This is a genomic window from Stenotrophomonas sp. GD03930 (assembly GCF_029839665.1).
GTDB lineage: Bacteria > Pseudomonadota > Gammaproteobacteria > Xanthomonadales > Xanthomonadaceae > Stenotrophomonas > Stenotrophomonas forensis.
Genome location: NZ_JAOCAV010000003.1, coordinates 340,510 through 398,180 on the forward strand (window position 1 = coordinate 340,510; position 57,671 = coordinate 398,180).

Genomic DNA, 57,671 nt, shown 5'->3' on the forward strand with positions numbered 1-57,671 from the left:
GCGCGCGTCGAGGGCCGCCACGGCCGGCAGCGTCTTGCCTTCCAGGAACTCCAGGAACGCACCACCGCCGGTGGAGATGTAGCTGACGTCGCCAGCGATATCGAACTTGTCAACGGCGGCCAGGGTGTCACCGCCGCCGGCGATGGAGAACGCCTTCGAGCTGGCGATGGCGCGGGCCAGCGCTTCGGTGCCCTTGCTGAAGGCTTCGAATTCGAACACACCGACCGGGCCGTTCCAGACCACGGTGCCGGCCTTCTCGATCAGCTGTGCGTACTGCGCCGCGGTCTGCGGGCCGATGTCCAGGATCAGATCGTCCTCGGCGACGGCGTCGACCGCCTTCACTTCCGCCACGGCATCGGGCAGGAACTGCTTGGCGGTGACCACGTCGACCGGCAGCGGAATGTCGGCGCCACGCGCCTTGGCATCGGCCACGATCTTCTTCGCGGTGTCCAGCAGGTCCGGTTCGTACAGCGACTTGCCGACGTTGTAGCCGGCGGCGGCGATGAAGGTGTTGGCGATGCCGCCACCGACGATCAGCTGATCGACCTTGCCGACCAGGTTGGCCAGCAGTTCCAGCTTGGTGCTGACCTTGCTGCCGGCGACGATGGCCAGCAACGGCTTGGCCGGGGCATCCAGCGCCTTTGCCAGTGCGTCCAGTTCGGCCATCAGCAACGGGCCACCGGCGGCGACCGGAGCGAAGCGGATCACGCCATGGGTCGAGGCCTGGGCGCGGTGCGCGGTGCCGAACGCGTCCATCACGAACACGTCGCACAGCGCGGCGTACTTCTTCGACAGGGCCTCGTCATCCTTGCCCTCGCCCACGTTCATGCGGCAGTTTTCCAGCAGCACCAGCTGGCCCGGCTGCACGTCGACACCGTCGACCCAGTCGCGCACCAGCGGCACTTCGCGGCCGAGCAGCTCGGACAGGCGTGCGGCGACCGGCGCCAGCGAATCGGCCTCGCTCCACACGCCTTCCTTCGGGCGCCCCAGGTGCGAGGTGACCATCACCGCCGCGCCCTGCTCCAGCGCGCGCTTGAGCGTCGGCAGCGAAGCGGTGATGCGCTGTTCGGAGGTGATGCGGCCATTCTCGATCGGCACGTTCAGATCCTGGCGGATCAGCACGCGCTTGCCGGAGAGGTCGAGGTCGGTCATGCGGACGATGGACATGGGCAACTCTTTGGCTCAGGGACGGGATGCCGGGCTACGGCAGACGGCCATTGTATCGGGTGCGGGTGGTAGGAGGGCCGATGCCTGCGGCAGGCAGAGGCGCAGGGCACCAGCAACAGCCAGAGCGCTGGCGCCTTGTAACGCTGTGGGTGGGCCGGGGCGGTGTGGGCTGGGCAGGGGTATCCGCGCCATGGATGGCGCGGCTAAGCCCCCAAGGACGGGTTTACGGCGTCCCCTGCCCAGCCCACCCGCCCGGCCAAGCGCAGCTTTGCAGTCGAGCAAGCTCGACTCTACCGACGCTACGGCCACCCACGAGGGGCTGCGCCGTTCGCCGGCAACTACGCCGAAGGCGCCGGCTTCTGCCGAAGCAGGCTGACCGCCAGGCCACCCACCACCAACACACCCAGCCCCAGCAACGCCCACAGCAGCCACGACTTCCAATCATGCTGCGGCTTCAGCGCCGCCTCGCCGGCCAGCGGCTCGGGGCTCCCCTCCAGCCGCGCCAGCGTCGGCTGCCATGACGGATCATTGCGTTGGCGCAGCTCCTCGATCAGCACACCGATCGGCGCCTCCATCCGGCGCGCGGTCGAACTGCCGACGGCCAGGGCATACGGCGCCGCGCCCTGGCTCAGGAACACCAGCACCTCCGGCTGGTAGCCCAGGCGCAGCGTAGGCGCGGTGGCCGTTTCGGCAGGATTCGCAACCAGCTTCCAGTAGCGGTCGCGATGCACGCCCCCCAGCGACTGGGCCGCCGATTGCTGGCGTTGGCCCTGCGCGCCCTGCTGCAGCTGGTAGGCGATCCACGGCGCACTGCGGCGCTGCCACTCCGCGCTCTCATCATCGCGGCTGAACAACGTCCACTGCACCAGGCTGTTGTCGGCGCTGGCCACGTCCGCACGCGCGACCGGGAAACGGCCGTCCAGTTCGAAGGTGTACTCGCCCTTGCCCTTCGAGACCGGCTCCAGCGACAGCCATTCCCACGGCAGCGTGGCCGGGGCAGGCGGCAGTTCGGCCAGCACGCTGCGCAGCGTCGGCAGGCGTGCATCGCCCTGCGCGAGCACGCGCAGGTAGCGTGCCTCACCGTCCACCTGCAGGCGGCGCTGCAGCAGGCGCTTGCCGGCGCGCTGCAGGTCCACCAGCGGAATGTCGCGCCCGACCGCACGCCAGTGCTGCAGATCATCGCTGGCATCCAGCTGCACCTGCGCCTGCAAGGGTTGGCCACTATCGGCCCAGTCCAGCACCAGCGCCGCCACTGGCTGCTGGCCGAGTACGCTGGCGTCGATCAGCCAACCGCCCTGCCCGTTCGCCACCGCACCGCCCCCCACGCGCGCCTCGACCCGGCGTACGCGGCCATCGGTATCGCGTTCGGTCAGCAGCTGCAGATCGTTGCGCTGTGCTTCGGCCAACGGCGGCAGCGCGAACCACGGCAGCTCCCGCTGCACCGGCGGCTGTGCCAGTGGCTGGTCCGGCGCCAGCAATGCCGAGGGCAACGATTGCCCCGCCGCATTGAACACCTGCAGATCGCCCAGGTCGGCAGCACCGGCCCGGCGATAGATCGCCGGTTCCAGAACCACCCTGTAGGCGCCGGACTGCGCACTGGACAGCGTCAGCGGCCACTGTTCGGCGTACTGGCTGCGGTAATCGGCAGCCTGCGCCACGACGGCGGCCAGCATGCCGAACATCACCGGCAGCAGCGCCCTGCTCCACTTCCTCATTGTTTTTCCTCCACGGACGGCGCCGCGCTGGGCGGTGCCGGTGCCAGATAACCCACGACCGTGCACAGCAGGCCGTAGGCGATGAACGATGCGATGCCCAGCAGGTTGCCCAGGTGCTGGCGATCGACGATGACCAGCTTGGCCAGCACCACGCCCATCAGCACGGCGCCCACCATCCACAGCACACGTTGGCCGCGGCGCGAGCCCCACACCCAGGCAATCACGCCGAGCACGCTCCACAACACGGTCAGGCTGGTCTGCGCCAGGCTGAAGCGCATCATCGATGCGTTCCACGCCAGGCCGCCCCACTGATGCACGCCATGCAGCACCACGCTGGTCAACGCAACGAAGATGGCCAGTGACAGCAACGGCATGCGGATGTTCTGCACGGCCTGCGGTGCCTGATCGCTGTACAGCCAGCGCGCCAGCAGCAGCAGGCTCAGCCACTGCGCAAGCTCGGCCGGATTCAACACCGGCAGCCACAGCAGCGGGGCAGCGTCGCCCGGCAACAGCTGGCCCAGCAGCCAGCCGATCGAGAGCAGGCCGAACAGCACGCACTGCAGCGGCGTGCGTACACGGTCGAACGCTTCACCCAACGGCCAGCGCAGCATGTTCCAGCGCCACAGCGACAGCGCTGCCATCAGCAGCCACGGCAGCGTGAACAACAGCAGCGTCCAGCCCTGTGCCAGCCCGGCCTCGCCGCCGCCCCAAAGGGCCAGCAGCGAGAGCAGAGACGGCCACAGCAGCCACCACAGGAACTGCGCGATGCGTGCCACGGTGTTGCCACCCTGGCGCAGGCACAGCAACGTACGTACGCCCAGCGCCGCGAACAGTGCCCAGGCCAGCGCGCCATAGCCGGCGAACGGCTGGTGGTGGGCATCGCTCTGCAACAGGGCCAGCGGGAAGCCCAGCGCCAGCATGGCCAGTGCCGTCACGCCCAGCGCACGGGCTGGCTGGCGGCGCTGTGCTTCGGCGGCCAGCCATGCCGTGACCGCCGCCAGCACCAGCAGCGCATCCACTTCGGTGCGGTACGGGAAGAAGCGGGTGATCTCATGCACCAGTCCACCCAGCCACCACAGCAGGCCCCACAGGTAGTAGACCAGCGCGATCTCGTGGCGCGGCCGGCGCTGGTAACTCCAGGCCGACGCAAAGCCAGCCACGGCCAGCAGCAGCGCGCCGATGGCGGTGGGATTGATCAGGAAGCGCAGGTCCTCGTGCCAATGATCGCCGCCGGCCACGAAGGCGAATGCAGCGCCGATCTGCAACAGCGCACCGCACACCTGTGGCAACCATCGCTTCTGGCGCAGCCCCAGCCATGCCAGCCCCGCACCTTCCAGCGCGAACACCGCGCCGGTGGCGCGCGCCGACAGCGCCAGCGGCACCGCCAGCGTGGCAAAGCCCACTGCCAGCACTGCATGCGATTGCGCCAGCACGGTGTACGACGCCCGCCTGATCAGCGCCCACGCCAGCACCGCATAGATCGCGGCCAGGCCCAGCGCGCACAGCGCCAGCGTCATCGGCTGCTCGTGCAACATGCCCGCCTGCAGCGAGAATGCGACCAGCGGCGTGCCGAACACCAGGCTGCCATCGACCAGGTCACGCCGCCCGGCCGGCTGGCGACGCGCGTACAGCAGCGGGATCAGCAGGTAGAACGCGAAGAACAGCAGCAGGAACGGTTCGGTGCTGCTGAACTTGCCCGGCGCGTACTGCAGCACGCCCCAGAACGTACCGATGCCGAACGTGAAGGCGAAGCCCAGCAGGTTCAGCGCGCGCCACGGACGGAACCAGGCAATGGCGAAGATGCCCGCGTTGAGCACCGCGTAGTAGCTGAACAGGCCCACGTGGTTGCCACTGCCGGTGGACAGCCACAGCGGCGCCATGAAGCCGGCGAGGATGCCCAGCACCGCCAGCGTGCGCGAATTCTGCACCACTGCCAGCACGCACAGCCCGGCCACCAGCGCGATCGAGCTGGCGAAGGCGAAGCCGGGCGGAATCAGCTCGAACCGCTTGAACGCCGCGAAGATGGTCAGCAGCAGCACGCCGATGGCGCCGCCCTGCAGGGCCAGCGCGAACATCCGCCGGCGCCCGCGCTGGTGCCAGCCGAACGCGAGCAGGCCCAACGCGCCCACGGTGACGCCGGCCAGGCGCAGCTCGATCGGCAGCACCAGCCAGCCCTGGTCGCTGACGTACTTCAGCAGTGCGGCGACACCGGCCAGCAGCACCAGCATGCCGATCTTGACCGGTACGTTGCCTTCGGTGAACCAGCGTTTGACCGCACCAATGCCGCGCTCGATGAAATTCGGCAGCGCCGGTTCTGGCGGCAACGGCGGCTGCACCGGCACCGGCGGTACCGGCGGTGGTGCAGCAGGACGGGGCGCAGGTGCCTCGGTGGGCGCGGCCTCTCGCACCGGCGGTTGTGGGGGTTGCGGTGCAGCCGCAGCGACCGGCCGCAGGAACGGTGGATCGGCACTTGGCGCGGGCGTGACCACCGGCCGTTCAGGCGCGGGCGTGGCGCCTGCCGGCTTGGCGGCGGCAGGCGCAGTGGCCATCGCGCCTTCCAGCGCGGCGACACGGCGGCGCAGGCCGGCAATCATCACCAGTGCCACCACCAGCAGCAGCGGGATGGCCAGCAGAACCAGTACGACCAGGGCTATCAGTGCTTCCATTGCCTGCTTCCATTGCGTTCCCGCGCCCCAGCGGCAGCGGTCGACCGCCCCATGCTACGACAGGGCTGGCCCCATAAACGACGAACCCCGGCCAGGCCGGGGTCCGTCTTCGATCTACACCGGCCTTACTTGGCGGCGATGACCTTGGCCATTTCCAGGCACTTGTTCGAGTAGCCCCACTCGTTGTCGTACCAGGTCACCAGCTTGACGAAGGTGCCGTCCAGGGCGATGCCGGCATCGGCGTCGAACACCGAGGTGCAGGTTTCGCCGCGGAAATCGGTGGCCACCACCTTGTCTTCGGTGTAGCCCAGGATGCCCTTCAGCGGGCCTTCGCTCTGCGCCTTCACTTCAGCGCAGATCTCGGCGTAGGTGGCTTCCTTTTCCAGCTCGACGGTCAGGTCGACCACCGACACGTCCGAGGTCGGCACGCGGAAGCTCATGCCGGTCAGCTTCTTGTTCAGTTCCGGGATGACCACGCCGACGGCCTTGGCCGCACCGGTGGACGACGGAATGATGTTTTCCAGGATGCCACGGCCGCCGCGCCAGTCCTTGTTGGACGGGCCATCGACGGTCTTCTGGGTGGCGGTGGCCGCATGCACGGTGGTCATCAGGCCGCGCTTGATGCCCCACTTGTCGTTGATGACCTTGGCCAGCGGGGCCAGGCAGTTGGTGGTGCACGAGGCGTTGGAGATGATCGCCTGGCCGGCGTAGGTCTTGTCGTTCACGCCGTAGACGAACATCGGCGTGTCGTCCTTCGACGGGGCCGACATGATCACCTTCTTGGCGCCGGCATCGATGTGCTTCTGCGCGGTTTCCTTGGTCAGGAACAGGCCGGTGGCTTCCAGCACCACGTCGGCACCGACTTCGTCCCACTTCAGGTTGGCCGGGTCGCGTTCCTGGGTCAGGCGGATCTTCTTGCCGTTGACCAGCAGGTCGTTGCCCTGCACCGACACATCGGCCTTGAAGCGGCCGTGCACGGAGTCGTACTTGAGCATGTACGCCAGGTAGTCCGGCTCCAGCAGATCGTTGATGGCCACGATTTCGATGTCGTCGCCGAAGTTCAGCACCGCCGAGCGCAGGACGTTGCGCCCGATGCGACCGAAACCGTTGATACCAACCTTGATTGCCATGTTCTCAAGCTCCTGCGGCCGCGACAGGTGCGGCGGGATGGATAGGGCCCACAAGTCTAGCAAACCGGGGCTGGCCACCGTGGGCCAGCGCCTCCGGCGGAGGGCCGGCGGACAGGATTTGATCCGGATCAAAGCGTTAGCGTGGCGTGAGGCCGACACTGGCCCCATCCACCCAGCAACGAGATCACCCCCATGCGCAAGACCTCCCCCCTGATCCTGGCCGGCCTGGCCGCCGCCCTGTCCCTCGCCGCCGCCCCGGCCATGGCCCAGTCCAAGGGCGACTGGACCGTTTCGGCCGGCGTGCACCAGGTGGCGCCGAAGTCGAACAACGGCTGGCTGGCCAACGGCACCCTGAAGGTCGACGTCGACAACGACGTCAAGCCGACCATCACCGGTGAGTACTTCATCGCCGACAACCTGGGCATCGAAGTGCTGGCCGCGCTGCCGTTCAAGCACGACATCAACATCAGCGGCCTGGGCCGCGTCGGCAGCACCAAGCAGCTGCCGCCGGTGGTGACCCTGCAGTACCACTTCAACAGCAAGGGCAAGGTGTCGCCGTTCATCGGTGCGGGCGTGAACTACACCACCTTCTTCAGCGAAGACACCACCGGTGCGCTGAAGGACAGCCGCCTGAAGCTGCAGGATTCGTGGGGCCTGGCCGCGCATGCGGGCGTGGACTTCGCGATCGGCGAGAAGGGCGCCCTGCGCGTGGACATGCGCTGGATCGACATCGACAGCAAGGTGAAGTTGAACGGCGAGAAGATCGGCACGGTCAACATCGACCCGCTGGTCTACGGCGCGTCCTACGTCTTCAAGTTCTAAGCGGTGTGTTGAGCGCGGGGGCTTCGCCCCCGCTCCCCCGCTACACGCAAAACCCTCGCAGCATGTTGCCCCGGTGATTGCCGGGGCTTTTTTGTTGCTGGGACTGAAGCGGTTCCGGAGCTGGGGCAAGTCGGGAGCGGAGCCGGGACACGCCGTAAACCCATCCATGGGGGCTCGATGGCGCCATCCATGGCGCCAACGGTCCCGGCCCCGCTCCCCGCCTCGCCCCTTCCCATCACTGCGCGCGTGCCAGCTCAAGCAAAGGCAAGAGCAGAAGCAGAACCTGTACATCCGAGGCGTAATGGTTGCCTGCAATTGCAGGAGGCAGGTTTTGATCCTGCATTTGATTTTGATGTTGCTTTGACCTTTGCATTCGCCTCCGCGGCCATGTCTGATGGGGGCTGCAGGGGCAGGCGCTGCGGGACCGTCCGCGGCATGGATGCCGCGGCCGAGCTTACAGGGATGTACTTGCAGCGTGTCCCGCAGCGCCTGCCCCTGCAGCCCACCCACTTCGAAACAGGAACGCGCCGCTCTTCAATCCACCTACCCCCGGCTAGAATGTGCGCATGAAAGCCCTGCACTCCATCTTCCTCGCCGCCGCCCTGGCGCCGGCCCTGCTGTCCGTCTCCGCCCCCGCCCATGCCTGGGGCGCGCAAGGCCACCGCCTTGTCGCCGAAGTCGCAGACGCCCGACTCACCCCTGCCGCCCGCGCCGAAGTGGATCGCCTGCTGGCCACTGAACCGGACGCCACCCTGGCCAGCATCGCGCCCTGGGCCGATCAGCTGCGCGCCAAGGACCCGGGCCTGGGCCGTCGCTCGGCCGGCTGGCACTACGTCAACATCGCCGAAGACAACTGCCACTACGAAGCCCCGAAGCACTGCAAGAACGGCAACTGCATCGTCGAGGCGCTGAAGGCACAGAGCGCCATCCTCGGCGACCGCAGCCTGACCGACGGCGAGCGCCTGCAGGCGCTGAAGTTCGTCGTGCATCTGGTCGGCGACATCCACCAGCCGATGCACGCCGGCTATGCCCACGACAAGGGCGGCAACGATTTCCAGCTGCAGTTCGGCAACCGTGGTACCAACCTGCACTCGCTGTGGGACAGCGGCATGCTCAACACCCGCAAGCTGGACGACGCCGGCTATCTGCCGGTGCTGCAGAGCCAGCGTGCGCCGAAGCTGGCGCGCCAGTCCAACCCGCAGCGCGACCCGCAGACGTGGGCCGAAGCCAGCTGCCGCATCTCCATGCAAGCTGGCGTTTATCCGGCATCGCGTAAAATCGGCGACGAATACACCGAGCGCTACCGGCCGCTGGCTGAAGCGCAGCTGCGACTGGCCGGTGAGAACCTGGCACAGTTGCTGAACCGCGTGCTCGGCACGCGCTGAGGAGCAATCCAATGCCGGCCCAGGTGCAGTCGTTCTTCCACCGTGACAGCAATACCTTCAGCTACCTGGTCAGTGACCCGGCCAGTGGCGAGGCAGCGCTGATCGACCCGGTGCTGGACTACGACCCGGATACTGATGCCAGCAGCGAATCACCGCTGCATGCCGCGTTGCAGGCCATTGAACAACAGGGCCTGCAGCTGCGCTGGCTGCTGGAAACGCACGCCCACGCCGACCATGTGTCGGCCGGGCGCCGGCTCAAGCAGCGCTTTCCGCAGGCCACGCTGGCCATCGGCGAAGGCATCCGCGCGGTGCAGGCCACTTTTGCGCCGCGCTACGGCCTGCAGCTTCCTGCTGCGGATGAAATCTTCGACCACCTGTTCAGCGATGGCGAAATCTTTGCGCTTGGCGAACTGCGCGGCCAGGTGATCGCCGTGCCCGGCCACACCAGCGACAGCATCGCCTACCTGATCGGCGATGCGCTGTTCACCGGCGACTCGCTGTTCATGCCCGACGGCGGCACCGCCCGCTGCGACTTCCCGGGCGGTGACGCCGCGCAGCTGTACCGCTCGATCCAGCGCCTGCTGGCGCTACCCGATGCGACGCGCGTGTTCGTCTGCCACGACTACGGCCCGGGCGGCCGCGACTTCGCCAATGAGACCACCATCGGCGAACAGCGCGCGCACAACATCCACGTGCACGATGGTGTGGCCGAGGCGGAGTTCGTCAGCGTGCGCCAGGCCCGCGATGCCACGCTGGAAGAACCCAAGCTGATGCAGCCGGCCGTGAAGGCCAACATCCAGGGCGGAGCCTGAGGTCCAGGTGGACAGCCAGAGAAGCGCCTATCCGAGGCTCACCTCGTGATAGGTGGTTTCCTCCAACAGGCCATCCTGCGACGTTCCAACAAAGATCTCTCTCGACAGGACCCGGTTCTTGTTGAAGCGAATGCGCACGTTGTAACTCTCTGAGGCATCCCCGCCCTGCAACATCAGGCTGCCGCCCTTGGAGCTGAGATCAATCGTCGCACTGGAAAGATCCACCAGATCGAAATAGGCGGAGCGCGGAACAGGCAAGGCAGCACCATTGACTCGGATCTGCAGCGATTGCACTCCTTTGCAGGGGCGCGCCTTCGCAGACTACGTAGCGCGGGTCGTCGGCCGTTGTAGCACGAATGCCCAGTCGCACTTCGACCTTCATACCCGGAGATTGCGCGGTCAGAAGCTCCGTTGGCTTGCCCCCGATGTGCACTGAAACCGCTGCAGCCGTCGAGCCTGATGCCAGCATCAGCAGAACGAGTAAAAGCGAACGCTTCATGTGAGATCCCGCGGCGAGAAGAACGGGGTAAGGGCGGGTATTGGCTGCTGGACCTTCGCAGACCCGCTTACCTCAATCCAGTCCACAATCCACTACCAGATCCTTGCGCGTCAGAACGGGAACCTGCGCCGCAAGGTCAACACCCATGAACTGCACGTAGATCAGGCCTTTCTGGTCTGCGCGCTTGTTGCCGAGCAGCACTCGATCTTTACCTCTTGAATGCTCCGTGCCGACCAGCACGAATCCACGGGTCGGGCTCAGATCCCGGTTCCATCGAACGCCATCGTAGGAAGGATGATTCCCGATGTAGACATCAATGTCCTTGCCAGCCAGCTTCAACAATCCCTGTTCAAAATCCAGTCCCGGGGCCTTCACGTGGTAGCTGTCACCGGCCCGAAGGAAAATGCACACCCCGAACTCGCGGCTCATCGGCGTTGGAGCGTCGCCGTCGCGGTGCGTACATGCACCGAGGCAGCCCAGGCAGGCAAGGAAAAGCAGCCTCTTGCTATTGGCTCGCATAGCTGCACCCTCTCACGATGGTTCTGTCCTTGCTGGGATCCAGAACATCTTCCAGATTCTTCCCATCCGGCCTGGCGCCATTGAAGTTGCGGCTCATGGTGCCGCCAGCCACCGGGTTACGCCCGGAACCGGCTATTGTCAACAACCCTCTTACATCTTCGTGCCCGACAGCAAGCCCGCCGCTACCGCCCCTGCATCCGCACCACATGCTGCCCCTTCACGATCTCGAAGGTGAAGGCGTACTGCAGCGTGACCGCCACCGGCTCGATGCGCTCCGCGCCGCGGCAATCGCCGCGATCCGCCGGCACCTTGCCCGGTGCGAAATGGCAGACCGCCGCGGACGAGTACTTCCACATCGCCACCGCGTCCTGAGCCGCCTGCAACAAGGGCGCGTTCTCAGGTGCGGCCCCGGCTGTGCACTCAGCACGATCGGTCAATGGCAGGCTGCGTTCCACACCGCCATCGGCGTCCACCACCACCTGCAGGCAGATGGTGGTCGGTGCCAGTTCCGCGCGCGGATCACGATCACCGACCTCCGGGTCCGGTGCCGCGTAGAGCTGCGGCATCCGGTAGCCCTCGCTCGCGCCCAGCGAGTACGCCTGCACCTGTCCATCGCCGTCGCCGGTCTGCGGCCGCAGGCGCTGGTGGCCGACATTCTCGCTGCGGGTATCGACGGTGGCCAGCCGGCCCTGGGTCGCGCACCCTGCCAACAGCGCCGCCATCATCAACAGCGGCGCGCGCTTCACTTCGCGTCCTCGGTGTCGTCCATCGCGAAGGTGATCGGAATACGCACGGCAGCGGCCACCGGCTTACCGTTCTTCATTGCCGGACGATAGGTCCAGCTGTGCGCAGCAGCCACCGATACCGCATCGAACACGCCCGGATTGGTAGCGCTGAGCACCTGGACATCGGCGGGACGCCCCTGTGCATCCACCTCCACGCGCAGGTTCACCACGCCCACCTGGCGTTGTTCGGCCGCAGACTTCGGATAGGACGGCGGCGGCATCTTGTCGACCTGGACGGGTCGGTCCAGCCCAGCCCTGGCTGCGTCTTCCTGAGCGTGTTCAAACGGCTCGACCCCGATCCTCGGCGCTCCCGCCGTACCGCCCTGGCTGGCCCACGCCACCGCTCCCATCCCCAGGCACACCCCGATCACCAGCACCTGGCCCGACACCCACGGCAATGCCTTCCGCTTGGACTGCTTCAACATGGCGATACGCTCCTTCAACACGGGTTGGCTGCGCCAATGGCAGACCGCGGGCGCAACCGGATGGACCAGCTGCGCTTTCAGCAGCGTGCTGGCGTAGAGGCCGCGCAGCGCAGGCTGCGGGGCCATGGTGCGGGCATCACAGGCCAGTTCCTGCTCGCGCAGGAAACGGCGTGCGGCCCAGGGCAACAGCGGGTGGAACCAGAACACCGTGCGCATCAGCAGCAGCGCACCATTGGCCCAGTGGTCACCATTGCGACGGTGGCTGCGCTCGTGCTGCAGGATCAGGTCCTGCTCCTGTGCGCTGAACTGCTGGTCGAACGCCGGGCCGACCACGATGCGCGGCCGCCACAAACCGACCAGCGCCGGCAGCCCGGGATCACCGCTGGCCTGCCAGCTGCCATCGGCACGCGGCCGCAACGGGCCCATGCGCCGCTCGAAGCGCCGCTGTGCACGCAGCTCGCGCAGCAGGCAGACGCCCATCCCCAGTGCCCAGGCCACCAGCAGCAGACCGGCCCATGGCAGCGCATGACCGCTCGCGCCCTCGAGGGCGCCCGGCATCACCTTCAGCGGCAGCGTCGGCACCTGCTGCAGCAATGCAACCCGGGGCAACGGCACCAGCAGCGCCACCATCAGCAAGGGCAGCAACCACCAGCTGCGATAGGCCAACCCAGCGCCCCCCAGACGCACCAGCAAGGGCCGCAGCGCGGCCAGCACGACCACGCCCACCGCCAGCCACAGGCTGGCCTGCCACAGTCCGTCGAGCAGCTCAGTCATGGTCCAGCTCCTGGATCAACTTCTTCAGTTCGGCGATGTCCTGCGCGCTCAGCTGGCCGCGTTCGCTGAAGTGCGCCACCAGCGGTGCCACCCGGCCTTCGAAGACGCGGCCGATGAAGTCCTGGCTCTGTGCCTCCACCCACGCCTGGCGCTGCAGCAGCGGCCGGTAAAGATAGCGCCGGCCATCGCGCTCGGCGGCGATCGCGCCCTTGGTCAGCAGGCGGTTGAGCAGGGTCTTGATGGTCGGCTCGGCCCAGTCGCGGTGGGCCAGTGCGGCCACCACCTCGTCGGCGCTACGCGGTGCCTGCTGCCACAGCACCTCCATCACAACGGCTTCGGCTTCGCTGATCGGGGTCATGGTTTACATCCGTAATCGACGAATTGATTACGCGCGTAATCGAACCTCATGTCAAGCCCCTCGACTCCGGGTTCATCCCGGCTGCGCCAGCATCGGTTCCTCCCGCCCCAGGCCCCGGATGAAAGCGCTGCCCAAGGAAGATTTCCCGGTCGAGCAGGCCCGCCGCTTCCTCGAACCCGGCCCGATCGTGCTGGTCAGCACCGCGTGGCGCGGCCAGCGCAACCTGATGACGATGGGCTGGCACATGGTGATGGGCTTCTCGCCTTCGCTGGTCGCCACCTACCTGTGGCACGAGAACCACAGCCACGCATTGGCGCGGGGCAGCGGCGAGTGCGTGATCAATGTTCCCAGCGTGGAGCTGCTCGATACGGTCGTGGACATCGGCAACTGCAGCGGCCGCGAGGTCGACAAATTCGCCCGTTTCGGGCTGGATGCACTGCCCGCGCGCGAGGTCGGCGCGCCGCTGGTCGGACAATGCCATTCGTGCTTCGAATGCCGCCTTCATGACGACAGCCAGGTGGAATCGAGCAACCTGTTCATCTGGGAAATCGTGCGTGCGCACGTGGCGCCGCGGCCGAAACTGCCGCGCACGGTGCACTACCGCGGCGATGGGCAGTTCATGGTGTCCGGCGCCGAAGTCTCGCGTCGACGGCGGTTCAAGCCCGACATGCTGTAATGCCAGCACTCCCCTACTCGCAGGACCACCGCGCATGACCGAACACCTCACCGACCTGGACGCCGCCGTCGACTGGTTGTTTGCGCGCGTGGACGGGCCGCTGCGGATCGGGGCGCCGCTGGCACTGGGCAAGCCGCATCGGCTGCTCAATGCGCTGTATGCACGCGTCGAGCAGGATCCGTCGCGGCCACTGCAGCTGTATACCGCGCTGTCGCTGAACCCGCCGAAGGCGCGCGGCAATGGCCTGGAAGCGCGCTTCATGGCCCCGTTCGCGCAGCGCCATTTTGGCGACGATTTCCCGCGCCTGGCCTATGCCGATGCGATCGCGCGCGACGCGTTGCCGGCACATGTGCAGGTGGAAGAGTTCTACATGCAGTCCGGCGCCCTGCTCGGTTCGCGGCAGGCGCAGTCCAGCTACACCAGCCTGAACTACACCCACGCCGCCGATGCGGTCGCCCAGCGCGCGCCGCAGGTGATCGTGCAGAAAGTGGCGATGCGCCCGGATGACCGGCGGCTCTCGCTGTCGTGCAACAACGACATTACCCAGGACACGCTGGATGCCATCGCCGTGCGCGGACTGCCGCGCCCGCTGCTGGTCGCCGAGATCGATCCGCAGCTGCCCTACCTGGGCGGCTCGGCCACCGTCGATGTGTCGTTCTTCGATCTGGTGATCACCCCGCCGCCGCCCTACCCGGCCCTGTTCGGCCTGCCGCGGCAGCCGGTTGGCGATGCCGACTATGCCATCGGCCTGTATGCCAGCACCCTGGTACGCGATGGCGGCACGCTGCAGATCGGCATTGGCACGCTGGCCGATGCGCTCAGCCACGCACTGGTGCTGCGCCATACCGACAATGCGCGCTATCGCCGCGTACTGCATGCACTCGACCCACAGCTGGCCAGCCATCCGCTGGTGCAGGAAATCGGCGGCCTGGACCCCTTCGAAGTGGGCTTGTACGGCTGTAGCGAAATGCTCAACGAGGGCTTCCGCCGGCTGGTACAGACCGGGGTGATCAAGCGCAAGGTGCACGATGACCTTGCGCTGATGCAGCGCATCGAGAACGGCAGCACGCTGTCGATCGACCATGCCACGCTGGACGCCGAGGGCGAGTACCTGCACGGCGCGTTCTACCTCGGCTCACCGGAGTTCTACGAATGGCTGCGCACGCTGCCGGAAGACGAATGCCGCGCGATCGGCATGCGTCGCATCAGCGAGATCAACCAGCTGTACGGCGGCAACGAAACACTGGAGCGCCTGCAGCGCCGCCACGCGCGCTTCTTCAACTCCTGCATGATGGCCACCGCACTGGGTGCGGCGGTCTCGGACGCGCTGGATGACGGCCGCGTGGTATCCGGGGTGGGCGGCCAGTACAACTTCGTGGCGATGGCACATGCTTTGCCGGAAGCCCGCAGCGTGCTGATGTTCCGCGCCGCGCGCGACGACAAGGGCCAACGCGAATCCAACGTGCGCTGGAACTATGGCCACACCACCATCCCGCGCCACCTGCGCGACATCTACCTAAACGAGTATGGCATCGCCGATCTGCGCGGATTGACCGACGAGGACTGCGTGCAGGCGATGGCCGCGATCACCGAGGCACCGTTCCAGGCCGGCCTGCTGCAGCAGGCGCACGCCGCGCGCAAGCTGTTGAGGGCCACGCCGCCGGATCCCGAACGCCTGCAGCGCAACACGCCGCAGTCACTGGCCGCGGCACTGGCACCGTTCCGCGCCGATGGCAGCCTTCCGGACTATCCGCTGGGCAGCGACTTCAACGAGATCGAGCAGGTACTGGTGAAAGCGCTGGGCTGGTTGAAGGCCAACACGCAGACCCGTGGCGACAAGCTGCGCACCGTCTGGGCAGCGCTGCGCCAACCGGCCGGTGATGGCGATGCGGTGTACCTGCAGCGCATGGGCCTGCAGGCACCGAAGGATTTCGCCGAGCGCCTGGACGCACGCCTGCTGCGCCTGGCGCTGGCACGCACCGCCTGAAAAAAGGGGACGGAGGGGATCAAGTCGTTTCTGCACAAACGACTTGATCCCCTCCGTCCCTTTTTTCATCCACGCATGGCGCGGATCTACTGTCCGATCCTCACCGAATCCTCAAGATGCAGGCGGGCAATCGGTGGATGCTCTCGATGCTCGACCTGCCACAGGTCATAGGCCGCCTGCATTGCCAGCCACATGCGCGCATTGCCCAGACCTGCAAGCTCAAGGCGGAATGCAAGGTCCGCGGAGATACCGGCGTGCCCGTTGATGATGGTCGACAGCTGTCCGCGGGAATAACCAAGATGCTGCGCCAGCGCACTGATGGACATGCTGATCGCCGGCAGTATGTCTTCGCGCAGCGATTCCCCGGGATGCGGCGGATCATGCAACGGCATCGAGCAGACTCCTAGTGGTAATCGAGGTAATCAACCAATTCGACGTCGAGCCCACGAAAGCGGAATACCAATCGCCAACTCGCGGAGACACTTACAGCCCAGTAGCCGCTATAGCTTCCGCGCAGAGGATGCAGGCGATTTCCAGGCAAGCCCATGTCTCCAGGACGCTGGGCTTGGTCCAGCTGGTGAAGCAAGCGCCGCAACCGCCCCGCATGATCGGCACGAACGCCTGAAATGTCGCCCCGTTCATAGAGCACCTTCAGCCCCCTGTGCCTGAAGCTGACGATCACGCAGCACCAGTGTAAGGCATTACCTTACACCCCGCAAATCCACCATGGTTTTCTGCGCCGATCTTCTTGTCCATGACCACTTCTGAGGGTGCCTCGGCAGGCCCTCCTTTTCGCAAGGAATGCAGGTCAGATGAAGAGGCCAACGCGACACTGGTGCCGCTGGGTGGAACATTTCGGGCAAAAGAGAAGGGGACGGAGAAGATAAGTCGCATGTGCACAAACGACTTAATCCCCTCCGTTCCCTTTTTCTCCACTCTGAAGAACGAAAAAGGCCGGCGTGTGCCGGCCTTTCCCTTGTTGCACCGCGAGGCGGCTTACAGCGACTTCGCAGCTTCCACCACGTGGGCGGTGGTGATGCCGAAGTGCTTGTACAGCTGGTCGGCCGGGGCCGAGGCACCGAAGGTGTCGATACCGATCACCGCACCGTCCAGGCCGACGAACTGGCGCCAGAAGCCGGTGACGCCGGCTTCCACGGCCACGCGCTTGCGCACGGCGTTCGGCAGCACCGATTCGCGGTAGGCCGCATCCTGGCGCAGGAACACGTCGGTGGACGGCATCGAGACCACGCGGGCCTTGAGGCCGGCCGCATCCAGCTGGGCCTTGGCTTCGGTCGCCAGCGAGACTTCCGAACCGGTCGCGATCAGGATCACGTCCGGGGTACCGGCGGCATCGGCCAGCACGTAGCCACCGCGCTCGATCTGGGCGATCTGCTCGGCGTTGCGCGGCTGGTGCGGCAGGTTCTGGCGGCTGAACACCAGGCAGCTCGGGCCGTCCTGGCGGGTGATCGCGGCCTTCCAGCTCACGGCCGACTCGACCGCATCGCACGGGCGCCACACATCGTTGTTCGGGATGTAGCGCAGCGAGGCCAGGTGCTCCACCGGCTGGTGGGTCGGGCCGTCTTCGCCCAGGCCGATCGAGTCGTGGGTGTAGACGTGGATGGCATGGGCCGGGATCAGCGCGCTCATGCGCACGCCGTTGCGCGCGTAATCGCTGAACACCAGGAAGGTGGCGTCGAACGGAATGAAGCCACCGTGCAGCGCCAGGCCATTGGCAATCGCGGTCATGCCGAACTCGCGCACGCCGTAGTACACGTAGTTGGCGTTGGCGTCGTCGCTGGCGACCGACGTGCTGCCCTTCCACAGGGTCAGGTTGGAGTGCGCCAGGTCGGCCGAGCCGCCGACGATTTCCGGCAGCAGCGGGGCGAAGGCTTCGATGGCCAGCTGCGAGGCCTTGCGCGAGGCGATCGTCGGGCCTTCGGCGGCCACCTGGGCGATGTAGGCATCGGCCTTGGCAACGAAGTCGGCCGGCAGCTCGCCGTGCGAACGACGGGTCAGCTCGGACGCTTCCGCCGGATACTGGCTGGCGTACTTGTCGAACAGCTGCTCCCACTCGGCCTGGCGCAGGGTGCCGGCGCCATTGGCGCGCCAGCCGTCGTAGATCGCTTGCGGGATCTCGAACGGACCGTATTCCCAACCCAGCTGCTTGCGGGTGGCTTCCAGCTCGTCCTTGCCCAGCGGTGCGCCGTGGCTGGATTCCTTGCCCGCCTTGTTCGGCGAACCAAAACCAATGGTGGTGCGGCAGCAGATCAGGGTCGGCTTGTCGCTCTGCGACAGCGCGGCCTCGATGCCGGCCTTGATGCTGTCCGGGTCGTGGCCATCAACATCGCGGACCACGTTCCAGCCATAGGCCTCGAAACGTTCCGGGGTGTTGTCGGTGAACCAGCCCTCGACGTTGCCGTCGATGGAGATGTGGTTGTTGTCCCAGAAGCAGACCAGCTTGTGCAGGCCCCAGGTGCCGGCCAGCGACGCCGCTTCATGCGACACGCCTTCCATCAGGCAGCCATCGCCCATGAACACCCAGGTGCGGTGGTCGACCACTTCCAGCTCCGGGCGGTTGAAGCGCTGTGCCAGCAGCTTCTCGGCCAGGGCAAAGCCCACGGCGTTGGCGAAACCCTGGCCCAGCGGGCCGGTGGTGGTTTCCACGCCCGGGGTCTCGTGGCGTTCCGGGTGGCCGGCGGTGTGGCTGCCCAGCTGGCGGAACAGCTTCAGCTGCTCGATCGGCAGGTCGTAACCGCTCAGGTGCAGCAGCGCGTACTGCAGCATCGAGCCGTGGCCATTGGACAGCACGAAACGGTCGCGGTTGAACCAGTGCGGGTTGCTCGGGTTATGGCGGAGGTAGTCGTTCCAGAGCACTTCGGCGATGTCGGCCATGCCCATGGGCATGCCGGGGTGGCCGGACTTTGCGGTTTCAACCGCATCGGCGGCAAGGAAGCGGATGGCGTTGGCCAACTGGCGACGGGTAGGCTGCGTCATGGTTCTGTCGGAATCGGGAGGCGGCCGCGGACGTGCGGGCGGCCTATTGTCCCATAGTCACCGGGCAGGGGTCAGTTCCAGCTTGCCTGGTCGTGCCGGCCGCTGGCCGGCAGTTGCGCAGAATTCAATGAAGATCATGAGGTTGCCGGCCAGCGGCCGGCACTACCGCCCCCGGAGTTCGGGGGCGGGAATCTGGACTCAGTCCTGCTGCGGACCCAGCGCCGGGCCGTCGTGGGACTCGCCCTTGGCCACCAGGGTGGTCAGGGCCAGGTCGCCGGTCACGTTCAGTGCGGTACGGCACATGTCCAGGAAGTGGTTCACGCCCAGGATCAGGCCGATGCCCAGCGGATTCACGCCGACCATCGCGCAGATCATCGCCACCACCGGCAGCGAGCCCGACGGCACGCCGGCGGTACCGATGCCACCGAGGATGCACACCGCCATCACCATGAACTGCTGGCCGATGCTCAGGTCCACGCCGAAGAACTGGGCCAGGAAGATCACCGTCACGCCCTCGAACAGCGCGGTGCCGTTCTGGTTGGCGGTGGCGCCCACGGTCAGCACGAAGCGCGACACGCGCTGCGGCAGGCCCATCTGGTCGGCCACGCGCAGCGCCGTCGGCAGGGTGGCGTTGCTGGAGGCGGTGGAGAACGCCATCACCGTCGCTTCCTGGGTATCGCGGAAGAACGACAGCGGCGAGCGGCCCGACAGCCACACGGCGGTGCCGTAGGTCACGATCATGTGCAGGCCCAACGCCAGCACCACCACGCCCACGTAGGCGCCGAGGCGGATGATCAGCTCGAAGCCGAACAGCGCGGCCAGGTTGAACATGAAGCAGGCCACCGCGTACGGGGCCAGGCGGATGACCAGGTTGATCAGGGTCATCGAGATTTCGAACACGCCTTCGATGGCGCGGCGCAGCGGGGCGACCTTCTCGTTGTCGGTCAGCACCATGCCGATGCCGAACATCAGTGCGAAGAACATCAGCGACAGGATCGCGCCGTTGTCAGATGCGGCCTGCAGCACGTTGCTCGGCACGATCGACAGCAGCATGTCCATGCCCTTCGGCGTGCCATGGATGCCGGCCACGATCTCCTTGCTGCGCTCGGCGTTCTCCGACAGCATCATCGCAGCGACCTGCGGGTCGACGCCGGCACCCGGCTTGAGCACGTTGACCAGCACCAGGCCGATGCCCACGGCAATGCCGGACAGCAGCACGGTATAGGCCAGCGTCTTCCAGCCGATGCGGCCGAGGGCGCGGATGTCGCCCATCTCCGACACGCCCATGATCAGCGCCGAGAAGATCAGCGGCACGATCAGCATGAAGATCAGGTTGAGGAACAGTCCCGACGCCGGGGTGGTGACGTAGTCCATTACCCACTTGGCACCGCCCTGCAGACCCTCGACGCTGCCGCCCAGGGCATGCACGGTCAGTCCCAGGACCAGGCCGATCGCAAAGCCGATGCCCATCTTCCAGTGCAGGGGCAACTTCTTCTTGTCGGCAGCAGCTGCTGTCATACGCGGGTTTCCTCGAAAAATGAATGCACTCTAACAAAGCGCGCAAGCGGCGCCGGTTCAGGTTCGCCGCGGTGGATACAGCGGCGCCAGGCCAGTGTCAGCGGCTCCCGCAGCTGCCGACCAGTGCGGTCCGTCACGGAAGGCCGCGCGCAGGCGCGTACGCAGCGCCGCCAGATCGCCCTGCCCGCCCCAGCGCGCCTGCTGCAGGTCCTGCAACACCTGGCGCTGCTCCGGATCGTCCAGACGCGCGATGACCTGCTCGATACGTTCGACACCGGCCATCGCACACAGCTGTGCTTCCACCTGGTCGAAGCCCTCGCCATCGAGCACGCGGCGCAGTTCGGCCAAACCGGCACGGCCGCTCGCCACAGTCGGCACAGCGGACGTGCCGGCGACAGGCGCCGCTGCACGCGGACGACGGCCACGCTGCCAGCCCCACAGCAGGGTCAGCAGCCACAGCAGCGCCAGCCCGATCGCCGCGCCCATCCAGGGCCATGGGCGCTCGGCGACGCCGCTGGCGCGCGGGTCGGTGGCCGCGATGCGGCTGTCCTGGCCATCGGTGCCGGGCAGCGCGGCGTCGGTGTCGATCGGCGGCAACGGTGCCGTCGAGGTATTGCCACCGCCATTGCCCGCCGCAACCGCCAGCGTCAGGTCCGGCAGCGTTGCTTCCTGTGCCTTGCCGCTGCGCACATCCCACCAGGGCAGGCGCGGGCCGGGCACCACCAGCGAACCCGGCTGGCGCGGCACGATCGAATAGCGGCGGGTGATCTTCAGGCGTGGCGTGCTGCCGTTGAAGGTCTCTTCGTACTGTGCTGGTTCGGCGAACACCTGCGCATTGGCGCCGACATCCGGCACCGGCAGATCGCTGAACTGCGCGCGCGTCGCGCCTTCGGCAACCGCTTCGACCACCACATTGGCGGCCTCACCGGTGCGGGCGCTGGTCGGCGCACTGGTGTAGCGCAACTCCAGGCTCTGCAGCGGCAGCCACGGCTGCGGCGCCTGCGCCGGTTGTGCCTGAACCTGCAACGTGCGGTCGGCGCCGGTGGCATTCATGCGGCCGTCGCCCCCGCCAAAGAAGTCGTCGAAGAAGCCACCGGCACTGCGCCCGCTGAAGCGCGCACCCGCCAACCGCAATGCGCCGCTGCGCTCGGGGATCAGCAGGAAGCGGCGCTCGACCACGTTGTAGCGGCGCCCGTTGACCTGGCGCACATCGGTGCGGTCATCGCCCACGCGCTGCAATGACGCGCCCGCCGGGGTATCCAGTACCAGTTCACCCGACGCCAGCTGCGAAGCAAAATACAACCGCACCACCACGCCCACGCTCTGCTGCACGTACGGCGTTTCGTCATCGACAACCGTCTCGATGAAAGCCATCGCAGTGCTGTCCGGGCCCGCCACGGCGGCCGCGTCCACCTGCAGGGTCAGCGGCGCGGTACGCACACTGCCCACCTGCAGGCCCGGAACCACCAGCGCACCGCTGCGTCGCGGCGTCAGCGCCACGCCGTACAGGTTGCGCTGCTGCATGCTGCCGTTGCTCCACTCCACCTGTCGGCTGCTGGTCTGCGCGCTCAGGTCGAAGTCGGTACGCAGAGGCGTGAAGTCAGGCGCGCCCTGATCGCTCTCGACATTGAGGGTGACCGTATCGCCCATTGCAATGCGATCGCGGTCCAGCCAGGCGCGCGGCTGCGCCCAGGCCAGCAGCGGCAGCCACAGCAGCAGCGCTGCCAGTACCTGCCGGGGCCAGCGCCCATGCATGTTGATCGCCCGCGTCATCGCCCTTCCCTCTTCCTGCGTTCGTTTTCCAGCTGGAACTTGGCTCGCAGCAGCGCCCCCGGATCATCGGGTACGCGTCGCATCCACGCCTCCACGGCCTGTTGCTCCTCGCGCTGGCGCGGGGTGGTGCCCTCGCTGCCTGGCACGGGCTTGCCATCCTGCTCGCCCTTGCCTTCACGTGCCTGCTGCATTGCCTGCTGCATGCGCTGGCGCTGCTGTTCGTCGGCCTGCGCCTGCGCCTTGGCATCTTCCACCTGCGGTGGTGCCTGCTGGCTATCGCGGCCGCGCTCGCCGGGCTGAGGCTTCGACTGTGCGTTGTTGTCACCCGCCTTGGGCGGGTCCTGCTGGCCCGACGGCGGCTGGCCCTTGCCGGGATTCTGCTGGCCCTGCTGCGGCTGCTGGCCCGACGGATTCTGCTTGCCCTGCGAATCGTTCTGCTGCTTCTGCCGGCCGCTCTGCTGGGGCTTCTGCTGATCCTGGCCCTGGCCACCCGACTGCTTGCGCTTGCGCGCGGCATCGACCACAGCGCGGTTGGCCACCGCATCGGCCATGCCGGGATGCAGCGCCAGCGCGCGGTCGTAAGCGGCGATGGCCTCATCGTAGTTGCCCTGGCGCGCCAGCGCGTTGGCCAGGTTGTACCAGCCGGCATCGCTGTCGATGCCTTCGAACTGCTTGCGTGCACCGGCGAAGTCGCCGTTACGGTACGCCTGCACACCTTCGGCCAGGCGCTGGTGCTGCAGCTGGTCAGCACGCTTCCACAGGGTGCCCTGCGCGGGCGGCGGTGCGGGCGCTGCTGACGCCTGCGCCTGCACGTCCCCCATCCAGGGCAGCAGGCCAACGGCCAGCACCGCAGCCAGCACCGCGCGCCGGCGGAAGGCCAGCAGCGCCAGCAGCATGACCGGCGGCAGCAGCCAGAAGCCTTCATCGCGCCACTGCTTGCCTTCGCCCGGCCGCTGCGACGCCGTGCCCTCGCGCGCATCCAGAACACCCAGCGCACGCAGGTCACTGTCATCGGCGGCGATGCGCGCGTAGCGCCCGCCACCTGCGGTGGCCACGGCGCGCAGGCTGCCCTCATCCAGCGCCGCCTGGCGGATCTGGCCATTGCCATCGCGATAGGCCGCACCGGCCGGCGTACCCAGCCCCAGCACCGAAACCTGCAGGCCAAGGCTGCGTGCCTGGGCCGCGGCCAGCGCGGCCTCACTGTCTGCCTGGTCGGTGACCAGCAGGATCTGTCCCTGCAGCGCAGCGACCTGCCGCATCAGCTGCGCCGCCCAGTCGATACCGCGATCGGCACGCTGTCCATCGCGCGGCATCACCTCGGGGGACAAGGCATCCAGATACAGCGCGACATTGCTGCCGTCATCGGTCAACGGCGCCACCGTATAGGCGTCATCCGCATACACCACCAGGCCGACCTGGCCGCCGTTGCGCGCGCGCAGCAGCTCGCCCAGCTTGGCCCGCGCCTGCAGCAGCCGCGACGGCGGCAGGTCGGTGGCGGTGATCCGGCTGGACAGATCCAGCACGACCAGCAGCGGTGCGCTGGCCTGAAATATCGGCTGCGCCTGCTGCCGCCAGCTCGGCCCGGCCATCGCCAGCGACGCCAGCGTCCAGCCCAGCAGCAGCGCCCAGGGCAGGCGCGTACGGCGACGCGTGCCTGCCGCCAGCAGGTGCGGCAGCAGGTGGGGATCCACTGCCTGCCGCCATGCATCGCTGCGCCGCTGCCGGTACAGCGCCAGCGCGAGGATCACCGGCAGCGCCAGCAGGGCCCACAGCCATTCCGGGCGCAGGAAATGCAGCGCGTTCCAGTCGGGAAGATTCGACGCCAACGCGATCATCGGCGACGCTCCGGCCACAGCCACGCCAGCGCACCCAGCAGCAACGCCAGCGCCAACGGCCAGGAATAGCGTTCCTCACGCGGGCGCAGACTGGGTCCCTTCGCGGCGATCGGCTCCAGCCGGTCCAGTTCGGCATAGATTCCGGCCAGCTGTGCCGTATCGCGTGCGCGGAAGAACTGGCCACCGGTCATGCCCGCTATCTTCTTCAATGTGGCCTCGTCGACCGGATCCTGGTCGGCGGAAATGGAGATGCCGAACACGCGCATGCTGCCGTCGCCGCCAAACGCGACGGTGTGGATGCGTACGCCCTCGGCGCGGGCAACTTCGGCCGCGCGCAGGGGCTCCAGTACGCCGGCATTGCTGACACCGTCGGTCAGCAGGATCAGCACGCGCTGGCCTTCGGGCTGGCTGCGCAGGCGCTTCACCGCCAGGCCGATTGCATCACCGATGGCGGTTTCGCGGCCGGCCAGGCCGACCACGCTGTCGCGCAGCTGGTCGCGCACACTGGCCAGGTCAGCGGTAAGGGGCGTCAATGTGTAAGCGCGGTCGCCGAAGATCAGCAGGCCGATGCGATCACCGGCACGGCGGTCGAGGAAGTCTGCCAGCACCGCCTTGGCTGCGGTGAGGCGATCCACGGCCTGTCCGCCCAGCACCATGTCGCCCTCGCCCATGCTGCCGGACACGTCCATCGCCAGCATCATCTGCCGGCCTTGCTGCGGCGGGGTGATCGCTTCGCCGAGTTGCTGTGGACGGGCAAGCGCAACACAAAGCGCGCACCAGCCCAACCACAACAGCAGGGTACGCAGCCAGGACACGTCGACGCGGCCACCACCGGTCAGTGCTTCCAGTTCGCTGGCGGCATACGGCACGCGCAGCGCAGCGCCGGGATCAGCGCGACGCTTCCACGCGTACATCAGCAGCGGCAACGGCAATGCCAGCAGCGCCAGCGGCCATGCCAGCTGCAGGTCCGGCCACGGCCAGTAACTCGCCAGCAGATTCATCGCCGACGCTCCAGCAGCATTGCCAGATAGCGCGCGCGGGACCAGCTGCGCACCGCGGCCACTTCGCTGGCATCCACGCGTGGCCGATAGGCGCCCTCGGCCAGCAGGCTGCGCCGTGCGTCAGACAGCGTGTTCTGAGGATCCACGCGTTGCCACCATGCGTCGTCGCGCAACGATTCACTGCCCGGGCGTGTCTGGCGCGCGGCACGACGCAGCAGGCCTGCGATCGCCGCCAGTTCCGCCGCCGCGTCGGTGCAGCCCGCCAACTCCCTGTCGAACTGCTGCAACCAGCGCTGCCGACGGCGGCGACGCTGCCACCACAGGAATGCGAAAACCAACAGCAGCAGTAGCAACGCGGCACCGATCATCAGATAGCCCGGTGCCGGTGGCCACCACGACGGGGCCGGCGGCAGCTGCACGTCGCGCAGCGGCAGGTTGGCACTCATGCCGGCACCTCGGTCGGCGACGGGGCCAGCCAGGCATCGCTGGGCGCATCGGTGGACAGCACCTGCACGTCGACGCGGCGTGCGCCGAGCTGGCGCCGCAGTTCCTGCAGCGGTTCAACGAAATGTGCCTGCCAATGCGCCTGCACGTCGCTGCGGCGCAGGTCGAGTCCAATGCGCTGCTGCGCGGTCTGGAACTGCAGCGCGGCCGACGGCGGCTGCAGTTCCAATGGATCGACCAGCAGAACCAGGCTGAGGTCATGGTGCTGGGCCAGCGCGCTCCAGCGTACCGGCGCAATCCGCGCCGCCTGCTGCGGATCGGCCAGCACCAGCATGCGCGCCCCGGGGCGCAGCACGCGACTGGCGTGGTCCAGCGCGCGCTCGAGACCAAGATCATCGGTGGGAGGCTGCGCGTACCAGCGGGTGAGTGCATCGAGTACGCGCAGCACACCGCGCGGCCCGCCTGCGGGTGCGACCGGTGGCTCGCGGTCGCTGCCACGCAGCGCGCCCACGCGGTCGCCTCGACGCTGCGCCGACCAGGCGGCAACGGCGCCCGCACGTGCAGCCTGTACCGACTTGAAGCGCACCCGGGTGCCGAAATACAGCGCTGGCGAGGTGTCGGCCACGATCAGGCTGACCCGCTCGCGCTCGGCCTGGAACAGCTTGGTGTGGGCACGGCCGGTACGCGCGGTCACCCGCCAGTCGATATGCCGTGCATCATCACCGGCCACATACTCGCGTGATTCGGCGTACTCCATGCCACGCCCGCGCAGCGGCGACGGTGCCTGCCCGGCATTGCCGGCACGGCCGCGTCTCGGCGGTGGCGGACGCTGTGCCAAGCGACGCAGCGCGACCAGTTCGGCCAAGTGCGGGCGCAGCCCGTCGCCCTCGCTGGCCATGGATGCAGGTGCCGGGGATGGATCGGTCATGCGCAGGCTCAGGGTGCCGGCACGCGGGCCAGCAGCTCCTGCACCAGGCGCTCGCCATCCCAGCCTTCGGCTGTGGCTTCGTAACTGGGCAGCACGCGATGGCGCAGCACATCAGCGGCGACCGCGCGCACGTCATCGGGCGTGACGAAATCGCGGCCCGCCAACCAGGCGCGCGCACGTGCACAGCGTTCCAGCGCGATGGAACCTCGCGGGCTTGCGCCCCACGCGATGCGGCGACCGAGGCCGGCGTCGTAGCGCGACGGATCGCGCGAGGCCAGCACCAGTTCGATCAGGTAGCGTTCCAGCGCGGGCGCCATGTGCAGGTCCAGCACTTCGCGCCGGGCCGCGAACACATCCTGCATCGACAGCTTCTCCGGCGCCGGCGCGGCTTCGCCCAATGCGCCACGGGCACGCTCGCGTGCCAGCCGCAGGATTTCCGATTCGGCCGCCTGATCCGGGTAGCCGATGCGCACATGCATCAGGAAGCGATCCAGCTGTGCTTCCGGCAGCGGGAAGGTGCCTTCCTGCTCGATCGGGTTCTGCGTGGCCATCACCAGGAACAACGACGGCAGCGCATAGGTGTGGCGTCCCACGGTGACCTGGCGTTCGCCCATCGCTTCCAGCAGCGCCGACTGCACCTTGGCCGGCGCACGGTTGATTTCATCGGCCAGCAGGATCGGGTGGAAGATCGGGCCGGGCACGAACTCGAAGCGGCCTTCCTGCGGGCGCCAGATCTCGGTGCCGGTGAGGTCGGCCGGCAGCAGGTCCGGGGTGAACTGCACGCGCGCGAAGTCGGTTTCCAGCCGTGCTGCCAGCGCGCGGATCGCCGTGGTCTTGGCCAGCCCCGGCGCCCCCTCCACCAGCAGGTGGCCGTCGGCCAGCAGCGCGATCAGCAGGCGCTCGACCAGCGCGGACTGGCCGACGATTTCGGCTGACAGCGCATCGCGCAGCTGGCTGAAGGCGGCGTGCAGGCGGGAGCTGGCCGGCGCGGGCGGCGGCGGGACGGTTTCGGGCATCGGCGGAGGCAGGTTCATGGGGGCCTTTGACCGGCGCAGGACGGCACGGGTTCCCGACATCATCGCAGGGTGCCCTGCGATTGACATCAAGAACGGCTGAACAGCCCTTCGCGCACCGCATGACCGGCCTCAACGAAGAAGGGCCGCACAAGGCGGCCCTTCTTCCTGCAACAGGTGCTACCGGCTCAGTTCTGCTTGGCCACGCGCAGCACCTTCGGCGTGACGAACACCAGCAGTTCGGCCTTGTCCTTGCTGCGGCCACGCTTCTTGAACAGGTTGCCCAGGAACGGCACGTCGCCCAGGAACGGAACCTTGCTCACGCTGCTGCGGTCGGTGAACTCGTACACGCCACCGATCACGACGGTCTGGCCATCGTCCACCAGCACCGCGGTATTGACTTCACGGCGGTTGATTTCCGGCACGGTGCCATAGCCCTGCAGCTGGATCAGGCGTTCCACTTCATCCTTCTTCAGCTGCATGTTGAGGAACACGCGGTTGTCGTTGGTGATGGTCGGGGTCACCTTCAGTTCCAGCACCACTTCCTTGAACTGGACGTTGGGCGTGGCAACGCCGCCGGTACCGCCACCACTGATGGTGACGTAGCCGATTTCCTTGCCCTGCTTGATCAGTGCCTCGCGCTGGTTGGTGGTCACCACGCGCGGGTTGGAGATCACTTCGCCACGGGCCTCTTCCTGCATCGCCGACAGCTCCACGTCCAGCAGGTAGCCGGCATTGAGGATCGACAGCGCCAACGAGCCCGGGGTGGCGGTCGAAGCGGCGGGCAGGTTGAAGTTCAGGCCACGGGTGATGGCCGGAAGCAGCGGCACCGGCGCCGGTCCAACGCTGCCGCCCGCTTCCCAATCGCGATAGGCCTTGGCATTGGCGGCCGAGGTATCCGCCTGCGACTGGCGGGTCTTGCGGTTGGATTCCAGGTCACCACTGAAGTACACGTTGTCGCGGCTGCCGCTGATGCCGAACTTGGCACCCAGCTCGCGGGCGAACGTATCGGTGGCGATGACGATACGGCTTTCGATCAGCACCTGGTCAACCGGCCGGTCGATGACGCCGATCAGCTCACGCATGCGCGCGATCTTCTTCGGGATGTCGCTGATCATCAGCGTGTTGGTGCGCTCGTCGGCCACGATGCGGCCACGCGAGGACAGGAAGCCACTGTCTTCCTGCGACGCCGAACCACCGCTGCTGCCGTTGCCGCCACCACCGCCGATACCCTTGGCTTCGGTCAGCGCCTTGAAGATCTGCGTGGCGCTGTGGTAGTTGATCTGCACGTAATCGGTAACCAGGTCTTCGCGGTTCTCGATGGCGATGCGCGCGTCTTCCTTCTCCTGCTCGAACTTGGCCAGCTCGGCCTGCGGCGCAACCCAGATCACGCTGCCGTCGCGACGCTTGTCCAGGCCCTTGGCCCGCAGCACGATGTCCAGCGCCTGGTCCCACGGCACGTTGACCAGGCGCAGGGTCACATTGCCCTGCACCGAATCGGACGCCACCACATTGAGGTTGGATTCTTCGGCGATCAACTGCAGCACGGTGCGCACCGGCACGTCCTGGAAGTTGAAGGTCACCGGCTTGCCGGTGAAACCGCGCTGGCCCACGGCCTTGGCGGCCTGCGCAACGCTGCCCGCAGTGACCGCACCGACTGCCGCCGGCGCCTGACGCGGGCTGATCTCGACCACGTATTCGTTGCCGCTCTGGTAGGCCAGCGAATCCACCGCACCGCCGGTGCTCAGGACCAGCTGGGTACCCGCGCCGGAGGGCTTGGCGTCGATGCGCTGCACCGGCGTTGCGAAGTCGGTGACGTTCATCGGCCTCTGCAGGTTGGCCGGCAGCCGGGCGTTGCCGACATCGACCACCACGCTGTTGCCCTGCGTGCGCAGGTCCGGCACCGCACCCTGCCCGTCGAACTGGACGATCAGGCGACCGGCACCATCATCGCCGCGCTTGAAATCAATCTTCGCCACCGACAGGCCTGTCGGTGCGACGGCCGCAGCCACGGTGGCGCCGGCCGGCTTTTCCGCCGGCGTGGCAGCCAGCGCCGGAGCGCAGGCCAGCATCAGCGCGACTCCCAACGCGCTGACACGGTTCAAGGTAGAGCGCCGGATGGGACGCAGCCCCTTGGCTTGGTGAAAGGTCATCGTGCTATCCCCAGTAAACGATCATTGATCTTCAAGCGAGAGCGTTGCCGGCCGTTCCAGCCAGCCGCCCGCACCATCCGGCACCAGTTCGATCAGCTCCACGCGGTCTTCGAAGACCGCCGTGATCCGCCCGTCGCTCTGTCCCAGGTAACCGCCCGGGCGCACCCGGTAGGTCACCTTGTCCGGCCCCATCACCAGCGCGACGACGCCCGCACCCGTGCCGATGGTGCCGACCATGTCCAGTGCGTCCAGCGGGAAGCCTTCCAGCGGCTCCTTGCGCCGGTTCGGATCCGGACGCAATCCGCCATTCCCCTGCTGCGGATTGGTCCAGGCATCGGTGAACGGGTCACGCATGCCCTGCGCGGAATACTCGAAGGTCTCGAACTGCTGCATCACCGGCAGCGGCTCCAGCGGCTGCGCCGGCCGTGCCCGCTCGCCTTCCACCCACTTTTCCAGGTTGGGGGCGTCGCCGGGCGTGCTGGTCACGCCGCGGCCGCAGGCGGCCAGCAACAGGACCGCCAACGCCATTGCACCGCGTGCGATGTACGTGCGCATCACTTCTTGCCCCCCTTGCCCTTCTTCTTCGCCTCGGCATCGGCAGCAGCCTGCTGCGCCTGCACTTCGGTCTCGTCCAGGTAGCGATAGGTCTTGACCGTGCCGGACAACTCCAGCGCACCGCTACGGACGTTGCCCTTGGACTTGTCCTTGGGCTTGAGGTTGATGTCGTGCATGGTCAGGATCACCACCCGCGGCAGCGACGCCACGCCACTGACGAACGCGCCGAACTGGTGGTAGCTGCCCACCATCCGCAGCTTGATCGGCTTCTCGGCGTAGAACTCCTTGACCTGCTCCTGCTCGGGCTCGAACAGCTCGTTGGCCAGGCCGCTGGACAACGCGGTCTGCGAGATGTCGATGATCAGGTCGGGCATTTCCGTCTTGCTCGGCAGCTGCCGCAGCATCTGCTGCAGCACCTGCTCCATCTGCGCCAGCTGCTGCTTCAGCGGGGCCAGGTTCACCGCGCGTTCCTGCTGCTTGGTGAACTCGGAACGCAGCTCGACTTCCTTCGATTCCAGGCCAGCAAGTTCCTCGCGCTTGCCGCTGATCAGCAGCATCCACGCCAGGAACATGATCACCAGCGCCAGCACCGAACAGAAGACGATCTTGGCCTTCTGCGGCCAGTTGCCGATGTCGTTGAAATCGAGGTTCTTCAGATCGATCTTCTGGCTCATGCGCGGTCCCCCTGCAGCGGCGCGATGAAGGCCTGCGGCGGCTGCACCAGGCGGCTTCCCTCAGGCTTCGGGGCCGGCTTGGCAGCCGGCGCTGCCGGCTGGTTCGGCTTGGCCGGTGCAGCGGCCGGTGCAGTGGCAGGTGCCGCCGGAGCCGCTGCCGGCGCATTCGCGGCCGGAGCCGCAGCCGGTGCGGCAGGCGCGGCGGCGTCCGGACCTGCGGCAAGCGGGGCCACCGCAGCCGGCGGGGCCGAAACAACCGTGCCATCCGCGTTCAGGCCCGGCGTCGCCGCAACCTCTTCGCTCTGTGCCGGCAGCTTCACCTTGACCACGAACACGTACGGCAGTGCCTTGATGTCGGTAACCGGACCGGTCTTGCCGTCCTTGTCCTTGTCCGGCTCGCGCGCCTCGATGATCGACAGCTCCGGATTGGTCATCCAGCCGGAGGTGTCCAGGTTGCGCATGTAGGCCGAAACACGGGCGTTGGACTGGGTACGGCCTTCCAGGGTCAGCACGTCGCCTTCCTGCTTCAGCGCGGTCAGCACCACGCCATCGGGAATCGTACGCACCAGCGCATCGAACAGATGGACCATCTGCGAGCGCTTGGCCTGCAGTTCCTCGATCACCTTCTTGCGTGCCAGCAGGCGTTCCTTCTGCGCATCGAGGCGGTCGATCTCCTTGTTCTGTTCCTTGACCTTCTCGATCTCGGCCGACAGATAGGCATTGCGATCCATCTGGCCGCTCACCTGGCGGTCGTAGTAGAACCAGATCAACAGCGACAGCAGCAGGCCACCGATGGCGGCCATGCCCAGCATTGCGTAGAACTCACGCTGGCGTTGCTTGCGCCGCTCGGCGCGCCAGGGCAATAGATTGATGCGTGCCATCAGTCGAAGCTCCTCAGCGCCAGACCGGTGGCGATCATCAGCGCGGGGGCATCCTGGGCCAGCGCATGCGCGTTCACCTTCGGGCCCAGGGTCATCTGTGCCAGCGGGTTGGCGACCACGGTCGGCACGCCCAGCTGTTCTTCGACCATCTCCGGCAGGCCACCCAGCACGGCACAGCCGCCGGCCAGCACGATGTGATCGACGCGGTTGAACTCACTGCCTGCGTAGAAGAACTGCAGCAGGCGGCTGATCTGCTGCACCGTCGCTTCCTTGAACGGTTCCAGCACTTCCATCTCGTAGCTTTCCGGCAACCCGCCCTGGCGCTTGGCCAGGCCGGCTTCCTCGTAGCTCAGGCCGTAGCGGCGCATGATCTCGTCGGTCAGCTGCTTGCCACCGAACACCTGTTCGCGGCTGTACAGGCTGCGGCCGCCGCGCAGGACATTGAGGGTGGTCATGGTCGCGCCGATGTCGACCAGCGCGACGACACCGTCGATGGACACCGGCAGCTCGCTGGCGACCAGGGCGTAGGCGTTCTCGACCGCGAAGGCCTCCACGTCCATCACCTTGGCCTGCAGGCCACCGAGCTCCAGCGCCGACTGGCGCAGCTCCACGTTCTCCGAACGCGACGCGGCCAGCAGCACCTGCACCATCTCGGGGTTGTTCGGGATCGCCCCGATCACCTCGAAGTCCAGGTTCACTTCCTCGATCGGATACGGGATGTAGTTGACCGCTTCCAGCTCGATCTGGGCTTCCATGTCGTTTTCGTCGAGCTCGGCCGGCATCGGGATCACCTTGGTGATCACCGCCGACCCGGCGACGGCGGCAGCGGCCAGCTTGGCCTTGCTGCCTGAACGGTTCATCGCCCGGCGGATGGCCTCACCGACCGCTTCCACCTCCACGATGTTCTTCTCCACCACCGCATTCGGCGGAAGTGGTTCCACAGCATAGTGTTCCACACGGAAACGATTGCCGCTGCGGGACAGCTGCAAAAGCTTTACCGCAGTCGAACTGATGTCGACGCCTACAAGCGGCGACTGACTTTTTGGGATGAGCCCCACGGTTTCTCCCCTGCCGACGGGCACTTGGACACAAGACCTGCGTCCGAGCATTAATAACGTATTCTTAGCAAATGGCAACGACCCTGCTGTGAAGTCCCTCACGGATTCACATTGCAGCCCCTGGCAGTTCCCCTTGCGCTCCCCGGTGCCGACCCCAGCCGCCACCTTGCGTAATCTATACTCTGCGACCACGAAATTCGCAATCGGAATCTGAACCCGATGACTCGACTCCGCCGCTGGCTGCGCTGGATCTTCCTGATTGTCCTGGTCCTGGCGCTGATCGGCGCGGCCGCCGTGGGCGGTCTGTACTACGCCGTATCCTCCAAGCTTCCCGACGTGCAGACCCTGCGCGACGTGGAGATGCAGGAACCCATGTACGTCTATGCCGCCGACGGCAAGCTGATGGCGGTGTTCGGCGAGACCCGCCGTACCCCGGTCACCATGAAGGACGTGCCCGAGCGCCTGAAGCAGGCGTTCCTGGCCACCGAGGATGCCCGCTTCTACGAGCATGGCGGCGTGGACTACATGGGCATCGGCCGCGCGGTGTGGCTGCTGGCCACCACCAACGACAAGCGCGTGCCGGGTGGTTCGACCATCACCCAGCAGGTCGCCCGCCAGTTCTTCCTCAGCTCCGAGTACAGCTATACCCGCAAGCTGGCCGAAATCCTGCTGGCGCGGAAGATCGAGTCCGAGCTGAGCAAGGACGAGATCTTCGAGCTGTACCTGAACAAGAGTTTCTTCGGCAACCGCGCCTACGGCGTGGCCGCCGCCGCCGAGTTCTATTACGGCAAGAAGCTGGGCGAACTGAACCTGGACGAGATGGCCTCGCTGGCCGGCATCCCCAAGTTCCCCTCTTCCGGCAACCCGATCTCCAACCCGGAACGTGCCCGCCAGCGCCGCGACAACTACGTGCTGCAGCGCATGGCCGACCTGAAGTTCGTCACCCAGGCCGAAGCCGACGCCGCCAAGGCGGTGCCGATGCATGCCAGCGCGCATGAGCCGCCGGTGCAGGTCGATGCCCCCTACGTGGCCGAACTGGTGCGCCAGGAAATGATCGCCCGCTTCGGCGGCGATGTGGTCAACAAGGGTTACCACGTCACCACCACCATCGACTCGCCCCTGCAGACCGCCGCCAACCTGGCCGTCCGCGATGGCCTGCTGCTGTACGACCACCGCCACGGCTGGCACGGCGTGGAGAAGCAGGTCCAGGTGGGCGCCGGCGAAGATGCCGCCGCCCTCGCCGAGCACCTGCGCGGCATGTTCGGCCAGTCCGGCCTGCTGCCGGCGATCGTCGCCAGCACCGGCGCCGACGGCAGCGCCACCGTGGTGCTGGCCAACCGCAGCGAGATCGTGCTGCCAGCCGGCGCCGCCAAGTGGACCAACAAGACCCCGGGCAAGCTGGTGCAGCGCGGCGACATCGTGCGCGTGCGCGCCGGCGCCAAGGACGGTGAGTGGCTGCTGGACCAGCTGCCGCGCGGCCAGTCCGCACTGGTCTCGCTGGATGCCCACAACGGCGCGTTGAAGGCGCTGGTCGGTGGCTTCAGCTTCTCCGGCAACAAGTTCAACCGTGCCACCCAGGCCCGTCGCCAGCCGGGCTCGAGCTTCAAGCCGTTCGTCTACGCGGCTGCCTTCGACAAGGGCTACAACCCGGCCTCGATCGTGCTCGACGCCCCGGTCGTGTTCCGCGACCGCCGCGGCAAGACCTGGGCCCCGCAGAACGACGGCGGCGGCTTCCGCGGCCCGATGCGCCTGCGCGAAGCACTGGTGCAATCGCGCAACCTGGTCTCGGTGCGCCTGCTTGACGGCATGGGCGTGGACTACGCGCGCAAGTACATCAGCGAATTTGGTTTCGCCGAATCGGAACTGCCGCCGAACCTGTCGATGTCGCTGGGCACCGCCTCGCTCACTCCGCTGTCGGTGGCCCGTGGCTACGCCGTGTTCGCCAATGGCGGCTCGCGCGTGGACACCTGGCTGATCGACCAGGTCAACGACCGCGACGGCAACCTGGTATTCAAGGAAAACCCGGCACTGGCCTGCCGCGAGTGCGCCGGCAGCAGCGACCAGCCGGTCAACCAGGTCGTGGACGGTTTCAACTTCGGTGCCCCGGCGCCGAAGGTGGACCCCGCTGCAGCAGCCAAGGCCGAAGCCAAGACCGAAACCGCTGCCGTACCGGCCAACCCGGATGCCCGCACCGCCCCGCGCGCGATCGACGCCCGCACCGCCTACCAGCTGGTGTCGATGATGCGCGACGTGGTCCAGCGCGGTACCGGCGTCCAGGCCAAGGTGCTCGGCCGCGAGGACGTGGGTGGCAAGACCGGCTCCACCAACGACCACCGCGACGCCTGGTTCTCCGGTTTCGGCGGCCCGTACGTGACCACCGTGTGGGTCGGCCGCGACGACTTCCGCTCGCTGGGTTACCGCGAATACGGTGGCAAGGCCGCCCTGCCGATCTGGATCGACTACATGCGCACCGCGCTGAAGGACACCCCGATCGCGCAGAACGACCCGCCCAGCGGCATGGTCCAGGCCACCCTCAACGGCGCGACCGAATGGGTGAAGGTGGAGGACATGGACCGCCTGACCGACTACGACCTGAACCTCAATACGCCGCAGGCCGACGCCGCCGCGTTCGATATCTTCTGAGGAAAGGTCACTGGGGTGCCGACCAACGTCGGCACCCGCAACGATGGCCAACCAAGGTTGGCCGCTACCAATGCCCGCCCCCACGCAGATGTCACATCCGTGCGCTAGTCTGTAGCCAGGTCGCAACAGGAGTCATCGCATGCATCGCGCGCGCCAGCATGCTGCCAGCCAGACCCGCGAGCGGCGCCACCGCCTCGCCCACGAAGCCGCCCGCCTGATGGCCGAAGGCGGCATCCGCGACTACCACCAGGCCAAGTTGAAGGCCGCCAGCCGCCTCGGCATCCACGACGATGCCTCCCTGCCCCGCAACACCGAGATCGAGGACGCCCTGCGCGAGTACCAGCGGCTGTTCTCAGGGCCGCAGCATGGCAACGAACTGCAGCGCCGCCGCGAAGCCGCGATGCGCGCCCTGGAGTTCCTGCACGGCTTCGCGCCGCGCCTGGCCGGCCCGGTGCTGGAGGGCACCGCCGACGCCAACAGCCCCGTGCAGCTGCACCTGCACAGCGACGACCCGGAGGCCGTGCACCGCTTCCTGGACGAGCACGGCATTCCCGCCGAATCGCGCACGCGCCGGCTGCGCATGGACCGCGAGCGCAGCCTCGACGTACCAGTCTGGGTGTTCAGTGCCGAAGAGCTGACCTTCGACCTGGCGGTGCTGCCCTATGACGCCCTGCGCCAGGCACCGCTGTCGCCGGTGGATGAGAAGCCGATGCGGCGTGCCTCGGTGGCCCAGCTGCGGCAGCTGCTGGCCGAGGCTGAGATCACCGCCTACATCGGCGGATAAGGGGTACAACCTCTGGCGGGCTGTAGGGGGTGCGGACCGTCGGTCCGCACTCTACTTCGAGTATCCGGGTGCCTGACCGAAAAGCAGCCGGGCATGGCTCGACGCTACAGAGGGTAAAGGTGCGGCTCTTCCGCATCCCCGGTCAGCAAGCGCGCCAGCCACGGTGCGCCCGCACGTTGCGGGTACTCCAGCATCATCCGTGCGTGCATGGCCTGCAGATCCCCCAGCAACCAGGTCTGGTTGTAGGCATCGCCAAATGTATCGGACCAGGCGCTCTGCACGCGCATGCGCTCACCGCCATCGAGGTTCGGCATCATGTCCAACGGCTCGGCCAGCACAGACGCCAGCGCCTCGTTGATCGCCGTATTCTCCACCTGCGCCGCACGCAGCAGTTCCAGGCGATGGGTCACTCGCCAGCACTCGTAGGGGAAGCAGCTTCCGGTCGCGGTGATGTAGTCGGCCATGTCAGCCAGCAGGTGGGCCTTCAGTTGCCACGCGTCCGCACTGTCCAGCAGCTGCCGCACCTGCAGCGTGCGCAGCGTGCCGGCGCGGACCTCTTCGGGCGTGTTGAACATCTCGCCAGGCACGCTGCCACCGTGCCGTACCTGCACGATGCGGCGGATGGCCTCATGGGTGATGTTTTCCACGCGCAGCACCGCCGCTTCGGGATGCACGCGTGGGGGCGGCACGCTCGCCACCCGCCAGTAGTACCACAGCACCATCGCCATGCACGCCAGGCACAGCGCGCTGGACAGCATCCAGCCGTCCACATTCCGCGTGTAGTACCGATAGCGCGCACGCCACAAGTAGAAGCTGCGATAGTTGATGAACTGGCGTACCCATCCGTACATCGCCTTCTCCTCGGCAAGCGCCCCGGCGCGGCAGGGCTCGCTACGCGCACCACGCCGGGGCTGCATGGCTTACCAGCCGATGCCCACACCCACGCCCATGCTGCGCTCACCGCTGTTGGTGAAGGCACCATTGAGGCTGAAGGTGGCCGAACCCTTGTCGTTCAACACGCGCTGGTAGCCCACCGCCATCGCCGATTCGCCCTCGGCATAGCCCACGCCCGCACCGAGGCGGTTGTAGGTGGCCAGGCCGGCGGTGTTCATCGCCATGGCGGTCTGCGCGCTGCTCATCGCCGCCATGCGGTTGAAGCGCTTGTCCATCTTGTTCAGGCGCGCATCCACTTCGCGGGCGATGCCATCGCTGTAGTCGTTGGCGCGGGCCAGCATCTTCTCCAGCTCGGCGGTGTCGACCTGCGGCTTGGGTGACTCGGGCGCATCGGCCTTGGGCTGCGGCGCGGGCGCGGACTTCGGTGCGCTGCCGGTATCGGCGACGACCTTGTCGTCCTGCCTGGCAGGCGGCGTCGGTGCCGCTGCCTCCTGCTCAGTGGATGCCAGCGCCATGGCACGCGACTGCGGCGCCAGGCCATTACCTTCAACACGCTGCTCCAGCCCGTCTATACGGCCATTGAGCTGCTGCTGCACCGCGTGCAGCTGGCCACCGTTGACCGCTTCGCGGCTGCCCGCGGCAATCAGGCCGTTGGCCACGTTGGAAATGACCATGCCCTGCGCACCGGCGAGGGTGAGCTGGTTGAAGCCATCGGCACGGGCGGTGGAGGTGTCCTGGAAGATGGAGCGGAGCTGGCCTTCCATGCCGTCGACGCGGGAGGTGGTGCGGAGGACGGCATTGTCGAGGACGGTCAGGGCACTGCCTACGGTGCGCTGGTCGGTGTTCTGGACTCTGTAGGTGGGGGCCGTCACGTTGCCGTTGGCATCCAGCTTGGCACCACCGCCGAGCGTGGCGAGGCTGCCGTTCAACTGGCCGACGGTGGTGGCGTTGTGGTCGGCGGTGCCGCGGGCAAGATTGGTGAGGCGGCGCTGCAGGACATCATCGCCGAAGGATACTGTGCTGCTTTCCTTCGCTACGGATCCAGCACCGATGGCGACAGCATTCACAGAACCCTTCGTGACAGAGCTGCCCGCCCCCAACGCCAGACCATCGGCCTCCTCGACCACCGAACGGGAGCCCAGCGCAAAGCCTCTGCGTGCACTTTCCTGCACCCATGCAGCGCGCCCCAAGGCTACTGAATCTTCACCCTCCGCACGTGAGTAGCTGCCAAGCGCAACGGCGCCATCTTTTGTGGGCGCTGCGAATGCCGAATCCCCCATCGCTATGCCAAGCCGGCCGGCCTGCGCCTTCTCGTCATCCACGGGCGTGCCTACCGCAACGTATCGGCTTGCCTGCTCAATCGCCGATAGGCGGCCTGCAGCAGCAGCGATGTCCTGCTGCGCGGCGGTCACCCGCCCGTTGGTCGCATTGAGTTGGTTGCCGGTAACGGCATCACTGCTGCCGTTGATCACTGCACCGTCTGCGACACCCGTGATCGTCCGCTTGCCTGCACTCTTGTTCTTCACGTCGAGCGTGGCACCGGCATTCTCGGCACCCAAACGAACGGCGCCCGTCGGCGATACCTGCATCACCAGCCCCTGAAGCTCGGTGACCTTGCCAAGTGCGGAGTTGGCAGACACGACTGCAGCCTTTGCGGACGTGTCTGCACTTCGCGCAGTCTGGTCGGTCGAATACAGCTGGGCACCGGTCACGGCCTCGGCGCTGCTGCTGCCAACCGCACCGGCCGCGAGCCCGGTGATCTTCCGGTTCGCATTGGACTTGTTACGCAGATCCAGCACGGCCCCGGTGTTCTCAGCGCCCAGGCGCACGCTTCCGCCAACCGCGTCCTGACGGATCAAGCCCTCCATGACGCTGGTCTTACCCAGGGCCACGTCAGCTTTCACTAGCGCGTCACTCGCTGCCACGTTGGCGAGCTGCGCTGCGTCGTTCGCATCATGCGCCACCTGATCGGTAGCAAAAAGCTGCGCGCCCGTAACTGCCTCGGAACTATCCGAGGCCACCAAGCCAGCCTTGACGTTGACCAGCTTTCGCGTGCGTGATGAATCGCCAAACGAAACCTGATCGATGTCGAAGGTGCTCGCGTTCTCGCCCAGCGCAATGGATCCTTCGTGAATGGACTGAGCGCCATGACCGAAGGCCATGGATCCGCGCTTCTCCGCGCGCGTGCCATCGCCCAACGACACTGAGAACGTCCCCACCGCCACGGCGTTGTACCCCACCGCCACGCTACCGAGAGCGGAAGCATCAGCTCTGTTGCCCACGGCAGTACCAAAGAGCCCCGCAGACGATGAATTCTCACCAATGGACAGCGAGCGATCACCGCTGGAAACTGCGTTCCGCCCCACTGCCACCCCACCGAGACTGGCCCTCGCATAGTTGCCGATAGCCACGGCATTCTCCTTCTCCGCCTTGGCATAGCGCCCCAACTGCACGATTGAATCTTCCAGACCGGTGGAAGCGGCGGAAGCTGCGTGCTGAACGCTTGCGATACTCTGCGCCGTAGCAGCCTGCGCAACGTTGCGATCCATCGTAAGCAGCTGCCCAACCAATCTCCTGCCGCCACTATCGCCGTGCGCAGGACCACGTGTGGTGTCATCGATACACAGATTTACGCCCACGCCTACAGACAGCGCATAATCTTCAAGTGTGGAACAATGGGACGGTACCGGTGCGGCAATCGCCTCAGTGGCGGCTAGAAGCAACGCGCATGTGGCCAGTGAAGGCGCGCCCGCAAGACCACGAAGTTGTGATCGCTTTCCTCGCGGTGCCGACAGCTCACTGGCCACCACCCAACATTGCCGGGCGGCATTCCATATACGTCGATAGATACGATTCATTGAAACTCCTTAACAACTGAGGGAAGGATCAGCCCGCGCCGATGCGCCGGCTGGGAATGGGAGTGGACTCAGCCTGCCGAGGTGGTGACGGTCTGCACGTGCTCGCGGTAGCCGTCGCGGGTGAGGCGATAGCGCAGCTGCAAGGTGCTGCCAGGCTTGGGCTGGAAAGGAAGTTCCAGCGCGGCATCCGGGTACAGGCTGTGGGAGACATCGTGCGCGGTGCAGGCACCGGCACTGCTGCACTCAGCCACGCTGGTGATACCAACGCGCAGCGTGCCGGTGTTGTGGAGGCTGTTGCCTTGGAGGCGAAGCGCGACTTCGCCTTCTGTCGGCACCACGTTGACCAAGGCCCCCCAGACCAGGCTGACACCCACGTTCGCCTGTGACTCGCCCTCACCTTCATGCTCGATCTCTTCCGGGCCGCGCACGCCCTCAAAATAGATGCGGTAGGCGGTTTCTTTTTCCACGCTCTGCAGAGGGATCAGGCGGATCAGGCGATTGCCACCGCCTGACAGCGCAAACTTGCCGGGGGTGATGCTGATGGCGGCCTCGTGTGGCTCCACCACCACCTCCCGCTCGTTCTCACTTGCCGGGTTGTCAATGCGCCGCAGCGCAACCTGCACGTACTGCGGCTGGGTGGACTGCGAGTACACGCGGATCTGCGCACTCCGCTTGCCCTCGATCGAAGTGCGCATGGGATGGATGGTCAGGTTGGCCTGGGCCGGTAGTGCAACCAGCAGAACCAACGGCAGGAGGGAGAGGACAATCTTTTTCATGGGAGATTCCTTGGAAGAGATCAGGGGCGGGCCGAGGGCACGCGCAGTTCAACCTTCAGTTCGCCGGTATAGACGCCCTGTCGCTTGCTGCTGGAAGGGAACCGCGGCGTGAGCAGAGTCAACGGCGCGGGCACGCAGTACACCGGCTGGTCGAGCTTGGGCAGCTTGACCAGGCGCAGTGCGGTGCTGTCGACGCCGTTCAGTTGCTCCTCCACACCGTTGCGCATGCGCCGCCTGTTGCCGGCGTAGTCGAGCAGCACATCGAAGTCCACGCGCTCGCTCTCGTCACCGGCGGCATCCGGATGCCAGACCGAGAAGCCATCACCGCCGGGCGGGCGCGGACCGGCGTCGCGCACGGTAACGCCCAGGTACTCGCTGCTGGAGCCGACGCCGTCGTACAGGCACATATCGACGTCCTTGCGTCCGCCGATCATCCTGGCGATCGGGTCGTAACGCAGATCCAGATTGACGTGGGCGTTGCCGTATTCGAAGGCTGGCAGGTAGATCGAGACGGCGTCGTAATCGGTGACCGTAAAGTCAAAGTTGAAGACGTAAGTGGCCAGGTACTCTGCGGGCGGGCGGCGAAGGCGGAGTTCGAGCCTGCCTTTCCAGTGCCCAGCAGTAAGTCGCTGCAGGTTTTGCTGACTTATAAGCAGGACTCCCCCCGTACCAACCGGTGGTATGCCGAAGCATGGAATCCCTGCAGATGAAGAGCTCGTCTGGATATCTGCCCAGTAGCCAGCTGAGCAGGCACCGCTTTGATCGACACGCTGAACACCCACAGAGATGTCAATATCTGACCGATGGCCGCTTCGCTGCTCAATAAACGACGTGGAAACTTTGCTCAATACACGCGTCGCCGTCGAGTGCGTATCCTCCACCGCACATCGCCCCATCGCCGGATCACTTGCAGACACACAGGTCAGAAACAAAGCTCCGTACTGCTTCGATGGATCAAGATGGTCATGCGCAATCAGCGTCTGCCGCGGCCACACCTGGATCTCTGCCGGTATCGCCGATCGATCCCAGGGCATCACCACATCCTGGGTGATCACACCCGATGGTGGATCCATCTGCGGCGGTCGCTGAGCAAGGGCCCGAGGCACCACCACAGCCAACGCACTTACCAGCATCCACATAAACACCACACGCCGTTTCATGGCGTTCCTCCTGTAGCAGCGGTCCGCGGTACAACCGCGATCAAGGCCTGTTCCTGCAGCAGCCGGGTCACCCGTGCCTGCTGGCGGATCTCCGCCGGCAGCTGCGCCACGGCAAGCGGCTCGCACTGCACTGCGCCCACCAGCAGCACCACACTGCGGCGTTCGCGCACCTGCAGCGGGCACTGCAGCAGGCGGTCGTCCTGCAGCAGGTAGAGGGTCTTTTCCCTGCGCGGGAAATCGGCCACGAAGCCGCCGTTGGCGCTGGTGCCGGCAACCGGCGCGTTGAGGATGCGCGCCCCGCCCAGTGGCAGGCCGGCGACATCGCGGGCACTGCCGACGAAGGTGTAGGTCACCTCGATCGGCACCGGCATGCGAACCAACCGGCCGGGCGACAGGAACAGCGGGCGCAGGCCGGATACGCCGCTCACCCGCACCGAGGCGATGCCATCCACCGTGCTGGCATCCTGCAGGTCGGCATAGTGCGACTGGTAGGCCTGCAGCGGCATCAAGCGGCGCTCGCCCAGGTTCAGGCGCTGGCGGCGCGCCCCCCCCACCTGCAGTTCGGCAGCCACGCCACGCAGGTCGAAATCGTCGGTGTCATCCACCTGCACGGCCAGGCCCGCATCGGCGGTGGCCCCGCCGCCCCAGTAGAAACCGCGACGGCTCAGCGCGAAGCTGGAGGCATGGTTGGCGCTGTAGGAAAACTCGCTGCGTCCCGGCTGGCGATAGCCGCCGACGGTGATGCCGGTCTGGCCCCAGGGGTTCTGCAGCTGGCCGCCCACGGTCGCGCTGTAACGTTCATTGTTGGTGGCGCGCAGTTCGGCATTGGCTTCGCGGTAGGTGGCATCCACCTCCTGCCGCAGGCTCTGCGCCACGCTGTAGGTCACGTCCGGCCGCTGGTGTTCGGGTTGGCGCGCGTCCACGGCGTAGCGGCGCTGCGAGCTGCCGCGCTCGCCGTTCTGCAGGCGGCTCAGGCTGAAGCTGATAAACACGCCCCTGTCGCGGCTGGAGGGCGTGTTGGTGTTGCCGTGGTTGTGCTGCTGCCATACGCCGGCACGGCTGGACACGCTGAACTCGCCCCAGCGGTCGGTACGGCTGTAGCTGGCCTGCCAGGTGCGGCTGCGCTGGGCTTCGCGGCGCGGGCGCAGCGGATCCGGCGGCAGCCATGGCAGCAGGCCCTCCAGGGGATCCTCGTCAAAGCCAGGCAACGCCTGTGCCGGGCGCCAGGTCTGGCGGCGCGTATAGCCCACGTAGGCACTGCCGCCCGCCAACGGCAGCGACATCGAGCCACTGAGCGAGTCGCTGCAGCCCAGGCGGTCCCGGCTGTCATGCTGGAAGCCGCAGGCATTGCCGCGCATGCGTTGCTGGTACAGATTCCACGACGCACGCCGGCGGTACGACAGTTGATGCTGCTGGCCGCTGCTGCCATCACTGCCACGCAGCACGCTGAAGGCGCCGCGCAGATCCTGGGTCGCGAACTGGCGGCGCACGTCCAGCCGCAGTTCGCCATAGCTGAAACCGGCGATGTCGGCCACGCCTGCGGTCAGCGCCAGGTCGCGCGCCAGTGGAAAGCGGACACCTGCCTGCAGCACGCGCTCGCCGTCACCGCTGGGGCTGCGGCGCTCGTCGCGCTGCCCGCCCTGCACGAACCACTGCAGGCGCGTATCGGTCCAGTCACCGCCCTTGTCGAACGGTGCATCCTCACTGCGCACCAGCACGCCGTCTTCGTAGATGCGCAGGGTGACGCTGTAGCTGCCCATCGGGAAACTGCGGGTATCCAGCTGATTGACGCCGGCCTGCAGATAGAAGGTCTGCAGCAGCCGCTCGCCCTCGAAGGCATCCACGCGCGCATCGCGTGCCAGCAGCACGGTGAGCGGCGAGGCCTGCATCGCTCCGTCAGCGTCCACATAGGCGTACGTGGTGCCGGCACGCACACCACGGAAGCGGTCCAGCGGCAGCATTCCGAACGCAAAGGTGCCACCCTGGGTGCTGGACAGGTTGCGCCGGTCCATCAGGCCGATCTGCAGGTAGTGCTCCTGGCCGAGGTCGTGGCGGTAATACGCGCTGTCCAGCTGGAAATCGTCGCGGCTGCCGCTGCGGCGGTAGTGCTGACGGTTGTAGTTCCACTCACCTGCTACGTGCCCGTGCTTGAACAGGCCCAGCGTGCCCGCGCCCTGCGCACTCAAAGATTGATAATCGCGGCCGCCGCTGATGTTGACGGTCTGCCGGTGCAGCCAGGCGTTCTCTGCGTTGGCGGTGACGTTATGGAAACGATGCGCATCCGGTGTCTGCCCGGGGATCCACTGCTGGGCGATGAACACGCGCAGCACGCCTTCGCCTTCGTCATACAGTGCGTGCACAGACGCGGGATCTTCCGGCGGCGCCATGTAGCCGCAGCCGGCCGCAGCGCCGCCAAAACGGCAGGCCAGATGGCTGTTGCGGGGCATCGGCTTCGACAGCGCCGGCAGCAATGCGGCCTGCGCCTCGGTGGAAAGGCCCAAGGCCTGGGCCACGCGCTGCGGCTCCAGCAGCTGCACCTCATCCAGCGTCACCCGCACCGGCGACAGCCCCGCCGATTGGCCGAACAGGCTGACGTCCAGCTGCTCGGTCTGGCCTTCCACCAGATCTTCAAAGCCAGCGGGGACGCTGCGGGCGTGGGCCAGCGCTGGCGCCAACGCCAGAGCGAGCGCCAGCGCCAGCCGGGTCACGGCGGGTGCGGGAGAATTCATTCGGGGAAATCGCGTTGAAAGGCCGGCCCGTGCTGACGGGCCGGCGGGGTTGCTTAGGGGCTGGTGGCCTTCTGGGCCATGACGATGACGGCCATGCCGTCGTAATCACCAGCGACGATTTCGCCCTGGGTCGTCTGCTCAAGACTCAGCGGCAACATGATCGAACGGCCCTGGACGGCGCCATCGAAAATGTCGGTTGCTTTCAGATCCTGAGCGGCCGTGGTCAGCGTCATGCCGTTGAGGATCACGGACATCGGCACCGGCCTTGCACCCGGATTGCCAAGAGTGGGCCGCAGCTCAAGATCGCTGCCCAGCTTCACTTCGATGTCCTTGCTTTCATCGTTGGAGAAGATACGGGTGTTTTCCTTCCACGGGCGCAGGCCGATGCCAGGCAGATAATCCAGCTGCACCGAGTCCGGCAGCGCGGACCCGTCTTCCTTCTGGAAGGCGAGCGTGGCATCGACGTTGGCGTAGACGCTGATGCGGGTTTCAACGGCGTGCGCAGACAGTGAAACGGTAGCCAGCGCTGCAGCGAGCGCGGCTTTCTTGATGATGGCGTTCATGGGGCGTGTCTCTCTCGGACAGGGAACGTGAAAGCTCCCCTCCCCTGAAAGAGGAGGGAAGCGCCGCCCGCGGAGGTGGTTGCGGGCGACGGAGAGAATGTTAGGAATCCATTGCCCCACAAACCATTCAAGCATTCCTAAAACGTTGAACGTTGATGAGAATTTTTGAATTCGCTCAAGGTTTGGGAATTACTCAATATCCCTCAACCTGCTTTTGCAACATTTCTCATTGCTCCGCGCAAACACCATGAAACGCTCAATCCAGAATGGCTCAGGCCGCCTTTCGGCGGCCTGAGAGTTCACGCGCTACGCAATCATCAGAAGAAAATCGCGTACAGGATCAGCAGCGGGATCGGAACGCCCAGCAGCCACAGCAGCAACATCTTCATATCCTTTCTCCTGAAGCAATAGGAATTACAGGTCGCGGCGACGGCCGCCCCAGGTGGCGCTGAGGCTGGCGAAGAAGGCGCCGATCAGCAGGGTGATGAACAGCCACAGTGCGGCGTACGCAGTTGCCTTGCGTGCATCGTCGGCGGCCTGCTTGGCCGTGGTCTTGGCCTTCTCCAGCGCCGCACGCATGCGTGTCTGCACGTCGGTGACGCGGGCCTGTGCTTCGGCTTCGCTCATGCCAGTTTCGCGGGCAATCAGCTGCGACAGGTACTGGGTATCGGCCGGGTCCAGGCCATCGCCCTGCAGGCTGTTGACGATGATGCGGTTTACTTCCGCACGCATCTCGCGACGATCGCCACCAGGGCCACCCGCCATCGGGCGCGGCGGCGGCGTCATGCCGGCCGGACGCGGACCCGCGTTCGGTGCGGCCGGCGGCGGCGGTGCTGCCGGGTCGTTCATCGCGCCCGGTGCCGGCGGCGTGCCTGCCTCCGGTGCGCCCGGGGCCGGGCGAGGCGCGCTGCGGAACAGCGAATCGACCCAGTAGTTGAGGTCGCCTTCCTGCGCATTGCCTGCAGCGGCGGTACCTGCTGCTGCCGTGACAACGCCTGCCGTCGACGCGGCTGCACCTGCCGTGGCACCGGCGACCTTGGCGCCCGCTCCCAGCACGCCACCGATGGCCGAGGTCAGCAGGCCGGCGGTGAGCAGCGTGGCCACCGCCCACGACACGAAGCCATGCGCGGTGTCGCGGAAGTAGGTTTCATCGCTGTGGATCAGCGTCCACTTGGTACGCAGGCGACCGGCCAGGTAGCCACCCAGGCCCGAGGCGGCCAGCGCGGTGAAGGTGAGCCAGGCGATGCTGGACCAGCCGAAGGTTTCCTTGCTGACACCTTCAAACGACCACGGCGACACCGATGACAGGCCGAGACCGACACCAAGGATCAGCAGGATGAGGGACAGTGCGGCGGCGGCGACGGCACCGGCAAAGATCGCGCCCCAGGACACCGCGCTTTCGCTGGCGGGCGGAACGATGGGGGCGGTGACGACGGTGGCAACGTCGGGGCCGAGCGGTCCGCGCTCGGGTGGATCAAATCGGGTACTCATCGGGATGGACGCTCCATTTCAAGGGCTGCGAATGCAGATGGCGTCCTGAGGCTGCGCGAGCCGTTGTGAAGCGGATGAGACCCTTGAATCACGCGGTCTTGGCGCGGTGGTGGTTCAACGCCCGTTGAGCTCGGTAGATCCACGCGATGCGTGGAGGGTTTCCGCGGGATGCGTGCCAACCAAGGTTGGCACCTACCAAATCGGGGGCGCCAGTAGATCCACGCCATGCGTGGATGGTTTGGGCCGAATGCGTGTCAACCAAGGTTGGCACCTACCAACGCCAGGCAAAAAAAAACGCCCCGCGGATGCGGGGCGTCTTCAGCACAACCTACTGCGGCCGATCAGCCCTGGTAGTCGCGCACGTCGCTGCCGGTGTAGACCTGGCGCGGACGGCCGATCTTCATTTCCGGATCGACCTGCTGTTCCAGCCAATGCGACACCCAGCCGGAGGTACGGCCCAGGGCGAACATGACGGTGAACATTTCGGTCGGGATCTGCAGCGCCTTGTAGATGATGCCGCTGTAGAAATCGACGTTCGGGTACAGCTTGCGGGCGACGAAATACTCGTCCTGCAGCGCGGCCTGTTCCAGCTTCACGGCCACGTCCAGCAGCGGATCCTGCACGCCCAGCTGCTTGAGCACCTTGCCGGTCATCTCACCGATGACCTTGGCGCGCGGGTCGAAGTTCTTGTAGACGCGGTGGCCGAAGCCCATCAGGCGGAAGCCGGAGGTCTTGTCCTTGGCCTTGAGCACGGCGGACTCGACGTTGTCGGCAGTGCCGATCTCTTCCAGCATCTTCAGCACGGCTTCGTTGGCACCGCCGTGGGCCGGACCCCACAGCGCGGTGACGCCCGCAGCGACCGACGCATACGGGTTGGCACCGGTCGAACCGACCAGGCGCACGGTCGAGGTCGACGCGTTCTGCTCGTGGTCGGCATGCAGGATGAACAGCAGGTCCAGCGCCTTGACCACGTCCTGGTTCAGCTCGTACTGGCCGTCGGCCGACTCGAAGGTCTGCTTCAGGAAGCGGCTGACGTAATCCAGCGAGGTGTCCGGCTTGTTGGCCGGCAGGCCCTTGCCGTGGCGGTAGATCAGCGCCGACAGGGTCGGCACCTTGGCGATCAGGCGCACGGCGGCCTGGCGGCGCTGTTCGGCGTCGGACAGGTCCAGCGAGGTGTGGTAGATGCCCGACAGCTGCGCGATGGCGGCGGTCAGGATGGCCATCGGGTGGGCATCCTTGGCGAAGCTGCCGATCAGGGTGTTGATCGACGCATCGACATTGGCTTCGGCCGCCAGCTCGTCGGTGAAGGCCTTCAGCTGCTCGGCGCTCGGGCGCTCGCCGTTGATCAGCAGGTAGGCCACTTCGACGTAGCTCGACTTTTCCGACAGCTGTTCAATCGGGTAGCCGCGGTACAGCAGCACGCCCTTGTCGCCGTCGATGTACGTGATGGCGGACTTGCAGCTGGCCGTCGCGGTGAAGCCGGAATCGTAGGTGAAATACCCCGTTTCCTTGGTCAGCTTCGCGATGTCGACGCAGTCGTTGCCAAGGGTGGGTTTGATGACGGGCAGAACGACCGACTTATCGCCGGCGTTGAGCGTGACCTGATCAAGATCGGACACTGTGTGCGCTCCTTCATGGGAAGGCGCCTGCCCAAGCGCATTGGTCAGGCACGTGAATGACGTCCTCGGCCTGTGCCGGGGATCACGCCATTATCGCACAGCAGCATTTGCCCGGCGCTAGACAGAAGTCGTAGACGACAGGCGGCCAGAACCCGGCCATTGAGCGGCCCGGATCGGCAAAAGCGTTGTCACGCGAACGCAGTGTTCCGTCCATCCAAACGCCCGTTGGGCAGGCGTTGGGGAAAAACAAACGGCCGCGCAGAGCGCGGCCGTCGGTTCGAAGCTGGATCGACAGATCAGCGCGCGTAGCGCTTCTGGAACTTGTCGATACGGCCCGAGGTGTCGATGACCTTGTGCTTGCCCGTGTAGAACGGGTGCGAAGCCGAGGAAATTTCAACCTTGACCAGCGGGTATTCGTTGCCGTCTTCCCACTGGATGGTTTCCTTCGTCGCCATGGTCGAGCGGGTCAGGATCTTGAAATCGGAGGTGACGTCATGGAAGACGACGTCGCGGTAGTTCGGATGGATATCGGCCTTCATGGGCTCACACCGTAAATGGGCTGGTGGTCAAGAGCGGCATTATAAGCACCGGTTGCCGCCCGGGGCAACCGGTACCGGGACATCGACGTCAGTCCGCGCCCAGAGCCTGGCGTACCAGGGCCTCGAAACGCTGCTGGTCGTAGGCCATCAGCAGATCGCAGTTGTCCGGCTGGCCGGTCTGGCGGTTCCAGTCGACGATGGTGGCACCGCGGCTGAACGTGCCGTTCAGTTCCACGTTCAGCGGCCGCGACTCGACCTGCAGCTGCCCTTCCGGGTTCAACGCCCAGGCCATGGCCACCGCGTCGGCGGTGTACCAGCGGCCCCCCTTGCTGTCTTCGGACAGGCCACGGGTCTTGCGCGAGATCAGCTCGTAGAAGCGGGCGCGATCGGAATCGGCCTGCAGCCACTGCTCCGCCTGCTCCAGCGGCAGGCCGTGGGCGACGGTGGCTTCCCAGTCCGATACCAGCAGGTGCTTGAACGAGGTGAACACCACATGCGCCGCTTCCGGATCGAAGGCGATGTTGAACTCGGCGGCCGGGGTGATGTTGCCGTGGCAGGTGACCGCGCCGCCCATCACCACGATGCGCTTGATGCGCTGGGGCAGGGTCGGGTCCAGCTTCAGCGCAAGCGCCAGGTTGGTCAGCGGACCGAGCATCACCAGCATCAGTTCGCCGGCGTGTTCGTGCGACAGGCGCAGGATGGCCAGCGCAGCGTGCTCGGCTTCGGCCTGGCGGCTCGGCGGCGGCAGGTCCACGTCGCCGTAACCATCACGGCCATGCACGTGGGCAGCGTCGACGGAGGGATGCAGCAGCGGATCCGGGCTGCCGGCAAACACCGGCACGTCGGCGCGGCCAACGATGTCGCAGAGCTTGAGGGCGTTGCGGACGGTGTACTGCAGGCCGACATTGCCGGCGGCGATGGTCAGGGCGACCACGTCATGCCGTTCATCGGCAAAGGCCATCAGCAGGGCCAGGGCGTCGTCCACACCGGGGTCGGTGTCGATCAACAGGGGGATCTTGTGGGTCATCGTTGCCGTCTTCAGATCGGCAACGAAGTGTGGACCGGGATGATGACCGTTGCAAGTACGGGGGTTGGGGTTCGGCAGGGCTGCGCCCTGCACCCGCCGAATCAACGGCAAACGCCAGAGCAACGGCAAAAGCTGGTTTCCTGTGGGGATGGCGGGGTGGGTCCGGTTGCGGGGGACGCTGCAAGTACGTCCATGTAAGCTCGGTCGCCGCATCCATGCGGCTCACGCCCCCGCAACCGGACCCACCCCGCCTTCGACAGATTTCTGCTGCTGGTGGGTGTCGACCTTGGTCGACACGCTGCTGTTGGTAGGTGTCGACCTTGGTCGACACATCCACGGATTGATCGAAAAATCTCTCTGTAAAGTCGAGCCATGCTCGACTCACGCGCGCAGCGTGGATGTCTGGGCCAAGGACCACACCCACCAAGGCGGCATTACGCCGAGGCGTAACGCACGGCGGTGCCGATCCAGCGCTGCACCACACGATCGGCCAGTGCGGGTTGCTGGGCCAGCAGGCGTTCGGCGAGGTCGTGCACGCCGGGCAGCAGGCCGGCGTCGCGGGCCAGGTCGGCAATGCGGAATCCGGCCAGTCCGGTCTGACGGGTGCCGAGCAGTTCGCCGGGGCCGCGCAGCTCCAGGTCCTTCTCGGCGATGACGAAACCATCGTTGGTTTCGCGCATGGTCTGCAGACGCTCGCGCGCCATCTGCGAGAGCGGCGCCTGGTACAGCAGCACGCAGCGCGACACGGCCGAACCGCGGCCGACACGGCCACGCAGCTGGTGCAGCTGTGCCAGGCCCAGCCGCTCGGCGTTCTCGATCACCATCAGCGAGGCATTGGGTACGTCCACGCCCACTTCGATGACGGTGGTAGCGACCAGTAGATCGATATCGCCGGCCTTGAACGCCACCATCGTCGCCAGCTTCTCGGCCGCCTTCAGGCGGCCATGCACCAGCCCGACGCGCACGCCCGGCAGCAGCGCCTGCAGCGATTCGTAGGTGGCCTGCGCGGGCGTTGCATCCAGCTCTTCGCTTTCCTCGATGAGCGTGCACACCCAGTACACCTGCCGCCCTTCCCGGCAGGCCAGCGCGATGCGCTCGATCAGCTCGGGACGACGGTCGTTGTTGAGTGCCACGGTCTGCACCGGCGTGCGGCCAGGCGGCAGTTCGTCGATGGCCGACACGTCCAGATCGGCGTACTCGGACATCGCCAGCGTGCGCGGAATCGGCGTTGCGGTCATCACCAGCTGGTGTGGCACGCTGTTGCCGCCCGCGCCCTTGTCGCGCAGGGCCAGGCGTTGGTGCACGCCGAAGCGGTGCTGCTCATCGACGATGGCCAGGGCCAGGTCCTGGAACACCACCGCGTCCTGCATCAGCGCGTGGGTACCGACCACCACCTGCGCCTCGCCGTTGGCGACCTGTTCCATCACCTTGGCGCGCGCCTTGCCGGTGACCTTGCCGGCCAGCCAGGCGATGCGCACGCCAAGCGGTTCCAGCCAGCCGCGCAGGTTGTTGAGATGCTGTTCGGCCAGCAGTTCAGTGGGCGCCGCCAATGCGACCTGCTTGCCCTGTTCCACCGCCAGCATCGCCGCCAGCGCGGCAACCACGGTCTTGCCGGAGCCGACGTCGCCCTGCACCAGCCGCAGCATCGGGCTGGGCCGCGACAGGTCTTCGCGGATCTGCTTGAACACGCGCGCCTGCGCACCGGTCAGCGCGAACGGCAGCTGCTTCAGCAGTGCCTTGGCCAGCGTGCCGGGGCCGGCCAGCGGCGGCGCGTGATGCGCCTGCAGTGCGATGCGCTGGCGACGCAGGCTGAGGTGATGCGCCAGCAGCTCTTCCATCGCCAGGCGACGTTGCGCCGGATGGGTGCCCGCGGCCAGCGCGGCCAGGTCGGCATCCGGCGGCGGCCGGTGCACGGTCAGCAGCGCGCTGCGCAGCGAGGGCAGCTTGAGGCCGTCCAGCCAGCCACTGGGCAGCAGTTCCAGCGTGCTTTCCTCGGGCAGGCGGTCCAGGGCCTGGCCGATCAGCTTGCGCATCGTCATCGGGCCAACGCCCTCGACGGTGGGATACACCGGGTCGAGGCGGTCGCCGAGTTCAGGATCGTCATTGCGGCCCAGCACCTGGTAGCTGGGGTGGACGATCTCCAGGCCGAGGTGGCCGGGCTTGGGCGTGCCAAAGCAGCGCAGCCGGTTGCCGACCGCGAACTGGCCGACCTGCTGCTGGCGGAAATGGAAGAAGCGCAGCACCAGAGTGCCCTGCCCTTCGTCCTCCACCGCCACCTTCAGCATCGGCCGGTAGCGCATGCCGCGTTCGACCGCGACCACCCGCCCTTCCACCTGCGCCGGCACGCCGTTGCGCAGGTCTTCGATGCGGGTCAGCCGGGTGCGGTCTTCATAGCGCAGCGGCAGGTGAAGCCAGAGATCCTGCAGGGTGGCCAGGCCACGCGCGTGCAGTTTGGCGGCCACGGCCGGGCCCACGCCAGCGAGCATCGCCAGGGATGCTTCGCCGGACGGTGAGAGGACCGGGGTGACCGCCGCCTTGCGTGCCACGTGGCGGTCAGTCGATGACCATCACCGCGTCGACCTCGAAGTTGGCGCCCTTCGGCAGGCCGGACACTTCGATGGTGGAACGGGCCGGGTACGGCGCCTGGAAGTAGTCCTGCATGACCGCGTTGACCTTGGCAAATTCGCCCAGATCGGTCAGGTACAGGCCCAGACGCACGACCTTGTCCAGCGAACCGCCGGCGGCTTCGGCCACGGCCTTGAGGTTGTCGAAGGCGCGACGGGCCTGGGCTTCGACGTCACCGGCGCCGACGATGTCGCCGCTGGCCGGGTCGAGCGGGATCTGCCCGGAGAAGTACACGGTGTTGCCGGCGCGCACGGCCTGCGAGTACGGGCCGATGGCGGCGGGAGCCTTTTCGGTGTTGATGATCTGGCGGGTCATGGGTCGCTCCGGAGCTTGGGGGAAACAGAGCGGTGATTGTAGCAACCCGGTAGTGCCGGCCGCTGGCCGGCAACCTCGCAATGCAGCGGGTCCACGCGATTGCCGGCCAGCGGCCGGCACTACCAGGTTCGCGTTATTGCCGGCGTACCGACTGCACGACCGACAGGCGGCGCAGGCGGCGCATCACTTCGGCCAGGTGGTTGCGGTCGCGCACCTGGATGTTGAAGGCCAGCACGGCGGCGTTGAAGTCGCGGTCCAGGTAGTCCACGCGCTCGATGTTGGAGTGGCTCTGCGCGATGGCGGCCGCCAGCTGCGCCAGCACACCGGTGCCGTTCTCCACTTCCACCACCAGCGAAGTGTCGTAGTCGCCGGAAACGGTGGTATCCCAGCCGATCGGCACCCAGCGCTCGGGCGACTTGCGCAGTTCAGCCAGGTTCGGGCAGTCCATGCGGTGCACCACGATGCCCTTGCCGGCGGTGTGGTAGCCCATGATCTCGTCGCCGGGAATCGGCTGGCAGCAGCCGGCGAAGGTGACCACGCCGCGCTCGCTGCCGTTGATCAGGATCTTTTCCTGCGAGTGGTGGCGCGAATGCGGGCCACCGCGCAGTTCGGCGTAGGCCATCAGTGCCTGCGCGGCCTGGGTCGGCATCCAGTTGCCCAGCGCGACTTCGGCCAGCAGGGCCTCCAGGCGCGGGAAGCGGTGCTCGGCCAGGAACGCGTCCAGGCGCCCCTTCGGCAGCCGCTCCAGCGAGGAGTCCATGGCTTCCAGCGCACGGTCGAGCATGCGATGGCCCAGCTGCACGGCGTCTTCGTGTTCCAGCTGCTTGAGCTGGTGACGGATGGCGGTGCGTGCCTTGCTGGTGACCACGAACTCCAGCCACTGCGGTTTCGGCGTGGCCGAGCGCGCGGTGATGATTTCCACCGACTGGCCCGACACCAGCTTGGTACGCAGCGGCACCAGCTTCTTGTCCACCCGCGAGGCCACCGCCATGTTGCCGACATCGGTATGGACGGCGTAGGCGAAATCGAGCGCGGTGGAGTTGCGCGGCAGGGCCAAGATCTTGCCCTTCGGGGTGAACAGGTAGACCTCGTCCGGGAACAGGTCGACCTTGACGTTGTCGAGGAACTCCAGCGAGGAACCGGCGGCGCGCTGCGAATCGATCAGCTCGACGATCCAGGCATGCGCACGGCTCTGCGCGCTGTTGGGCGAATCACCGCCGAACTTGTAGGTCCAGTGCGCGGCCACGCCGCGTTCGGCGATCAGGTCCATCTCTTCGGTGCGGATCTGCACTTCGATCGGCGAACCATAGGGCCCGAACAGCACGGTATGCAGCGACTGGTAACCGTTGGCCTTGGGAATGGCGATGAAATCGCGGAAGCGCCCATCCAGCGGCTTGAACGTGGCATGCACCGAACCCAGCGCGTGGTAACAGCTGGGTACGCTGCGCACGACCAGGCGGAAGCCGAACACGTCCATCACCTGGTCGAAGGATTTGTTCTCGTCGCGCATCTTGTTGTAGATGCTCCACGGGGTCTTGATGCGGCTGATCAGCCGATGCTCGATCCCTTCCTTGGCCAGGCGCTGCGACAGCTGCACCTCCACCTGCGCCATCGCTTCGCGGCGCACCACCGGCTGGCTGCGGATGTGCTTTTCGATGATCGCGTGGCGCCACGGATACAGCGCCTTGAAACCGAGGTTCTGCAGTTCGCTCTTGACCAGGCTCATGCCCAGGCGCTGCGCGATCGGTGCGTAGATCTCCAGCGTCTCGCGGGCGATGCGGCCGCGTGCCTCGCGGCTCTGCGCACCCAGCGTGCGCATGTTGTGCAGGCGGTCGGCCAGCTTGATCATGATCACGCGCAGGTCGCGCGACATCGCCAGCAGCATCTTGCGGAAGCTCTCGGCGGCCGCTTCCTGGCGGTCGCGGAACTTCAGCTTGTCCAGCTTGGTCACGCCGTCGACCAGTTCGGCCACGGCTTCGCCGAACTCCGAGGCCAGTTCCTCGCGGGTCAGCGGGGTGTCTTCGATGGTGTCATGCAGGATCGCGGCGATCAGTGCTTCCACGTCCAGGCCCAGCTCGGCCAGCACCTGGGCCACGGCCACCGGATGGGTGATATAGGGCTCGCCCGACTTGCGCGTCTGCCCAGCGTGCGCGGCGGATCCGACTTCCCAGGCACGGCGCAGCAGCGGCAGCTGCTCCGGCGGCAGGTAATGGGCGGCGCGTTCAAGCTGGAGGACGTAGTCGGGTACGGCGGCAGTGGCGGCTGCGGCGACCTTGGCAGTGGGGCCTGGGTTCATGCCCGAAGCCTATTCCAGCGCGACGTTTACGGCAAATCCTGAATGCGAAACAGCCCGCGCGGGGCGGGCTGTTCGGCTATCCAGCAATGACTCTGATCGATGTGATCAATCGTCGTTCTTGGACATGTCTTCGTCGGCGACCACTTCCGCGGCGGCCCACTCCAGCGCTTCGCGCTCGGCGCGCTCACGCTCGGCCTTCTCGACTTCGTCGATCAGCGCGTTGTCGATCTTGCGGGCGGCGATTTCGCGCAGTGCCAGCACGGTCGGCTTGTCCTCGGTCTCGCTGTTGTCCAGCGTGGCCTGCACGCCGTTGGCGAGCTGGCGGGCACGCTTGGAAGCCATCATGACCAGCTCGAAACGGTTGTTAACGACTTCCAGGCAATCTTCTACGGTGATGCGGGCCATACGGGCTCCCGGCGACCGGTCGGCCGCTCAGTCGAATGAGGGAAAGGGGACGGAGTGTACTGGCAGGGGCTGGACAAAATCAAGCCAACCCCCACCCTATTCTTTTGGAATCAGTCAGTTGCGCCCGGATCGGGGGTCAACAGGGCCTGGATCAGGCCGGCGTGGCGGACCTTCTGGGCCTCCCGGCGCAGGCGGCTGGCGGTGAAGATGGCGCACAGCTCGTCGACGGCGGTGTCGAACACCTCGTTGACGATCACGTAGTCGAACTCGTTGAAGTGCAGCATCTCGTCACGCGCCGCGCCCAGGCGCTGGGCGATGACCGCCTCGCTGTCCTGGCCGCGCTTGCGCATGCGGTCCTGCAACGCCTGCTTGGACGGCGGCAGGATGAACACGGTGACCGTGCCCGGCACCAGCTGGCGCACCTGCTGCGCGCCCTGCCAGTCGATTTCCAGCAGCACGTCCTGGCCGGCGGCCAGCTGCGGTTCCACCGACTGCCGGGCGGTGCCCTTCCAGTCGCCGTGCACCCAGGCATGCTCGAAGAAATCGCCGGCGGCGATCATCTGCTCGAACTTTTCGGCACTGACGAAGTGGTAGTGCTGGCCGTTCACTTCACCCGGGCGCATCGCACGCGAAGTGAAGGAAATCGACAGGGCGATCTGCGGATCACGCGCCAGCGTGGCGTTGACGATGCTGCTCTTGCCGGCGCCGGAGGGGGCGGCAACGATGTACAGCGTGCCGCGCGCGACGGCGTCCGACGAAGGTGACGGGGCGCTCATGCACGGAACCCAACTGGTTGATTTCGCAAAATTTTTCCTCGATGTTCCAGATCCGGCGCGGAGGATCGCGCCAGGACGGCGGAGGCTGCGCGGAACATCCTGGAACCAGGCCCGGCAGACGGCTCCCCGGGGTGCGGGCACGCAACTTTACCAGAGCCGCCCCTTTTCGCGCCCCTTGGCGAGGCGGCCGGACCTTGTGCCACATGGGCATCCGGGGGCCTGTGCTATAACCGGGCCGTACCTACCGACAGCCGGGTGGTCTGCGTGCCGCCCCGCCATCCAAGGAGAACGGCATGCCCTCGATGAGTCGCCGCCAGTTCCTGAAGGTCACCGGGACAACCCTGGTGGGCTCCAGCCTGGCACTGATGGGCTTCGCGCCCGGCATCGCGCTCGCGGAGGTCCGGCAGTACAAGCTGACCCGCGCGACCGAGACCCGCAACACCTGTACCTACTGTTCGGTGGCCTGCGGCATCCTGATGTACAGCCTCGGCGATGGCGCCAAGAACGCCGAGCCGAGCATCTTCCATATCGAAGGCGACCCGGACCATCCGGTCAATCGCGGCACGCTGTGCCCGAAGGGTGCCGGCCTGGCCGACATCATCCACAGCAAGTCGCGCCTGCTCTACCCCGAGTACCGCGCACCGGGCTCGAACGAGTGGAAGCGGCTGAGCTGGGACGATGCGCTGGACCGCATCGCGCGGCTGATGAAGGAAGACCGCGACGCCAACTTCGTAGAGAAGAACGAGGCCGGGCAGACGGTCAACCGCTGGCTGACCACCGGCATGCTGGCGGCCTCGGCCACCAGCAATGAAACCGCGGTGCTGACCCACAAGGTCGTGCGCTCCCTCGGCATGCTGGCGTTCGACAACCAGGCACGTGTCTGACACGGCCCGACGGTGGCAGGTCTTGCCCCGACGCTAGGCCGTGGTGCGATGACGAATCATTGGGTCGACATCAAGAATGCCGACCTGATCCTGATCATGGGTGGCAATGCCGCCGAGGCGCACCCGTGCGGCTTCAAATGGGTGACCGAAGCCAAGGCACACAACAAGGCCCGCCTGATCGTGGTCGACCCGCGCTTCAACCGCTCGGCCGCGGTGGCCGACGTGTATGCGCCGATCCGTACCGGCACCGACATCGTGTTCCTGGGCGGCCTGATCAACTACCTGTTGACCGAGGACCGCATCCAGCACGAGTACGTGCTGAACTACACCGACATGTCGTTCCTGGTGAAGGACGAATTCGCCTTCAAGGATGGCCTGTATTCGGGCTACAACGAAGAGAAGCGCAGCTACGACCGTTCCAGCTGGGACTACGTCTATGGTGATGATGGCTTCGTGCGCAGCGACCCGACGCTGAAGGACCCGCGCTGCGTCTACACCCTGCTCAAGCAGCACTACGCGCGCTACACCGTGGAGATGGTCGAACGCATCTGCGGTACGCCGGCCGACAGCATCCGCCAGGTCTGGGACATGATCGCGTCCACCGCCGGCAAGGACAAGGCGATGACCATCCTGTACGCGCTGGGCTGGACGCAGCACTCGGTGGGCGCGCAGAACGTGCGTGCCGGCACCATGGTGCAGCTGCTGCTGGGCAACATCGGCGTGGCCGGCGGCGGCATGAA

48 protein-coding genes (2 of these 48 only partly in view) are annotated in these 57,671 nt (G+C 66.6%); 9 read left to right on the top strand and 39 right to left on the bottom strand.

The window, feature by feature from the left end:
• The 4 genes from N5C18_RS17220 to gap all read right to left on the bottom strand — a co-directional run.
• A protein-coding gene (locus tag N5C18_RS17220; protein WP_053450652.1) for a phosphoglycerate kinase crosses the window boundary here: on the bottom strand, positions 1-1,167 show its 5' portion. 9 nt of this gene lie to the left of the window's left edge; 1,167 of the gene's 1,176 nt are visible here — the first part of the coding sequence; it begins with the start codon at positions 1,165-1,167; the stop codon falls past the left edge of the window.
• 338 nt (positions 1,168-1,505) lie between these two features.
• On the bottom strand, positions 1,506-2,882 hold the full coding sequence (locus tag N5C18_RS17225) for a DUF3999 domain-containing protein (RefSeq protein WP_008265607.1): 1,377 nt from the start codon (positions 2,880-2,882) through the stop codon (positions 1,506-1,508).
• Positions 2,879-5,548 (bottom strand): DUF2339 domain-containing protein, encoded by a 2,670-nt coding sequence (locus N5C18_RS17230; RefSeq protein WP_279945222.1) that lies wholly within the window; start codon positions 5,546-5,548, stop codon positions 2,879-2,881. The genes N5C18_RS17225 and N5C18_RS17230 overlap by 4 nt, the downstream gene beginning before the upstream one ends.
• Before the next feature lie 125 nt (positions 5,549-5,673).
• A complete protein-coding gene (gene gap, locus N5C18_RS17235; protein ID WP_053511640.1) occupies positions 5,674-6,678 on the bottom strand; it encodes a type I glyceraldehyde-3-phosphate dehydrogenase in 1,005 nt (334 codons plus the stop codon).
• 192 nt (positions 6,679-6,870) lie between these two features.
• Between gap and N5C18_RS17240 the strand changes: the two genes are divergently transcribed.
• The 3 genes from N5C18_RS17240 (at position 6,871) to N5C18_RS17250 (ending at position 9,697) form a co-directional block, all read left to right on the top strand.
• Positions 6,871-7,500 carry an OmpW family outer membrane protein gene (locus N5C18_RS17240; protein ID WP_053511639.1) on the top strand — a complete coding sequence of 210 codons (630 nt, stop codon included), beginning with the start codon at positions 6,871-6,873 and terminating at the stop codon, positions 7,498-7,500.
• A gap of 566 nt (positions 7,501-8,066) precedes the next feature.
• Entirely contained in the window at positions 8,067-8,885 is an 819-nt protein-coding gene (locus N5C18_RS17245; RefSeq protein WP_279945224.1) for a S1/P1 nuclease, read from the top strand.
• Between the two features lie 11 nt (positions 8,886-8,896).
• Entirely contained in the window at positions 8,897-9,697 is an 801-nt protein-coding gene (locus N5C18_RS17250) for an MBL fold metallo-hydrolase (RefSeq protein WP_053510047.1), read from the top strand.
• Positions 9,698-9,724: 27 nt separating this feature from the next.
• Here the strand turns inward: N5C18_RS17250 and N5C18_RS17255 are convergent, their stop codons facing one another.
• The 5 genes from N5C18_RS17255 to N5C18_RS17275 form a co-directional block, all read right to left on the bottom strand.
• A complete protein-coding gene (locus N5C18_RS17255) occupies positions 9,725-9,991 on the bottom strand; it encodes a hypothetical protein (RefSeq protein WP_053510045.1) in 267 nt (88 codons plus the stop codon).
• 277 nt (positions 9,992-10,268) lie between these two features.
• Positions 10,269-10,625, bottom strand: coding sequence for a hypothetical protein (locus N5C18_RS17260; protein WP_154582894.1), 357 nt, complete (start codon positions 10,623-10,625; stop codon positions 10,269-10,271).
• A gap of 272 nt (positions 10,626-10,897) precedes the next feature.
• Positions 10,898-11,461, bottom strand: coding sequence for a hypothetical protein (locus N5C18_RS17265; protein ID WP_053510041.1), 564 nt, complete (start codon positions 11,459-11,461; stop codon positions 10,898-10,900).
• Positions 11,458-12,699, bottom strand: coding sequence for a TonB family protein (locus N5C18_RS17270; protein WP_053510039.1), 1,242 nt, complete (start codon positions 12,697-12,699; stop codon positions 11,458-11,460). Before N5C18_RS17270 ends, N5C18_RS17265 begins: the two co-directional genes overlap by 4 nt.
• Positions 12,692-13,057: a BlaI/MecI/CopY family transcriptional regulator gene (locus N5C18_RS17275; protein WP_012481135.1), complete on the bottom strand. Its 366-nt coding sequence runs from the start codon at positions 13,055-13,057 to the stop codon at positions 12,692-12,694. Before N5C18_RS17275 ends, N5C18_RS17270 begins: the two co-directional genes overlap by 8 nt.
• A 118-nt stretch (positions 13,058-13,175) precedes the next feature.
• Here N5C18_RS17275 and N5C18_RS17280 point away from each other — a divergent pair, with 118 nt between their 5' ends.
• Both N5C18_RS17280 and N5C18_RS17285 read left to right on the top strand, forming a co-directional pair.
• Entirely contained in the window at positions 13,176-13,733 is a 558-nt protein-coding gene (locus tag N5C18_RS17280) for a flavin reductase family protein (protein ID WP_053510037.1), read from the top strand.
• A 34-nt stretch (positions 13,734-13,767) separates the two neighbouring features.
• Positions 13,768-15,720 carry an acetyl-CoA hydrolase/transferase C-terminal domain-containing protein gene (locus N5C18_RS17285; RefSeq protein ID WP_053510035.1) on the top strand — a complete coding sequence of 651 codons (1,953 nt, stop codon included), beginning with the start codon at positions 13,768-13,770 and terminating at the stop codon, positions 15,718-15,720.
• 86 nt (positions 15,721-15,806) lie between these two features.
• On the opposite strand, the gene N5C18_RS17290 is transcribed toward N5C18_RS17285, so the two are convergent.
• From N5C18_RS17290 to N5C18_RS17360, 15 genes are all read right to left on the bottom strand, one after another.
• Entirely contained in the window at positions 15,807-16,112 is a 306-nt protein-coding gene (locus N5C18_RS17290) for a HigA family addiction module antitoxin (protein ID WP_279945227.1), read from the bottom strand.
• A gap of 11 nt (positions 16,113-16,123) precedes the next feature.
• A complete protein-coding gene (locus tag N5C18_RS17295; RefSeq protein ID WP_279945228.1) occupies positions 16,124-16,402 on the bottom strand; it encodes a type II toxin-antitoxin system RelE/ParE family toxin in 279 nt (92 codons plus the stop codon).
• 314 nt (positions 16,403-16,716) lie between these two features.
• The gene (tkt, locus tag N5C18_RS17300; RefSeq protein ID WP_279945229.1) at positions 16,717-18,714 is read right to left on the bottom strand and encodes a transketolase; all 1,998 of its coding nucleotides are present in this window, start codon (positions 18,712-18,714) and stop codon (positions 16,717-16,719) included.
• Between the two features lie 198 nt (positions 18,715-18,912).
• Entirely contained in the window at positions 18,913-20,232 is a 1,320-nt protein-coding gene (locus tag N5C18_RS17305; protein ID WP_006465816.1) for a dicarboxylate/amino acid:cation symporter, read from the bottom strand.
• A gap of 57 nt (positions 20,233-20,289) precedes the next feature.
• Positions 20,290-22,005: a BatD family protein gene (locus tag N5C18_RS17310; protein WP_279945231.1), complete on the bottom strand. Its 1,716-nt coding sequence runs from the start codon at positions 22,003-22,005 to the stop codon at positions 20,290-20,292.
• Positions 22,002-23,840, bottom strand: coding sequence for a tetratricopeptide repeat protein (locus N5C18_RS17315; RefSeq protein ID WP_279945233.1), 1,839 nt, complete (start codon positions 23,838-23,840; stop codon positions 22,002-22,004). Before N5C18_RS17315 ends, N5C18_RS17310 begins: the two co-directional genes overlap by 4 nt.
• Entirely contained in the window at positions 23,837-24,841 is a 1,005-nt protein-coding gene (locus N5C18_RS17320) for a VWA domain-containing protein (protein WP_053510024.1), read from the bottom strand. Before N5C18_RS17320 ends, N5C18_RS17315 begins: the two co-directional genes overlap by 4 nt.
• Positions 24,838-25,287: a DUF4381 family protein gene (locus N5C18_RS17325; RefSeq protein ID WP_279945234.1), complete on the bottom strand. Its 450-nt coding sequence runs from the start codon at positions 25,285-25,287 to the stop codon at positions 24,838-24,840. Before N5C18_RS17325 ends, N5C18_RS17320 begins: the two co-directional genes overlap by 4 nt.
• The gene (locus tag N5C18_RS17330) at positions 25,284-26,213 is read right to left on the bottom strand and encodes a DUF58 domain-containing protein (RefSeq protein ID WP_279945235.1); all 930 of its coding nucleotides are present in this window, start codon (positions 26,211-26,213) and stop codon (positions 25,284-25,286) included. Before N5C18_RS17330 ends, N5C18_RS17325 begins: the two co-directional genes overlap by 4 nt.
• A gap of 8 nt (positions 26,214-26,221) precedes the next feature.
• A complete protein-coding gene (locus tag N5C18_RS17335; RefSeq protein WP_279945236.1) occupies positions 26,222-27,247 on the bottom strand; it encodes a MoxR family ATPase in 1,026 nt (341 codons plus the stop codon).
• Between the two features lie 167 nt (positions 27,248-27,414).
• Positions 27,415-29,379: a type IV pilus secretin PilQ family protein gene (locus tag N5C18_RS17340; RefSeq protein WP_053510018.1), complete on the bottom strand. Its 1,965-nt coding sequence runs from the start codon at positions 29,377-29,379 to the stop codon at positions 27,415-27,417.
• 21 nt (positions 29,380-29,400) lie between these two features.
• Entirely contained in the window at positions 29,401-29,934 is a 534-nt protein-coding gene (locus tag N5C18_RS17345) for a pilus assembly protein PilP (protein WP_006465989.1), read from the bottom strand.
• Positions 29,934-30,608, bottom strand: a complete 675-nt coding sequence (pilO, locus tag N5C18_RS17350) for a type 4a pilus biogenesis protein PilO (RefSeq protein WP_006465991.1) — start codon at positions 30,606-30,608, stop codon at positions 29,934-29,936. The genes N5C18_RS17345 and pilO overlap by 1 nt, the downstream gene beginning before the upstream one ends.
• Entirely contained in the window at positions 30,605-31,489 is an 885-nt protein-coding gene (locus N5C18_RS17355; RefSeq protein ID WP_279945237.1) for a PilN domain-containing protein, read from the bottom strand. Before N5C18_RS17355 ends, pilO begins: the two co-directional genes overlap by 4 nt.
• Positions 31,489-32,547 (bottom strand): pilus assembly protein PilM, encoded by a 1,059-nt coding sequence (locus tag N5C18_RS17360; protein ID WP_005410860.1) that lies wholly within the window; start codon positions 32,545-32,547, stop codon positions 31,489-31,491. Before N5C18_RS17360 ends, N5C18_RS17355 begins: the two co-directional genes overlap by 1 nt.
• Before the next feature lie 219 nt (positions 32,548-32,766).
• On the opposite strand from N5C18_RS17360, the gene N5C18_RS17365 reads away from it, so the two are divergent.
• Positions 32,767-35,190, top strand: coding sequence for a penicillin-binding protein 1A (locus N5C18_RS17365; protein ID WP_345782067.1), 2,424 nt, complete (start codon positions 32,767-32,769; stop codon positions 35,188-35,190).
• A gap of 139 nt (positions 35,191-35,329) precedes the next feature.
• Positions 35,330-35,974 (top strand): hypothetical protein, encoded by a 645-nt coding sequence (locus N5C18_RS17370; protein ID WP_043034094.1) that lies wholly within the window; start codon positions 35,330-35,332, stop codon positions 35,972-35,974.
• Between the two features lie 104 nt (positions 35,975-36,078).
• Here N5C18_RS17370 and N5C18_RS17375 read toward each other — a convergent pair whose 3' ends face one another.
• The 6 genes from N5C18_RS17375 to N5C18_RS17400 all read right to left on the bottom strand — a co-directional run bounded on the left by N5C18_RS17375 (position 36,079) and on the right by N5C18_RS17400 (position 44,954).
• A complete protein-coding gene (locus tag N5C18_RS17375; RefSeq protein ID WP_279945238.1) occupies positions 36,079-36,825 on the bottom strand; it encodes a hypothetical protein in 747 nt (248 codons plus the stop codon).
• Between the two features lie 69 nt (positions 36,826-36,894).
• Positions 36,895-39,726 carry an ESPR-type extended signal peptide-containing protein gene (locus N5C18_RS17380; RefSeq protein WP_279945240.1) on the bottom strand — a complete coding sequence of 944 codons (2,832 nt, stop codon included), beginning with the start codon at positions 39,724-39,726 and terminating at the stop codon, positions 36,895-36,897.
• 68 nt (positions 39,727-39,794) lie between these two features.
• Positions 39,795-40,502 (bottom strand): pilus assembly protein, encoded by a 708-nt coding sequence (locus N5C18_RS17385; protein WP_053510009.1) that lies wholly within the window; start codon positions 40,500-40,502, stop codon positions 39,795-39,797.
• A gap of 20 nt (positions 40,503-40,522) precedes the next feature.
• Entirely contained in the window at positions 40,523-41,662 is a 1,140-nt protein-coding gene (locus tag N5C18_RS17390; RefSeq protein ID WP_279945241.1) for a CfaE/CblD family pilus tip adhesin, read from the bottom strand.
• Positions 41,659-44,391, bottom strand: a complete 2,733-nt coding sequence (locus tag N5C18_RS17395; RefSeq protein ID WP_279945242.1) for a TcfC E-set like domain-containing protein — start codon at positions 44,389-44,391, stop codon at positions 41,659-41,661. Before N5C18_RS17395 ends, N5C18_RS17390 begins: the two co-directional genes overlap by 4 nt.
• 53 nt (positions 44,392-44,444) lie before the next feature.
• Entirely contained in the window at positions 44,445-44,954 is a 510-nt protein-coding gene (locus N5C18_RS17400; RefSeq protein WP_053510003.1) for a CS1 type fimbrial major subunit, read from the bottom strand.
• A 165-nt stretch (positions 44,955-45,119) separates the two neighbouring features.
• Between N5C18_RS17400 and N5C18_RS17405 the strand changes: the two genes are divergently transcribed.
• Positions 45,120-45,365: a hypothetical protein gene (locus N5C18_RS17405; RefSeq protein WP_279945244.1), complete on the top strand. Its 246-nt coding sequence runs from the start codon at positions 45,120-45,122 to the stop codon at positions 45,363-45,365.
• Positions 45,366-45,368: 3 nt separating this feature from the next.
• On the opposite strand, the gene N5C18_RS17410 is transcribed toward N5C18_RS17405, so the two are convergent.
• From N5C18_RS17410 to gmk, 9 genes are all read right to left on the bottom strand, one after another.
• On the bottom strand, positions 45,369-46,445 hold the full coding sequence (locus tag N5C18_RS17410; protein WP_164242432.1) for a hypothetical protein: 1,077 nt from the start codon (positions 46,443-46,445) through the stop codon (positions 45,369-45,371).
• Between the two features lie 341 nt (positions 46,446-46,786).
• Positions 46,787-48,064, bottom strand: a complete 1,278-nt coding sequence (locus N5C18_RS17415; RefSeq protein WP_164242503.1) for a citrate synthase — start codon at positions 48,062-48,064, stop codon at positions 46,787-46,789.
• A gap of 296 nt (positions 48,065-48,360) precedes the next feature.
• Positions 48,361-48,603 carry a type B 50S ribosomal protein L31 gene (locus tag N5C18_RS17420; RefSeq protein ID WP_005410871.1) on the bottom strand — a complete coding sequence of 81 codons (243 nt, stop codon included), beginning with the start codon at positions 48,601-48,603 and terminating at the stop codon, positions 48,361-48,363.
• Positions 48,604-48,691: 88 nt separating this feature from the next.
• Positions 48,692-49,630: a nucleoside hydrolase gene (locus N5C18_RS17425; protein WP_053512168.1), complete on the bottom strand. Its 939-nt coding sequence runs from the start codon at positions 49,628-49,630 to the stop codon at positions 48,692-48,694.
• Positions 49,631-50,064: 434 nt separating this feature from the next.
• Positions 50,065-52,176, bottom strand: a complete 2,112-nt coding sequence (gene recG, locus N5C18_RS17430) for an ATP-dependent DNA helicase RecG (RefSeq protein WP_164242502.1) — start codon at positions 52,174-52,176, stop codon at positions 50,065-50,067.
• A 7-nt stretch (positions 52,177-52,183) separates the two neighbouring features.
• A complete protein-coding gene (locus N5C18_RS17435) occupies positions 52,184-52,570 on the bottom strand; it encodes a RidA family protein (RefSeq protein WP_053511864.1) in 387 nt (128 codons plus the stop codon).
• 133 nt (positions 52,571-52,703) lie between these two features.
• A complete protein-coding gene (locus tag N5C18_RS17440; RefSeq protein ID WP_006466563.1) occupies positions 52,704-54,866 on the bottom strand; it encodes a bifunctional (p)ppGpp synthetase/guanosine-3',5'-bis(diphosphate) 3'-pyrophosphohydrolase in 2,163 nt (720 codons plus the stop codon).
• Between the two features lie 105 nt (positions 54,867-54,971).
• Positions 54,972-55,271: a DNA-directed RNA polymerase subunit omega gene (gene rpoZ, locus N5C18_RS17445; RefSeq protein ID WP_005410877.1), complete on the bottom strand. Its 300-nt coding sequence runs from the start codon at positions 55,269-55,271 to the stop codon at positions 54,972-54,974.
• A 110-nt stretch (positions 55,272-55,381) separates the two neighbouring features.
• The gene (gene gmk / locus N5C18_RS17450) at positions 55,382-56,047 is read right to left on the bottom strand and encodes a guanylate kinase (RefSeq protein ID WP_006466566.1); all 666 of its coding nucleotides are present in this window, start codon (positions 56,045-56,047) and stop codon (positions 55,382-55,384) included.
• Between the two features lie 293 nt (positions 56,048-56,340).
• Here gmk and fdnG point away from each other — a divergent pair, with 293 nt between their 5' ends.
• Positions 56,341-57,671, top strand: partial view of a formate dehydrogenase-N subunit alpha gene (fdnG, locus tag N5C18_RS17455; protein WP_154582935.1) — the 5' end (the start) only. Its footprint extends 1,738 nt past the window's final position; only the first 1,331 of its 3,069 coding nucleotides appear in the window; the start codon lies at positions 56,341-56,343; its stop codon lies beyond the right edge, outside the window.

Bases quoted from the DNA above. Each gene is read 5' to 3' on its own strand.
- N5C18_RS17325 (WP_279945234.1), bottom strand. From the start codon at position 25,287: ATGAGTGCCAACCTGCCGCTGCGCGACGTGCAGCTGCCGCCGGCCCCG.
- N5C18_RS17290 (WP_279945227.1), bottom strand. From the start codon at position 16,112: ATGCCGTTGCATGATCCGCCGCATCCCGGGGAATCGCTGCGCGAAGAC.
- N5C18_RS17310 (WP_279945231.1), bottom strand. From the start codon at position 22,005: ATGACGCGGGCGATCAACATGCATGGGCGCTGGCCCCGGCAGGTACTG.
- N5C18_RS17380 (WP_279945240.1), bottom strand. From the start codon at position 39,726: ATGAATCGTATCTATCGACGTATATGGAATGCCGCCCGGCAATGTTGG.
- N5C18_RS17395 (WP_279945242.1), bottom strand. From the start codon at position 44,391: ATGAATTCTCCCGCACCCGCCGTGACCCGGCTGGCGCTGGCGCTCGCT.
- N5C18_RS17420 (WP_005410871.1), bottom strand. From the start codon at position 48,603: ATGAAGGCCGATATCCATCCGAACTACCGCGACGTCGTCTTCCATGAC.
- N5C18_RS17435 (WP_053511864.1), bottom strand. From the start codon at position 52,570: ATGACCCGCCAGATCATCAACACCGAAAAGGCTCCCGCCGCCATCGGC.
- N5C18_RS17270 (WP_053510039.1), bottom strand. From the start codon at position 12,699: ATGACTGAGCTGCTCGACGGACTGTGGCAGGCCAGCCTGTGGCTGGCG.
- N5C18_RS17385 (WP_053510009.1), bottom strand. From the start codon at position 40,502: ATGAAAAAGATTGTCCTCTCCCTCCTGCCGTTGGTTCTGCTGGTTGCA.
- N5C18_RS17340 (WP_053510018.1), bottom strand. From the start codon at position 29,379: ATGACCTTTCACCAAGCCAAGGGGCTGCGTCCCATCCGGCGCTCTACC.
- rpoZ (WP_005410877.1), bottom strand. From the start codon at position 55,271: ATGGCCCGCATCACCGTAGAAGATTGCCTGGAAGTCGTTAACAACCGT.
- N5C18_RS17250 (WP_053510047.1), top strand. From the start codon at position 8,897: ATGCCGGCCCAGGTGCAGTCGTTCTTCCACCGTGACAGCAATACCTTC.
- N5C18_RS17330 (WP_279945235.1), bottom strand. From the start codon at position 26,213: ATGACCGATCCATCCCCGGCACCTGCATCCATGGCCAGCGAGGGCGAC.
- N5C18_RS17425 (WP_053512168.1), bottom strand. From the start codon at position 49,630: ATGACCCACAAGATCCCCCTGTTGATCGACACCGACCCCGGTGTGGAC.
- N5C18_RS17440 (WP_006466563.1), bottom strand. From the start codon at position 54,866: ATGAACCCAGGCCCCACTGCCAAGGTCGCCGCAGCCGCCACTGCCGCC.
- tkt (WP_279945229.1), bottom strand. From the start codon at position 18,714: ATGACGCAGCCTACCCGTCGCCAGTTGGCCAACGCCATCCGCTTCCTT.
- N5C18_RS17285 (WP_053510035.1), top strand. From the start codon at position 13,768: ATGACCGAACACCTCACCGACCTGGACGCCGCCGTCGACTGGTTGTTT.
- N5C18_RS17375 (WP_279945238.1), bottom strand. From the start codon at position 36,825: ATGTACGGATGGGTACGCCAGTTCATCAACTATCGCAGCTTCTACTTG.
- N5C18_RS17260 (WP_154582894.1), bottom strand. From the start codon at position 10,625: ATGAGCCGCGAGTTCGGGGTGTGCATTTTCCTTCGGGCCGGTGACAGC.
- N5C18_RS17230 (WP_279945222.1), bottom strand. From the start codon at position 5,548: ATGGAAGCACTGATAGCCCTGGTCGTACTGGTTCTGCTGGCCATCCCG.
- N5C18_RS17305 (WP_006465816.1), bottom strand. From the start codon at position 20,232: ATGACAGCAGCTGCTGCCGACAAGAAGAAGTTGCCCCTGCACTGGAAG.
- N5C18_RS17225 (WP_008265607.1), bottom strand. From the start codon at position 2,882: ATGAGGAAGTGGAGCAGGGCGCTGCTGCCGGTGATGTTCGGCATGCTG.
- pilO (WP_006465991.1), bottom strand. From the start codon at position 30,608: ATGAGCCAGAAGATCGATCTGAAGAACCTCGATTTCAACGACATCGGC.
- N5C18_RS17280 (WP_053510037.1), top strand. From the start codon at position 13,176: ATGAAAGCGCTGCCCAAGGAAGATTTCCCGGTCGAGCAGGCCCGCCGC.
- N5C18_RS17370 (WP_043034094.1), top strand. From the start codon at position 35,330: ATGCATCGCGCGCGCCAGCATGCTGCCAGCCAGACCCGCGAGCGGCGC.
- N5C18_RS17320 (WP_053510024.1), bottom strand. From the start codon at position 24,841: ATGAATCTGCTGGCGAGTTACTGGCCGTGGCCGGACCTGCAGCTGGCA.
- N5C18_RS17390 (WP_279945241.1), bottom strand. From the start codon at position 41,662: ATGAAACGGCGTGTGGTGTTTATGTGGATGCTGGTAAGTGCGTTGGCT.
- N5C18_RS17365 (WP_345782067.1), top strand. From the start codon at position 32,767: ATGACTCGACTCCGCCGCTGGCTGCGCTGGATCTTCCTGATTGTCCTG.
- N5C18_RS17245 (WP_279945224.1), top strand. From the start codon at position 8,067: ATGAAAGCCCTGCACTCCATCTTCCTCGCCGCCGCCCTGGCGCCGGCC.
- N5C18_RS17355 (WP_279945237.1), bottom strand. From the start codon at position 31,489: ATGGCACGCATCAATCTATTGCCCTGGCGCGCCGAGCGGCGCAAGCAA.
- N5C18_RS17410 (WP_164242432.1), bottom strand. From the start codon at position 46,445: ATGAGTACCCGATTTGATCCACCCGAGCGCGGACCGCTCGGCCCCGAC.
- N5C18_RS17345 (WP_006465989.1), bottom strand. From the start codon at position 29,934: ATGCGCACGTACATCGCACGCGGTGCAATGGCGTTGGCGGTCCTGTTG.
- N5C18_RS17335 (WP_279945236.1), bottom strand. From the start codon at position 27,247: ATGAACCTGCCTCCGCCGATGCCCGAAACCGTCCCGCCGCCGCCCGCG.
- N5C18_RS17400 (WP_053510003.1), bottom strand. From the start codon at position 44,954: ATGAACGCCATCATCAAGAAAGCCGCGCTCGCTGCAGCGCTGGCTACC.
- N5C18_RS17275 (WP_012481135.1), bottom strand. From the start codon at position 13,057: ATGACCCCGATCAGCGAAGCCGAAGCCGTTGTGATGGAGGTGCTGTGG.
- N5C18_RS17240 (WP_053511639.1), top strand. From the start codon at position 6,871: ATGCGCAAGACCTCCCCCCTGATCCTGGCCGGCCTGGCCGCCGCCCTG.
- gmk (WP_006466566.1), bottom strand. From the start codon at position 56,047: ATGAGCGCCCCGTCACCTTCGTCGGACGCCGTCGCGCGCGGCACGCTG.
- N5C18_RS17315 (WP_279945233.1), bottom strand. From the start codon at position 23,840: ATGATCGCGTTGGCGTCGAATCTTCCCGACTGGAACGCGCTGCATTTC.
- gap (WP_053511640.1), bottom strand. From the start codon at position 6,678: ATGGCAATCAAGGTTGGTATCAACGGTTTCGGTCGCATCGGGCGCAAC.